This window comes from Flexivirga sp. (genome assembly GCF_051955415.1).
GTDB lineage: Bacteria > Actinomycetota > Actinomycetes > Actinomycetales > Dermatophilaceae > Flexivirga.
Map to the genome: position 1 here is coordinate 1 of NZ_JBQCGS010000053.1, position 45,832 is coordinate 45,832.

The window sequence follows — 45,832 nt, forward strand, 5'->3', positions numbered from 1 at the left end:
GAGTGACCTTGTTTCACAGGGTTACGGCGGTTATAGCGAAGTGGGAAACGCCCGGTCACATCCCGAACCCGGAAGCTAAGCCCTTCAGCGCCGATGGTACTGCACTCGGTAGGGTGTGGGAGAGTAGGACACCGCCGAACAATCATTCAATGTGGCCCCGCCTGAGTCAGGCGGGGCCACATTTCTTTGTGCCGGTCGGCCCTCTGATGCGCCGACGGCTTCGGCGATTTCTTATCTTCGCAACTGTAGGATCGGCCCGACGTTCGAGAGTCGTGCGTGAGGGCGAAGGAGCGCAGGTGTGATCGGCGACGTGGGGTGGGTCCCGAAACTGTTGCGTGGCTCGTTCAACCCGTACGGCGGCCCGACCGTCCGGCAACGCACTCCGGTGCCGTGGCGCGAACTCGTCGCTCGCTGGACCGGACGTGCCTTCATGTTCGGCGCGGTCCTCTCCCTGCTCAGTGTGCCGTTGCACGACAACATCGTCGTCTCGATCATCGACGACGTCCTCGGCCTGGTGAACGTGCCGGCCGAACCCAGCCTGTTCATCGTCTGCTTGCTGTTCGTGCTCGCGGGCGCGGTGCGGCGACGGCTTCGGTTCGGTCACACGGTCGTCGTGGTGCTCATGTTCCTCAGCGTGCTCAGCAGCCTCTTGTTGCTGCTCGGTGCCATCTTCCGCCAGGACTGGTTGCAGGACTCACGGCTGACCGGGTTCGATCGGGACTATCACTCGTTCGTCACGAGTGTGCCGACCACCGCCGTGGCTTTCGTGATCGGCCTCGCGGTCCTTCTCGCCGTCGCGGCGAGCCGGCGCTGCTTTCCCGCACGTCTGGCGGAAGGAAGCCGGACCGCTGCTGCCGCCGTCCTGGTCAGTGGCCTGCTGGCCTCCTTCCTCATCACCTTCGCCATCTCGGCGACGGCCGACAACACGCTGCGCGGCACGCATGAGATCGCTCGCTTCGCGCTCCGGTCCACCTTCGGCTTCACTTCCGAACCCGGCACTCCGGGACTGCACGGTCATTCCGGTCACCCGTGGGTCTACGGGCTGGCCGGCATCATGTCGACGATCGCCCTGTTGCTCGCGAGCCTGGTCTTCCTGCGCTCCGGACGCGGCCGGCAGTTCCAGACGGCGGACGAGGAGCTCGCCATCCGCCGGCTGCTGCTGCTGCACGGGGAGGGGGACTCCCTCGGCTACTTCGCCACCCGCCGCGACAAGAGCGTGGTGTTCTCACCCGACGGTCAGGCGGCGGTCACCTACCGCAACGAAGGCAGCGTCAGCGTCGCGAGCGCGGACCCGATCGGCCGGCCCGCATCCTGGCAGTCCGCCATACAGGCATGGCTCGAGCAGTGCCGTTCCCATGGTCTCTATCCTGCGGTGCTGTCCAGTTCCGAGCACGGTTCGCACGAGTATGTCGAAGCCGGGCTGAAGGCCTTCGCGCTGGGTGACGAGGCGATCATCGACGTGGAGACCTTCTCCCTGCGCGGCCGGTCCATGCGGCCGGTGCGCCAGGCGGTGACCCGTCTACGCCGTGCCGGCTACACCACCCGGGTCCGGCGGCACGCCGAGTTGTCCACTGCCGAGCTCGACACCATCGGCGAGCTGGCCGAGCAGTGGCGCGGCGAGGAGACCGAACGCGGCTTCTCGATGGCGCTCAACCGGTTGGGCGATCCAGCCGACGGCCGCTGTGTGATCATCACGGCGCACGATGCGAGCGGACGGATCCGCGGCTTCCTGTCGTTCGTGCCCTGGGGGGTGCGCGGGGCGTCGCTCGACCTGATGCGGCGTGACAGGGACGCCGAGAACGGCCTCAACGAATATCTCGTCTCCGAGCTGATCGAGGCCGCGCCAGAGCACGGCATACGGCGGATCTCGTTGAACTTCGCCGTTTTCCGTGAGGTGTTCAGCAGCGCCGATCAGGTCGGCGCCGGCCCGATCACCCGCCTCAACGACGCTGCGTTGTCGTTCGCCTCGCGCTTCTTCCAGTTGGAGACCCTCTACCGGTCCAACGACAAGTACAAGCCCACCTGGGTGCCCCGGCTGCTGTGCTACGACCCGGCACTGACGGTGCCGCGTGCCGGGCTGGCGATGGGCATCGCCGAGGGTTTCGTGCCGATGATGGGCCCACGTGTGCTGACCGGTCCGCGACCGTCGGATGTGCAGCCACCTCGGGCGGAGCCGTGGTTCGTGGATCGCGTGCGGGAGCAGGAGAACGCCCTGCTGCTCCCGACGCCGCCGCCGGTCCGGCTCTCCGAGCAGCAGCGGGTGCGACGGGACAAACTCGAGGTGCTCGACGAGGCCGGCGTCAACGGATATCCGGTGGCCGTCCAGCGGACCGATCGCGCCTACGACATCCGCCAGCGGTATGCCGCACTGCCTCCGGACCGGGTCACTGATCAGGTGGTCTCCGTCGCCGGCCGGGTGCGCGCGTTGCGCGACCTGGGTGGCGTGAGCTTCGCGGTGCTGGAGGACGGGTACGAGACGTTGCAGGTGATCGTCACGGCGGCGGATTCGCCGGACGACGCCCGGTGTCTGTGGCGCCGCACCGTGGACCTGGGCGACCTGGTCAGCGTGACCGGCCCCGTGGCGACCTCCCGCACCGGGGAGTTGTCGGTGCTGCTGCACTCCTGGCAGATGGCCGCGAAGTGCTTGCGCCCGGTACCCGGTCTCGGTGTCCTGCCCAGCGAGGACACCCGTGCGCGCAATCGCTCGCTCGAGCTCATCCTCGACCGGGACGCTCGGCGGCTGCTGGTACAGCGTTCGGCCGCTGTCCGCGCGATGCGTGAGACCTTCCAGGACCGCGGATATCTCGAGGTGGAGACACCGATGCTGCAGCCGGTGCACGGCGGGGCGGCGGCGCGGCCCTTCGCCACCCACATCAACGCCTACAACATGGAGCTCTATCTGCGGATCGCGCCGGAGCTCTACCTGAAGCGGCTCGCGGTCGGTGGCATGCAACGCATCTTCGAGATCGGCCGCAACTTCCGCAACGAGGGCGTCGATGCGACGCACAACCCGGAATTCACCTCGCTGGAAGCCTATGCGGCCTACAGCGATTACACGACCATGCGGGAACTCACCCGTGACGTGCTGCTCAACGTGGCGACCGCCGTCCACGGCCAGCCGGTGGCGCTGCGGCCCGACGGCTCCGGCGGGTATGACGAGGTCGACCTTTCCACCCCGTGGCCCATCATGACCGTGCACGATGCAGTCTCCCACGCGACCGGCGTGCCGATCAGCACTGCCACGGAGCGCGAGGCGGTCGCGCAGATCTGCCGCGACCACGGCATCCCGGTGCACTCCGATCAGTCCGTCGGAAAACTCGTCATGGAGCTGTACGAAGCACTCGTGGAGAAGCAGACGATCTTCCCCACGTTCTACTGCGACTTCCCCGTCGAAGTGTCCCCACTGGCTCGGCGGCACCGGGACAACCCGCTGCTGACCGAACAGTGGGACCTGGTGGCGTTCGGCACGGAGCTGGGCACGGCATACAGCGAACTGACCGACCCCGTGGACCAACGGCAACGCTTCACCCAGCAGTCGCTTGCCGCCGCGGGCGGTGACGTGGAGGCGATGCAGCTGGACGAGGCGTTCCTCGCCGGGCTGGAGCTCGCCATGCCGCCGACCGGTGGCTTGGGCATCGGGGTCGACCGGGTGGTGATGATGCTCACCGGACAGAACATCAAGGCGACGCTGGCGTTCCCGTTCCTGCGCCCGCAGGGCTGAGGGTCACCCGATCTCGGGCTGACTCGACCAGGGGAAGTCGATCCACTGATCCGTGCGTTTCCAGACGTATTCGCACTTGACGATCGAGCGCGACTTCTCGTAGATCACCGCCGAGCGGGTCTCCTTGACGTGGCCCTCGCAGAACCTGCGCACCAGATCCAGGGTGCCGCCGGTGTCTGCCACATCGTCGATGATCAGCACCGTCGCACCGGACAGGTCGACCGGCTGGGGCACCGGCGGGAGCATCACCGGCATCGGCAGGCGCTCGTCCACGCCGGTGTAGAACTCGACGTTGAGCACGTGCACGTTCTTCATCCCGAGCGCGTAGCTGATCGCGCCGGCGGGGATGAGTCCGCCACGGGCGATGGAGATGATCAGGTCCGGCCGGTATCCGTCGTCGTGGATCGCTCGGGCGAGCTCTCGGCTCGCGCTGCCGAACAGGTCCCAGGTGAGGATTTCCCGCTGGGCCGGTGAAGACACGTCAGTCATGGCTCCATTCAACTCCAGGTCGGTGCGGGCCGTGTCGTTAAGCTGGCGCCATGGCGGATCCGACGCAGGCCCAGCAGGCCACGCAGCGTGGACCGGCCACCGACGCCGACATCCCCGATCACCTTCGGACGCTGGGCATCCCCGGCCTTGCGGACGTCCATGTGCACTTCCTGCCCGAGCCGATGCTGCGCAAGGTGTGGGCCTACTTCGACGCAGCCGCAGGCCACTACGGTGCGCCGTGGCCCATCACCTACCGCTTCGACGAGGCGACCCGGCTCGCCGTGCTGCGCGGCTTCGGCGTGCGGGCCATCCCGGCGCTGACCTATCCGCACAAGCCCGGTATGGCGCGCTGGCTGAACGACTGGAACGCAGATTTCGCGCGGCGGGTGCCCGACGGCGTCCACTGCGCCACGCTCTATCCCGAGCCGGACGTCTCCACCTATGTGGGACAGGCGCTGGACGCCGGCGCGCGACTGTTCAAGATGCACGTGCAGGTCGGCGCCTACGCGCCGGACGACGAGCAGCTGGACGGTGCCTGGGCACAGCTGGCCGACGCGGGGACACCAGTCGTCATACACGCGGGATCGGCACCGTTGGCAGGGCAGTTCACCGGATCCGCACGGATCAGCCGGGTGCTGGCGAAACACCCGCAACTCACCCTGATCATCGCGCACGCCGGCATGCCCGAATACCACCAGTTCGCCGACCTGGTGGAGCGCTTCCCGAACGTGTGGCTGGACACCACCATGGTCGCCACCGATTTCACCGAGCGCTTCGCCCCGCTGCCGGACGGGTATGTCGCGCGCCTGGCGCAGCTCGGCGATCGGGTCGTTCTCGGGTCCGACTACCCGAACATCCCCTACCCCTACGCACACCAGTTGTCGGCGCTCGCACGACTCGACCTGGGTGCCGAATGGCTTCGAAAAGTGTTGTGGGAGAACGGGGCTCAGCTGTTGCGGCTCGACCATCCGGTCAGCTCATCGAGCAGCACGTCGCGATCGGTGACCGGCGTCCGGCAGACGAAACCATGACAGACATAGGCCGCCGATCGGCCGTCCGCCAGGGGACGGTCGGCGAGCAGTGGACTCTGCCCGGAGTCGGGACGTCCGTGCACGATGACCGTCCCGGCCGCGGGCGTGCTCCACGCGGTGCGCGCCAGTCCGCGGGCTGCCCGATCATCACCCACCACGACGACCTGCACCGGGCCGGCCAATGCTGCTTCCCCGACGGCCAGGGCCCATCCGGCGAATCGGGGCGCCTGCGTGGCGATCTCGCCCATCGCCGCAAGCGCCGACTCGGCACGCGCGCGGCTGGCGGTGTCCCCGGTCAGTGCACTCAGGGTGAGCAATGCGCCGGCCAGGCTGGAGGTGCCGCACGGCTCGGCGTTGTCTCCGGCACCGCGCGGGGTGAAGAACAGTTGCTCCCCGTCCGCGGCCGCATCCCGGAAGCCGCCGGAATCGTCGGAGAACAACCGCTGCGCGGTGGTCAGCAGTTCTTCGGCAGCCGCCAGATAGCGCCGCTCGCCGGTCGCTTGGTGCAGGACCAGGAGCGCATCACCGAAGTTGCCGTAGTCGTCCGCGACGGCGTCGGCCGCCCCGATCCGGCCGCTCAACGAGGTGCGGCGCAGGCGTCCGCCCACGATGTGTCGCGCGAGCAGGAAATCGGCTGCAGTCGTTGCCGCATCGAGCCATTCGTGCTCTCCGAGGATCATCGCTGCTTCGGCCAGCGCCGCGATGGCCAGGCCGTTCCATGAGGTGACGACCTTGTCATCGCGCGCGGGCTGCGGGCGACGCGAACGCCGGTCGAGCAGCGTCCTGCGGGTCGCCTCCCACCAATCGGGGTCTTCCGGGTCCTGCGCGAGCTGAAGAGTCGAGGTGCCGTGCTCGAAGGTGCCTGGTGCGGTCACGCCGAGCAGTGCGGCCGCGCGATCGGCATCGTCATCGGTCAGGACCTCCCGCAGCTCGGCCGGCGACCAGACGTAGGTCGCTCCCTCCACGGCGTCGGTGTCGGCGTCGAGGGCGCTGGCGAAAACGCCCTCGGCCGTGCCGAGGTCGCGAATGATGAACTGCGCCGTCTCAGTGGCGATGCGCGCCGCCAGTGGCGCTCGGCGCGCGCGCCACAGGTGCGCATAGACGCGCAGCAGCTGGGCATTGTCGTAGAGCATCTTCTCGAAGTGCGGCACCGTCCACGTCGCGTCGACGCTGTAGCGGGCGAACCCGCCGGCGAGCTGGTCGTAGATGCCACCGCGGGCCATGGCCTCGCAGGTGTGCTCAGCCATCGCCAGGGCTGTCTCGTCGCCGGTGCGGACGTGGTGGCGGAGAAGGAACTCCAGCACCATGGACGGCGGGAACTTGGGCGCGCCACCGAAACCGCCGTACGTCTGGTCGTACGACGCCCACAGTGCGGCGACGGCCTCAGCGGCGACCTCGTCGGTGAGGGCTGCGGTGCTGCCACGCGTCGCGGCGGCGGCCAGTTGCCCGGCGACACTCTCGCCCGAGGCCCTGACCTCCTCGCGCTGGTGGTTCCAGGCGTGTTTCGCCGCCGAGAGCAGCTGCAGGAATTGCGGTTTCGGAAGGTAGGTGCCGGCGAAGAACGGCTTGCCGTTCGGCGTCAGCAAACAGGTCATCGGCCAGCCGCCACTGCCGGTCATCGCGGTCGTGGCCGTCATGTAGGCGGCGTCGATGTCGGGCCGTTCCTCGCGGTCGACCTTGATCGCGACGAAGGACGCGTTGATCGCCGCCGCGACCTGCGCATCCTCGAACGACTCGTGCGCCATGACGTGGCACCAGTGGCAGGCGGCGTAGCCGACCGACAACAGGATCGGCAGGTCCCGGTCCGCCGCGTCCTGTAGCGCTTCCGCGCCCCACTCCTGCCAGTCGACCGGGTTGTCCGCGTGCTGACGCAGGTAGGGGCTGAGGGACTCCGCGAGACGGTTGGGCATGTCTCCAGCCTGTCATCCGCGGCCGCGTGGCGCGGCGAGCCCCTCGGACTGACCGGAGCTGCGCAGCGCCTCCGCGACGAAACCGTCGGCGGCCAAGCGGTCCAGCAGGGCGTCCAGCCACTGCGTGGTGCTCGGCGCGGCGAACGGCCCGGTGGCCATCGCCTGGCGGATCTGCATGAACGGTTCGTCGAGCAGCCGTATGCCGCCCTTCGCATGGGCGAACTCGGTCACCGGCTCGCGGATGCCCGCGGCGACGTCCAGTTGCTGTTCGAGGAACACTGCGGTCCCGTCGACGCCGCGGACGACCGTCGCGTGCTGCAGCGTCCGAGTCAGGAACAGGTCGTATGCCGAGCCCTCCTTCACGCCGACCCGCACACCGGTGACGTCGACATCCGACGGTGTGGTGCAGGACGACGCGTCCGGCACGGCATACACGCCGTCGATGAGCACGTAGGGCGCCGTGAAGGTGACCTCCCGCGCGCGAGCCGGCTCCACGGCCAGGAAGCCGAGCGTCGCGCGTCCTTTGACGAGTTCGTGGAAGGACTTGCGCGCAGCGTCGAAGCAGTGGAACTCGACCTCGACGCCCAACCGCTCAGCGACCTGGCGGGCCAGGTCCACCGTGATCCCGCCGGGCCGGTCGGCGTCGCCATGTGCCAGCACCGGGTTGCCGAGGTTGATCGCCGCACGCAGCACCCCGTCGGGAGCCAGGTCGGCGCGTGCTCGATCGGAGTCCGCAGTCATGACCTGATCCTACGGACGAGGGTGCGGGTCCGGGGCGCCGCGACCGCGGAGTTCGCTGCTCACAGCAGTGAAACCTGTTTTTCCACAACGGCATTGTCAGATCCTGAGGGCATGTCCGAGGAACAACCCAGACCACCACATCCACTCAGTCGGCAACTCGCCGAGCATCTGCTCGATCAGCGGATCATCGTCCTCGACACCGCGCTCGACGACGAGATCGGCACTCGGCTCATCTCGCAGCTCTACCTGTTGTCTGCCGCCGACCCACGCGCGGACATCAGCTTCTGGATCAATTCACCCGGCGGTTCCGTGCCGGCGATGCTCGCGATCATGGACGTCATGCAGGCGATCCCGAACGACGTCTCGACGTTGGCGCTTGGATTGGCCTGCAGTGCAGGGCAATTCATCCTCACCGCCGGGCAGCGGGGCAAGCGTTACGCGCTGCCGCACTCCAAGATCCTGATGCACCAGGGCAGTGCCGGTTTCGGCGGCACCGCCGTCGACATCGAGCTGCAGGCGGACGATCTGCGGCACACCCGGGACACCGTCCTCGGCATCACCGCCGAGCTGACCGGACAGCCGGCGGAGCGCATCTTCGAGGACTCACTGCGCGATCGCTGGTACACCGCCCAGGACGCTGTCGACTACGGGTTCATCGACCTGGTCATCGATGACCTCGACCGCATCAAACCACGGAAAACACCTGTCGGACTAGGAGTTTCGCAAGCGACATGAGTGCGTACACCATCCCGAACGTGATCGCTTCGTCGCCGCGCGGTGACCGGGTGATGGACGTCTACAGCCACCTGTTGTCGGAGCGGATCGTCTATCTCGGCACGGAGATCGACGACGGTGTCTCCAATGCGCTGATCGCGCAGATCCTGCACCTGGAGTCGGTGAACCCGGACCAGGAGATCAATCTCTACATCAATTCGCCGGGTGGCTCGCTGACCGCGACGTTCGCCGTGTATGACGCCATGCAGTTCGTGCGATCACCGGTCGCGACGACCTGTGTCGGCCAGGCCTGCTCGACGGCCGCGATCCTGCTGGCGGCCGGCGCACCGGGCAGACGCAGCGTGCTGCCGCACTCCCGGGTGTTGCTGCACCAGCCGTCCGGCAGCGGCCGCGGCGCCATACCGGACATCATTCTGGCGGCAGACGAGGTGATCCGGCTGCGTTCGGAGGCCGAAGAGGTGCTGGCGCACCACACGGGCCAGCCGATCGATGCCCTGCGCAAGGACACCGACCGCGACCGGATCTTCACGCCGCAGGCGGCCGTCGACTATGGCCTGGCCGATGAGGTGATGGCCTATCGCAGCAGCTGAAGGTCAGGCTGCCAGTGCGACGGGGCCGCGCAGTGGCGCCGGTGCCGACCGAACGGCGCCGCCGGGCAGCTCCAGGAGCTGCTCGGCCCGGGCGCGCGCGGACTCCCGGCGCAGCCCCCGGACGGTCAGGTCGGTGACCTCCGCCAGAGTGCAGTCCAGGGCACCAGCGATGGCTGCGACGACCTCCGATGAGGGGTCCTTGCGGCCGCGTTCGACCTCCGAGAGGTATTGCGCGGAGATGCCCGCGCGTTGCGCGGTGGTGGTGATGGTGCGTCGCCGGTGCAGGCGGAGCAGTCGCAACTGCGCGCCGAGCACCTCCCGCCAGAGCGGCTCGACGATCGAACGTTGCTGCCGGAGCTGTCGCACTTCACCCATGGATCGACGGTAGCCTCGCCGGCCCGCCGTACCCACGTTTTCTGCTCTGGGCAGAACCCGTCACTCGCGGAAGGAGCCCGGTGGGAGGACGGCCGGGTCGGACGTGGTGCACGCGGGGAAGTGCGGCTCGGCCGGCGCCGCGGTAGTGACCGCCAGGTCGTCCGGCTCGCGCACCGCGGGCACCAGGCCCAGGGCGATGGTCGCGGCGGCGCCCACGGCCAGCAGTGCGTGCAGCACTCCGACGTGCTCACCCAGCAGTCCCAGCAGCGGCGGCCCGGCGAGGAACGCGGTGTAGGCGATGGTGCTGATGACCGAGATGCGCGCATTCGCACGCACCGGGTCGTCCGCCGCGGCGCTCATCCCCACCGGGAAGCCGAGCGAGACGCCGAAGCCCCAGACCACGATGCCGGCGTAGGCCAGCGCGGTCGGCGCGAAGACGACGACGAGGCAACCGACGACGGCGAGAGCGAAGCAGACCCGCAACACCGGGACGCGACCGAACCGGTCGAGCAGTTTGGTGCCGATGAGGCGCCCTGCCGTCATACAGGACAGGAAGGTGGCGAACGCCAGCACGCCCGCCCACGTCGGGACGTGGTGCCCCTCGACGAACGCCAGCGACAACCAGTCGTTGGCGGTGCCCTCGGTGAACGCCGCGACGAGCGTCACCACGCCGATCAACAGGACGCGCGGGTCGAGCCACACGCTGAGATGCGAAACCCGTTCGCCCGCAGCCGGATCGGGCGTCGTCCCGGGTGCCTTCTCGGGCAACCGCGGCAGGGTGCCGAAACCATGGGTGGCCCACAACCCGACGCCGGCGAGGAGACACATCATGGCGCCCACGTGCAACCAGACCGGGACGTGCGCGGCGGTCGCTCCAGCCCCGATGAGGGCCGCCAGCACGGTGCCGCCGCTGAACAGGGCGTGGAAGCGAGGCATGATCGAGCGGCCGAGATGCCGCTCGGCGATGGCGCCCTCCAGGTTCATCACGACGTCCCAGAGGCCGATGCCCCACCCGGCGACGACGAGGAACGCCACGGCGGTCCAGTGGTGGCGAGTGGCCACCGATGTCGCGGTGCCGATGTATGCCGCGGTGGTGAGCAGCGCGGCGAGCCGCACCGCGACCCGGGAACCGAGACGGCCGGCGATCCAACCGGACATCGGCAAACCGAGCACGCTGCCGATCGAGCCGGAGATCAGGAAGAGCCCGAGGCCGGCGGGCGACAGGCCGAGCAGCGACTTCACGTCGGGCAGGCGGGACGCGAATGTGGTGAACGCCGCACCGTTGAGGGCGAACATGACGGTGACGGCGAGGATCGCCCGGCGGATCTGGGCGTCGTCGGGCCGGGCGGCCAGTGGTGGTGCCGCCCGCTCGGTCATCGTCATGCCGTTCCTCTCCTGGTGCGACTCCAGTCGGTCGGGGAGATCCGGGAGCCGTCGAATCGATTCGATCGAATCGATTCGATAGTCTGCTCCACATGCCAGTCGCAGGTCAAGCGGGTCACGGGACGACCCCGCGGGTCACTCTGCGTGACGTGGCGGACCTGGCCGGGGTTGCGACCTCGACGGCGTCGCTGGTCTTCAGCGGCAACAAACCGGTCGCCACGGAGACCGCGGAACGCGTCCGGGCGGCCGCCGCAGAACTCGGCTACGGGGGGCCGGATCCGATGGCGTCGTCCTTGCGTCAGGGACGCAGCGGGGTGATCGCGGCGGTCGTGGAGCGGCGCATCCTGCACGCCTTCCGCGACCCGTATGTCGTCTCGGTGCTCGACGGCCTGTCCCAGGTGCTCGGTGAGATGGGGCACGGATTGCTGCTGTTGCCCGATACAGCCGAGGGGTATGGCGACAGCGGGCCCCAGGTATCACGCGTCGCGGCGGATGCTGCGGTCTTCATGCTCTGCGGCGACGAGAACAACCTGCTGGCAGAGCAATTCGCCGGTCGGGGAGTGCCGATCGTCGGAACGGGCGCACCGCGCGGGGCCGATGTGCAGGTGACCGCGGACGAGCGTGCGGCCTCTCGCACCATCGCGCAGCTGTTGCACGATCTCGGCCACCGCCGGGTCGGGCACGTGATGATGCCGTTGGCGTGGGGAGGGACGACCGGCCCACGCACGATCGCCCAGGTGCGGCGCAGCCGTTTCCCGGACACGCGAGACCGGGCGATCGGGGTGCGCGACGTGTTCGCGACCGCGCCGCTGATCGAGGCGGAGGAGCCGGACTTCGATTCTGGCTACGCTGCTGCACGGCTGTTGCTGGACGCTGAGCGGCCGCCGACCGCGATCATCGCGCAGAGCGACCTGCTGGCGGCGGGTGCGGTGCAGGCCGCACTGGACCGCGGGCTGCGCGTGCCCGAGGACCTCTCGGTGACCGGATACGACGGTGTCTCGCTGCCGTGGTTTCCGCGGACGCTGACCACGATCGACCAGCACCCGATCGACAAGGGCCGCGCTGTCGGAGACGTGGTGCGTGCGCTGCTCGCCGGTGAGTCCGTGTCCGACATCGTGGTGCCGGTGACGCTGCGCGAGGGTGACACCACCGGTCCGGCCCCCGCTGGCGCCCATTGACGGTCGCAACCACACCCGCGACTGGCACAGTTGGCGCCGACTGGCACACCTGCAGAGGTGCCACTCGACGGGACGTGTGCGACTCGGCGTGGGTGCGCCGCCAACCACTGGTCAGGTAGATTCACCGTCGATGGAGACTTCCCTGTGGCGGCACGAACCAGCCGGATACCGCTGCCCGTTCTGCGCGTTCGTGCGCGGGGAGTGGGACGACCGCAACGCAGCGACGGATCTCGTCGTGCGGCGCGAGTTGGTCTTCGCCCGGATTGCGCCGAAATGGTGGCCCGAGAACGACGGTGGCGCGCTCGTCATACCGAACGAGCATGTGTGGAGAACCTCTACGACGTGCCGCGCGAGGTCGGCCATGCAGTGTGGGACCTGACTCGCGACATCGCGATCGCGATGCGGGAAACCTATGGGTGCCAAGGAGTTTCGACTCGACAGCACAATGAGCCCGCTGGCGACCAGGACGTCTGGCATCTGCACGTGCACGTGCTTCCGAGGTATGACGGGGACGATCTCTACCTGCGGCATCGCGACGCGCGCTACGTCCACGCCGACGCACGTGCCGGCTTCGCCGCCCGGCTGCGGGCATCGATAGACTGAGCGCACACGACTGGCGAAGGTGGGGCACCACCGGGGAGTGTGAGTTCGTCGTATCGCCCGCCTGGGTACGACTCCTGATCGGAAGAGGAGTCTGCTGATGGCCACCACTGCACAGATTCTGGACGGCACCGCCGTGTCCCGGGAGATCTTCGCGGACGTCGCCGAGCGTGCCGCGAATTTCGCCGCGGCGCAGAGGCGTCCACCATGCCTCGCCACCGTGCTCATCGGTGACGACCCTGCATCGCACACCTACGTCCGGATGAAGCAACGCCGCGCCGGCCAGCTCGGGCTGGAGTCACGACGCGTCCAGCTGCCGGCAGGGACGTCGACCGAGAAAGCGGTTGCCGCCGTGCGAGCGCTGTCGGAGGACGGCTCCGTCGACGGCATCCTGGTGCAGCACCCCGCGCCGCAGCACGTCGACGAACTCGCGGTCTTCGAGGCGATCGCACCGGAGAAGGACGTTGACGGCGTCACGATGCACAGTTTCGCGTCGATGGGCCTGTCCGCCGACGGTTTTCACTCTTGCACACCGGAAGGCATCGTCCGGCTGCTAAACGCGTACGAGCTGCCGATCAGCGGCAAGCGGGTGTGCGTCGTCGGACGCAGCGCGATCCTCGGCAAGCCGGTCGGCCTGCTGTTGCTCGCGCGGGATGCGACGGTGACGTTCTGCCACTCGCGCACCACCCACCTCGCAGAGGAGGTCGCGGCGGCGGACATCGTGGTCGCGGCGGTCGGTCGTCCGGAACTGGTCCGCGGCGCGTGGATCAAGCCGGGCGCGGTCGTCATCGACGCCGGCTAAAACCCGGGGAACGTTGGAGATGTTGAGTTTTCGGCAGCAGCGACGCGGGCGTCATACATCACGCCGGTGCCCGGCGGCGTCGGGCCGATGACCATCGCGGTGCTGATGGAGCAGACGATCACCGCCGCCGAAAACCGCGTGCAGCCGGCGGGGGCACGGTCCTAACGTCGGGTCATGCGCCCACCCGATGCTGTCTTCGCCGATCCGAGACTTGCCGTGCTCTATGACGTGTTCGACGATGATCGCAGCGACCTGGATGTCTATGCGGCGATGTTCGATGAGCTCGGTGTCCGGAAGGTCGTCGACGTCGGTTGCGGCACCGGTTGTCTCGCAGTGCTGCTCGCGGAACGCGGGCTCGAGGTCACCGGTGTCGATCCGGCGATCGCCTCGCTCGATGTCGCGCGAGCCAAGCCGTATGCCGACCGGGTGACCTGGCTCGAGGGTGACGCGATGGCATTGGCCGGGCGGGTGCGCGATGCTGACCTCGCGGTGATGACCGGCAATGTCGCCCAGGTCTTCGTGGACGACGCGGACTGGGCGGCGACCCTGGACGCCGTACACGATGTGCTGCGGGACGGAGGGTGGTTTGTCTTCGAGACGCGTCGGCCGCAGGTGCGTGCCTGGGAGGCGTGGGAGGTGCCTGAGACCGAGCGGGTCCACCCGGACGGGACACACAGTGTTGTCAGTAGAACGGTGACCGAGGTGCCGCTCCCGCTGGTGACCTTCGAGTCCGTGACCCGGATGGACGGTGAAGCGATCAGGTCGGCATCGACACTGCGTTTTCGCGAGTATGACGAGATCACGCGCGACCTTGCCCGACACGGCTTCGAGGTCGTCGAGGTACGCGACGCGCCGGACCGGCCGGGCAAGGAGTGGGTCTTCCTCGCGCGCCGGGTGACCGTCACCGGAAGTCGCGGGACCTGGTCCGCACATGGATCGTGAGGTGCTCCAGACGATCGGCGAGCAAGTTGGTGACACCGTCCTCGGAACGCTCCAGGATGCCGCGCACCACCATGGCCGGCGACGCACGTGCGATGCGCCGATAGCGGTGCCAAACACCCCGCGACACAATGACATTCAGGATGCCGGTCTCGTCCTCCACATTGACGAAGGTGATGCCACCCGCCGTCGCCGGGCGCTGCCGATGGGTGACCACTCCACCGACGTGCACCCGGCGACCGGTCTGGAAACCTTGCAGTTGCTCGATCGGCAGCACACCACGCGCATCCAGATCGGCGCGGACATGCCGGATCGGGTGATCGCCCGGACTGATCCCGGTCGCCTGCAGGTCGTGCATCAGCAGTTCGCCGATGGACAGCTCCGGCAACAGCGGTGGCTGGTAGGGCACGCGCACCGGCAACTGGTCACCACGGATCGAGGCGGCCTCCGCCGAGCGCCATAGAGCGTCCCGGCGGGATCCGGTCAAGGCGTCCAACGCACCGGACAGTGACAGCGCCTCCATCTGCTCGGTGTCCAGGTCCGCACGCCGTGCCAGGTCGGCCAGGTCGGTGAACGGCCCGTCGAGATCTCGGGTGCGCACGATGCGCTCAGCCGCGCTCTCCCCGAGGGAGGAGATGTCGGCCAGGCCGAGTCGCACCGCGAAATGCCAGTCGCGTCGGTGCAACTGCCAGTCGGGTGGTGCCGATGCGTCGAAATCACCGATCTCCTCTTGCGTGTGGTCGCGCAGGCAGTCGTCGCGACCACCGCGCTGCTGCACGGCATCGGCGGAGTCCGGCTCGAGGTCGGCGTGCACACCCGAGCGCAGCAGATCGGGTGAGCGCACCTCCACCCCGTGCCGGCGGGCATCACCGGTGAGGGTCTGCGGCGAATAGAACCCCATCGGCTGCGACCGCAACAGACCGGCCAAAAAGGCTGCGGGATAATGCAATTTGAGCCACGAACTGGCATAGACCAGCACGGCGAAACTGAGCGCGTGCGACTCGGCGAAACCGAAATTGGCGAACGCCTCGATCTTGGCGTAAATCTCCTGCGCAGTCTCCGGCGGTATGCCGTTGCGGGCCATGCCGTCATACAACTTGGTGCGCAACGAGTCGATGCGCTCCACCCCGCGCTTGGACCCCATCGCTCGCCGCAGCAGATCCGCGTCCGCCGGGCTGCAGTCGCCGACCGCGATCGCCATCTGCATCAACTGCTCCTGGAAGAGCGGCACCCCGAGCGTGCGCTCGAGCACCGGCTCCAGCAGCGGATGCGAATAGCTGACCGGCTCCTTGCCGGTGCGCCGGCGGATGTAGGGGTGGACCGCACCGCCCTGGATCGGTCCGGGACGGATCAACCCGATCTCCACCGCCAGGTCGTAGAACGAGCGCGGCTTCAGCCGCGGAAGGGTGCCCATCTGTGCGCGGCTCTCGACCTGGAAGACACCGATCGAGTCGGCCCGGCACAGCATGTCGTAGACGCCGGGCTCGTTGCGCGGCAACGTCTCGATGCGCCACCGCTCGTCGGTGTGCCGCTCGACCAGGTCGAAGGTGTGCTGCAGGGCGGCCAGCATGCCGAGCCCGAGCAGGTCGAACTTCACCAGCCCCATCCAGGCGCAATCGTCCTTGTCCCATTGCAGGACAGTCCGATCCGCCATCCGTGCGTGCTCGATCGGGCACACCTCGCTCACCGGCCGGTCGGTGAGGACCATGCCCCCGGAGTGGATGCCGAGGTGCCGCGGGTAACTGAGCACCTGTGTCGCCAGCTCGATCACCGGCGCCGGGATGTCATGGTCGGCGCTGGAGATCTCCGCGCCGAACCGCTCCACCTGCCGGGACCACGCGTCCTGCTGCCCCTGACTCGCACCGAGCGCTTTGGCCATGTCGCGCACGGCGTTCTTGGGCCGGTAGGTGACGACGTTGGCGACCTGCGCCGCATTGCGCCGGCCGTAGCGCTGATAGACGTGCTGGATGACCTCCTCCCGTCGCCCGGAGTCGAAGTCGACGTCGATGTCGGGGGCCTCCTCGCGCAACTCGGACAGGAAGCGTTCGAAGGGCAGTTCGTAGAAGAGAGGGTCGATCACCGTGATGCCCAGGACGTAGCAGACTGCGGAGGCTGCAGCCGAACCGCGCCCCTGGCACAGGATGCCGCGGCCCCTGGCGAACTGCACGATCTCGTGCACGATCAGGAAATATCCCGGAAAGTCTTTCTTCTCAATGACATTCAATTCACGTTCGATGCGTGCGTATGCCGCCCGGTCGCTCTTCGGGTAGCGCTCCGCCGCCCCGCGCATCGTCAACTCGCGCAGCCAGCTCATCGGAGTGTGCCCGGGAGGAACCTCCTGACGGGGCAGCCGCGGCGATGCCGCGCGCAGGCTGAAGCCCAGGTCGTCGGCGATCTCGACGGTGCGTTCGACCGCACCCGGGAAGCGGCGCATGCGCTGTGCCATCTCCGCCCCGCTACGCACGTATGCCGACCCGTGCGCCGGCAGCCAGCTGTCCAGCTCCTCCAGGCTGCGGCGTGACCGGACCGCGGACAGCGCGGTGGCCAGCGGGAACTGCTCCGGGCCGGCGTAGTGCACTGCATTGGTCGCGACGGTGAGTGCGCTCGCCGCTCGGGCAACACCGGCAAGCCGGTCGCAGGTCGTGCTGTCGCGCGGATCGCCATGGTCGGTCAGTTCGACGAAGACATTGTCCTTGCCGAAAAGATCCTGCAGCGAACGCAATGCGGTCACAGCGGCGTCATGACCGCGTTGCGCGAGCGCGCTCGGCACGCTGCCCTTGCGGCATCCGGTCAACACCACCCAGTGGCCGTCGGCCTCCTCGGCCAGGGCCGGCAGATCGTAGAGCGGCTTGCCCTTCTCCGCGGCCTGCGCCAGCTGGCCTTCGGTGATCGCCCGGGCCAGCCGGCGGTAGCCTTCGGCGCCGCGCGCGAGAACCAACAGGTGCGTGCCCTCGGGGTCGGGCATGCCGTTCTGCGGAGCGGTCAGCCCCAAGGACAGCTCGGCGCCGAAAACGGTTGTCAGACCATAACTCTCGGCCGCCTCCGCGAAACGCACGATGCCGTAGAGACCGTCATGATCGGTGACGGCCAATCCGTGCAAGCGCTGTCGTGCGGCCTCGGTGACCAGCTCCTCGGGGGCCGCCGCACCGTCGAGGAAGCTGTAGTGGGAGTGCGCATGCAGCTCGGCATACGGCACCACGGGCCCTGTTGGTTCGCCCAGGTCGGACGGCCGGAACGGCATGCGCTTGTGGGAGAACACCGGTCCGTCCCCGCCGTCGGCCGCACCCCACGAAGTCTTCCGCTCCTCGGGTCGTATGCCGTGGGACAACGCCTGCTCCAGCTGCGACCACGGTATGGCGGGATTGCTCCACCCCATCAGCCATCACCTCGCCGGATCTCTTGGCCTCGATACGGCTCCGCTAGCGCTCGGCCTACCCTTCGATACGGTCGTCGCAAGCTCCGACCTACTCTGGACGACGCTCGACCAGCGAGATCAGTCATACCTCGCCTCGGTGAACCAGGTATCGCCGTCGGCGAGCAACAGCCACGCTGTCGACCGGTTGTCAATCAGCTGGAAACGGTTGAGGCGCTTGCCTTTGCGCCACCAACGCTGCTGGATCGGCCACGGCCCCGCCCACTGCGCGATGCGCAGGTGCCCTTCAGCGGTGCGCAACCATGCCGGCTGCCCGCTGACCGCCCCACGGCCGTCGACGGTGACAGGTGTGCCGGTGTCGGTGAACACCTGCACCTGGCTCGCACTGCTGAAGACGGTGGCGGGGGCGGGGCCGGGCACGGTGCCCGGCCAAGGCTGCTCGAGGCGGCGCTCGCGGACCGTCGGCAGCGCATCGCCCCAGGGGCGCAGGACCCGGCGTTCGTGCAGGAGGCGTCCGCCGGCCACCGTCGAGGTGAGCACGGCATCATGGCCGAGCCGGTGCTGCAGGGTGGTCAGGGCGTGCTCGACCTTCTCGTCCGGCCGGTCACCCCACAGACCCTGGGCGTGGTGCTCGGCATTGTCGACCGACTCCGGGAGCACCTGCACCGAGAGCACCGACGCCCCCAGCGAGTCGTCGTCGACGGTAACCGCCTCCGCCGCGAGATCCTCCAGCTGCCAACGGATCCGGTCCAGCACCTCGACGCTCCCGAACTGCCAGGGATGCCGCCAGAGCCGCTGGAAGAGGGCATCGGGCTCGAGGTGGACGGTGACCCTGATCTCGGTGCAGATCAGCGAGGACCGGGTGAGCAGCCGGGCGAAGTGATCGGCTGCGGCCTCGCAGTGCGCGATGACCTGCTCGATCCGGTCCGTGGCCGGGTCGAAGCTGACCTGCATGCCTAGTTCGGGCGGCACCGTGCGCGGGACCAGGATGGGTGTGTCCTCGCCACCGGCGAGCTGATGTGCCCGCAGGCCGGCTGCGCCGAAGCGGGCATGCACCTGGTCGCGCGGCAACTGCGCCAGATCGCCGAGCTTGCGAATGCCCATGCGCTGCAACAGGTTGTCCAGCTTCTTGTCACACGCCACGCCGACCGGCAGGTCGGCGAGGAAGGCGGGCGACCCACCTGCGGGGACGAGATGCACCGGTGCGACGGTCGAACTGGCGTAGGCGGCCTGTTCGGCGGCGAAGAGGCCGTCCGCGACCGCGACGCGCAGGTCGACCGGCAGTCGCAGCTCGTGCCGGGTGAAGTCGTGCAGGTGGGCGAAGAGAGCGCTCGCGGCGGCGTGCTCGCTGCCGTAGAACCGACCCGCGCCCTGGGCACGAACCGCGGCGATGCCCGGCCGGACGACATGGACGTCGGGGATCTTCTCCTCGACAGCGTGCAGCACCGGCTCGAAAGCACGCGCCTCGGCCACCAGGTCGTGCGGTAGCACGATCAGCTCCGGGCACCGGTGCTGTGCCTGACGGATGCGCAGGCCGACGGTGACGCCTTCGAGCTTGGCGGCTGCGGAGCAGGCGACCACGAAGCCGCGATCGGTGAGTGCCAGTGGCGCGTCCGCTGCGATGCCCTGGGTGAGCCGCGCCGCCAGCACCGACCAGCCGGGGCACCAGAGGAGCATGACGCGGACCGGCGAGCTGCTGATCATGGTGCGTCTCCCTGGCGTGGCGGGACCTCGAGGCGCTCCTTCGTCGCTCCTCGGCCACCGCAGGTGCCGGTCATGATCGGACCGGCAGGGTGAGGTCGACGTGCCGGGTGCGGTGACGCTCGGTCGTCGCGAGCCGCAGGACACCGCCGGAGAGGTGGCCGTGGCCGTCGTACAGGCCGTCCCAGCGGGTGATGCGCCCGGTGAGGGCGGCAGCGGCACGGGGCCAGTCGCCGAGGACGACCAGTGTGCTGCCGCTGGTCCGCAGCCGGGCGAGCAGGCGGGAGACCTCACCGCCGGAGAGGTGCTCCGGTGCTGTCGCGACGACCAGTGCGGTGACCTCGACCAAGGAGGCGACCACGGAGGTCCAGTCGTCGGGGGAGACCTGGGGGACCAAGGCCAGCCGGTCGAGCCGGACACCCCATTCGGCTGCCGCCTCGATGCCCAGATCGGGGAGTCCGACGACACCGCACCACGAGCCGGCCAGGGACGGGCCGGCGAGCAGGGCGAGTGCGGCGCTCATGGAGCCCTGCAGGGTGTAGACCGCGCCGGCGCGCAGCCCACGGGGGAACAACTCGGTGAGGGCGGGATGCACCGGAACGCTGCCGGCGGCAGATGTCTGCTCATGGCGCTGCAGCAGCTCGTGCAACTCGGCGACCCGCGTTGCGGTGGTGGCGGTCATGCATTCCATGATCGAACACGTGTTCGACAAAGTCAATCGGGTGCACGCCGTCGGACGCGGTGCCCGGCAACACCGGATGGACAGCCATAATCGCCTGGTGATCGCTTCTGCCGCCTGGCGCACCCTGGCACGTGGTCCGGTCGAGCTGTTGTATGCCGAGGCGGGCTCCGGCGATCATCCGGTCGTCCTGTTGCACGGCCTGGCCGGCACGGCGCAGGAGTGGTCGGCCACCCTACGCGGACTTGCCGACACCCATCGGGTGGTCGCCCTCGAGCAGCGTGGGCACGGTCATTCGACGCGCCGACCGCAGGATGTCACCCGGGCGGCATACGTGGCGGACGTGGTGGCGTTGATCGAGCGCCTCGGCAGCGGTCCGGTCACGCTCGTCGGGCAGTCGATGGGCGGCCACACCGCGAGGCTCGTCGCGGCCGAGAACCCTTCGCTGGTCAGCAGATTGGTGATGGTCGAAGCTGGGGTGGGCGGCGGGGGAGATGCCGCGACCGCGCCGGTCGAGCAGTGGCTGCGCAGTTGGCCGGCGCACTTCCCGGACCGTGACGCGTTCATCGACTTCTTCGGCGGTACGCCGGACGCGGGCGAGGCGTGGGCGGACGGCCTGCAGTTCGATGCCGGCGGCCTGGTCGCCTCCTGGGACGTCGACGTGCTGGTCGAGGCGCTGCGCGCGGTCCACGTGCTGCCGCGGTGGCGGGCCTGGGAGTCCGTGGAGGTGCCGACGCATCTGGTGGTCGGCGAGCGTAGCGCCATACCCGCCGAGGAGGTGGAGCGGATGCGCGCCAGCCGGGACGTGGGAAGCACGACCATCGCCGGGGCCGGGCACGACGTGCACCTGGACCGGCCGCACGCGTGGCTCCAGGCGGTGCACGGCATCCTGGACGCGCACGAGCCGGTCACCGAAGATCGATGACCGGCTCGCGGCGGGGCGCCCATGGGCACCGGCGGGTTCAGCCGGCAGTGTTCTCGGTACTGGCAGCGGGACGCTGGGCCAGGTCCTCGTCGAGACGCAGCAGGCCCGGTCCGTCGTTGTTGATCAGCTTGATGCGGCCCACGATCTCGTCGACCGTCGCCTCCTCCTCGATCTGCTCACCGAGGAACCACATCAGCAGCGGTCGTGAGTCGAGGTCGCCGTCCTTCTCGGTCGCGGCGTAGAGGTTGCGGATCGAGGCGGAGACCTTCTGCTCGTGGAACAGCGCTGCCTCGAAGACATCGAGCACGGACTTCGCCTTGACCTTCGGCGCTTCGATCGCGCCGATGACCGGGTGGTTGGAGCGGTCGCTCAGGTGGTCGATGAACTTGTTCGCGTGGACGATCTCCTCGTCCGCCTGGTGTCGCAACCAGGCGGCGATGCCCGGGAGGTTCTGATCCTCCATCTCGATCGCCAGCTGGCGGTAGACCATCGAGGACTCGAACTCCAGCGTGATCTGGGCGTTGAACTTCTTCTCAAGGGAGGCGCTCATCTTCATGTGCCACAGCGTAGGTGGCAATGTGGCGCGCGACCAGCCGAGTGTGGCGACCATACTCGGGTTTGCCTCACCCGACGAAGGATTCGCGGATCCTTTCAGTCCTCGTGAACCAGGGCCCGGTAGTCCGGATGGCGGTCGATCCACGCCTTGATGAAGGGACACTCCGGGACCACCGAGCGTTCGCCCCGGGCCTTCACCTCGTCCAGTGCATGACGCGCGATCGCCGAACCCACACCCTTGCCCTCGAACTTCGGGTCGACCTCGGTGTGCACGAAGGTGATCCGTCCTTCGGAGAGCCGATAGACCGCGAAGCCGGCGACCACACCGCCGATGCGTGCTTCGTAGCGGCTCTGGTCGGGGTTGTCGCACACCGTGATGTCGTCGCTCATGACTCCATCTTGGACCCGGTGGCCGTCTCTCGTCATACGACTGCGCTCGCGGTGTCGGTGGTGGCGCCTAGCGTGCCGAGCACCGGGGAAGACCCGCAGACGCAGAGGTGATGCGATGAGCGATGTGGCGACGTGGCTGCTCGAGGGAGATCCTTCGATCCGCTGGCAGGTGCTGCGCGACCTGACCGACGCGCCGCCAGGGGAGGTGTCGGCCGCGCGAGCGCTGGTCGCGCGGACGGGACACGGCAGCAGGCTGCTCGACCTGTATGCCGACGGCGCGTGGGCCGGTGGCGCCTGCTTCCCGGGTGCGGACTGGCGGCCACCGGACGGCCCGGTCGGAGACCCGCAGGGGCAGCCGTGGACCGCCACCCTGCCGACCTTGCGGCTGTTGCACACCTTCGGTGTCGATCCGGCCGATCCGGTGGTGGTCCATGCCGTCGACGGTGTGCGCGAGGGGTGCCGCTGGGAGTACGACGGCTCGGCGTTCTTCGACGGTGAGGTCGAGCCGTGCATCAACGGAGGCACCGTCTCGGTCGGCGCCTACTTCGGCCAGGACGTCGACGGGATCGTGCAGCGGTTGCTGGGTGAACAGCTCGAGGACGGTGGCTGGAACTGCGAGGCGGAGAACGGCTCGACGCGCTCGTCGTTCCACACCACGATCTGCGTGCTGGAGGGTCTGCTCGACCACGAGCACGCCGGTGGCGGGCCCGAGGTGGCGCAGGCCCGGCGGCGCGGGGAGGAGTACCTGTTGCAGCGCAACCTGTTCCGCCGGGCCAGCACCGGCCAGATCGCCGACGCGGACTGGCTGCGGTTCTCCTTCCCGCCGCAGTGGCACTACGACGTGCTGCGTGGTCTGGACTACTTCCGTGCCGCGGGCGGTGCGCCGGACCCGCGGCTGGCCGAGGCCGTCGCGCACCTTCGCTCCAAGCAGCAGGCGGACGGTCGTTGGCTGCAGGAGAACACCCATCCCGGCCTCGTCCACTTCGAGGTCGAGGAGGGCGACGGCCGGCCGAGCCGGTGGAACACGTTGCGTGCCCTGCGGGTGCTGCGGTGGTATGACGGCGCGACTGCCTGAGCATCGCGCCCTATGCCTCACTCCGGCGGCAGCACCGACTGCTGGCTCGGCAACTGGTCCTGCCGGACCAGTCCGACGGGGCAGGTCATCCCGTTGGGTCCGTGATTGCAGTAGCCGGCGGGGTTCTTGTGCAGGTACTGCTGGTGGTAGTCCTCGGCATAGTAGAAGGGGCCGGCCTCGGTAGCGGAGCGGATCTCGGTGCTGATCTCCCCGAAACCGTTGTCGTGCAACACCTGCTGGAAGGCGTCGCGCGTGGCGATCGCGGCCTGCTCCTGCTCCGGAGTGGTCCAGTAGATCGCCGACCGGTACTGCGTGCCGATGTCGTTGCCCTGCCGGTTCGCGGTGGTGGAGTCGTGGTTCTCCCAGAACGCCTTGAGCAGCAGCTCCGGGGTGGTGCTGGCCGGGTCGTAGGCCCCCCGCACCGCTTCGGTGTGCCCGGTGCGGCCGGTACACGTCTCCTCGTAGGTCGGATTCGGGGTGAAGCCGCCCATGTAGCCGGCCGCGGTCGTGACCACTCCGGGCTGCTGCCAGAAGATGCGCTCGGTGCCCCAGAAGCAGCCCATGGCGACATACAGCACCTGCGTGCCCTCCGGCCACGGACCGCCGAGGGCGGTGCCGAGCACTTCGTGCTGCTCCGGTATGCCGGGCAGTTGCGCCTGGCGACCCGGCAGTGCGTCGCCGGGGGACACCATCGTGGTCTTACGGCCGAAGAGGAAGCTCATGCACTGCACAACGAACGGGGCGGCCGAAGCCTTCCCCGGCGGTCAGCAGTTTTTGTAGCCCGTCTTGGCGCGCTTCTGCGCCGCGGTCTGCTGGTAGGTGCAGGTGGCGATCTTGGTGCGGCCCTTCATCAGGTATGCCGTGTCGGTCGTGTTGTTCCACACCATCGAACGCATGCCCCAGTAGAGGTTGGTCGAGGTGTTGCGGCCCTTGCCGGAGTGCACGGTCACCGTCTTGCCGGCGCCGAGCCGGAACGTCGTGGGGAACCGGTAGACGTGGTAATTCTTCCGGTCGTGGATCAGGTAGCCGTTCAGGCTGATCGTCTTGCGGGTGACGTTCTTGACCTGAATGTATTCGCGGTTCAGCCGGGTCGTTGTGGAGGGCGTGTCCGATCCGGGCTGGTCGGCGTAGAAGCGGGCGAACTTCAGGGTGGGCGCGGCGTTCGCCGGCGCGGCGAGGGACAACGTCATGCCGGCGGCGACGCAGGTGGCGGCCAGCACGTGGGGGAGACGGCGCATGCGGAGATCTTTCGGCGAGAAGGGCGCTACGGCGTACTCGCCGGGTAAGGGAATGGTAAGGAAGGTCTCAGCGGACGTCCAGCTGATCCGGGGAGACCGCGCCGGAGTCGGGGAAATGTGGTGGCGTCCGGGCTGCTGCCCCGCGCAGGATCGCCACCATGCGCATCACGACCGTCGACGCCCGATCCGACGAACCGCACGAGGCCGGCCGCTTCGCCGAATTCGTGGCGGTCCAGGCCGCGTCGATGGCGGCACTGCACGCCGGCCCCAGCACCGCCTGGACGACCGAGGAACTGCGCGCGATGCGGCGCACGCGCACCGACTTCGCGTATGCCGACCGGCTGGCGCAGGTCGGTGACACGGCGGTAGGCATGCTGGCGGTCGCCCTGCCGCAGCAGGACAACACCGAGGCCGCACTGATCATGCTGCATGTGCTGCCGCAGCACCGCCGTCGCGGGGTCGGCAGCGCCCTCCTCGCCGAAGCCGAGCACATCGCGCGGCGGCACGGACGGAGCATCCTGCAGGCGTCCACGGAGTATGACGCGGGCGCCGCGGATGTGGGCGAGGCCTTCGCCCGGCAGCACGGGTTCGCGCTCGCACAGACCGTCGTCGCCAGCGATGTCGTCACCGGGAGGCTGGTCGGCTTCACCCGCATCACCGTGTCGACCACGGACCCCGATATCGGTTATCAGTCCGACACGCTCGTCCTGCGCGAAGCGCGCGGCCACCGACTCGGGCTGCGGATGAAGGCGACGGCTGCACTGGCGTTCATGCAGGAGTCGCCTGCGACGCGACGCCTTCTCACCTGGAATGCCGACGACAACCTGCCGATGCTCGCGGTCAACCGGCGCCTCGGATTCGTCGGGGACGGCATACAACGCGAATGGGAACGCCGGCTGCCGGACGTGCGATGAACCGGAAGCGCGGCGCTCGGTAGCCTTTCCTGCGTGCTGACCGTGCAAGACGCCCTCATCCGCCTCCAGAAATTCTGGACCGACCGCGGCTGCATGATCGTGCAGCCCAACAACACCGAGGTCGGAGCGGGCACCATGAACCCCGCCACCTTGATGCGGGTGCTCGGTCCGGAGCCGTGGCGCGTCGCGTACGTCGAGCCGTCCGTGCGCCCCGACGACAGCCGGTATGGCGAAAACCCCAACCGCCTGCAGACGCACACGCAGTTCCAGGTCATCCTCAAGCCGGAGCCGGGCAACCCGCAGGAGCTCTATCTGGAGTCGCTCGAGGCGCTGGACATCGACATCCACGCCCACGACATCCGGTTCGTCGAGGACAACTGGGCGCAGCCGGCGATCGGCGCCTGGGGCCTCGGCTGGGAGGTCTGGCTGGACGGCATGGAGATCACCCAGTTCACCTACTTCCAGCAGGTGGGCGGCCAGACCCTCGACCCGATCCCGGTGGAACTCACCTACGGCATCGAGCGCATCATGATGGCGCAGCAAGGGGTTTCGCACTTCAAGGACATGCAGTACGCCCCTGGCATCACGTATGGCGAGGCCTTCGGTCAGCAGGAGTACGAGATGTCCCGCTACTACCTGGACGACGCGGACGTCGCGGTCAACCAGGACTTCTTCGACCACTACGTCGCCGAGGCGCAGCGGATGATCGAGCAGCGGCTGCCCGTGCCGGCATACACCTATGTGCTGAAGTCGTCGCACGCGTTCAACGTGCTCGACGCCCGCGGTGCGATCTCCACGACCGAACGCGCCAAGGCATTCTCGACGATGCGCGGCCTGGCGCGGGACGTCTCCGCATTGTGGATCGAACGACGTCAGGAGCTGGACTTCCCGCTGCTCAAGGCCGACGCTCCGAAGGTGCTGGCCGGCGCCGCGGTGCAGCACCCCGCGGATGACCCGGAGGACGTCGACCTTGCTGCCCTGCCGGCCGAGGACCAGACGCTCGCGGTCGAGATCGGCGTCGAGGAGTTGCCGCCGCACGTCGTCGACCAGGCGATCGACTTCGTGCGCAGCTCGCTGACCGAGCGGCTGGATGGCAGCCGACTGACCCACGGCGCGATCGAGGTCGTCGGCACTCCGCGGCGAATCGTGGCGACCGTGGCCTCGTTGGCGGCCCAGGAGCCCGATGCGGAGTCCTTGCGCAAGGGCCCGAAGGTTGCCGCCGCGTATGACGAGAACGGCGAACCCACCAGGGCCGCACAGGGATTCGCGCGCGGTCAGCACGTCGACGTGGCCGCCCTCGTCCGCGCGGAGTTCGATGGTGCCGAGCATGTCGCGGTGCAGGTGACCGAAACCGGGCGTGACGTGCTGACGGTGGCCGGCGAGATCATCGGTGACATCGTCGAGGCGCTGCGCGCCGACAAGAACATGCGCTGGTGCGACCCGCAGCTGTCCTACAGCCGCCCGATCCGGTGGGTCGTGGCACTGTGGGGCGACACGGTCGTGCCGGTGCAGGCGTCGCAGCTCACCTCGGGCCGCACCACCTATGTGCACCGCACCGACGCCACTCCGCTGGTCCGGGTGCCCGCTGCGGACCGGTTGCGCGACGTGCTCGAGACGCACGGACTGGTCGTCGACCCGGCGGCGCGCCGCCAGCAGGTCATCGACCAGTCGCGCGCGCTCGCCGAATCCGTCGATGGAGCGGTCGATTTCGAGGGTGAGTCGGCGCTCGTCGACGAAATCACCAACCTCGTCGAGGAGCCGCACGCGATCCTCGGCACGTACGGCGAGAAGTATCTCGCGCTGCCCGAACAGATCCTCACCACCGTGATGCGCAAGCACCAGCGTTATCTGCCGGTGCGTGGTGCCGACGGGACGCTGTTGCCGTACTTCGTCACCGTCGCCAACGGTGACTGCGACGACGACCTGGTGCGCATCGGCAACGAGACCGTCTTGCGTGCCCGCTACGAGGATGCCGCGTTCTTCTACGACGCCGACCGGAAGGTGTCGCTCGCCGATCTGCGTGACGGCATCGGCAAGCTGACCTTCGAGAACCGGCTCGGGTCGATGGCCGACCGCGCAGACCGGATCAACGACGTGGCGCGCGAGATCGCTTCCACTGTGCAGCTTTCCGGGGACGAGCTGCAGACCCTCGAACGTGCCGGTGAGCTCGCGAAGTTCGACCTGTCCTCGCAGATGGTGATCGAGCTGTCGTCGCTGGCCGGCTTCATGGCGCGCGAATACGCCGTCAAGGCGGGCGAGACCCCGCAGGTCGCACAGGCGCTCTGGGAGATGGAGCTGCCGCGTGCGGCCGGCGACGACCTGCCCGAGTCGGTGCCCGGCGCGGTGTTGGCGCTCGCCGACCGGTTCGACCTGTTGGCGGCGATGTTCGCCATCGGCGCCAAGCCGTCCGGTTCTTCCGACCCCTTCGCACTGCGTCGCGCTGCCCTCGGACTGGTGTCGATCCTGCGGGAGCATCGCGAGCTCGGCGGGGTGACGATCGAGGCCGGCCTGGCCGCTGCGGCCGCACGGCTCCGACAGCAGGGCATCGAGGTTTCGGATGAATCTCTGGCAGCTGCAAAGGATTTCATCGTCGGTCGATTCGCGCAGCAGTTGCGCGACGAAGGTGTCCCGATCGGTCTGGTAGTGACCGTCACGCCGTTGGCATCGGCACCCGGCGTCGCGGCACAGGCGCTCGCGGACATCGAGACCGCCCGCGCCGACGACCGTTTCCCGGCGCTGGTCGAGGCCGTGCAGCGCATCACTCGCATCGTGCCGGCCGGCACCGCGGCGTCATACGATCGGGCGCTGTTGGCGTCCGACGCCGAGAAGGCGCTCGTCGGGTATGTCGACGAGCTGCCCGATCACGCGAATGACGCTCTGCCGCAGTGGATCCCGGATGCGCTACCGCTCGTCGCACCGTTGACCAAGTACTTCGACGACGTGATGCTCATGGCGGACGACGAGCAGCTGCGCGCCGCGCGACTGGGGTTGGTGCAGACCGTCGTCGAGCGTGCCCCGCGCGGCATCGACTGGCGGGAACTCAATTCGGCCCTGTGAGACGCACGCTGATCGAGTAGGTCCGAGCGACCGCGAGGGCCGTATCGAGATCGAGTGCGTGCCTGGTCTTGATACGCTCCTCCGCTATTCGACCGACGTGGTCGGGACCGTAGACTCGCGCGCATGACAGGTTTCTCCACTCGCGCCATCCACGCCGGGCAGGAGCCCGACCCCCGCACCGGGGCGGTCGTGCCCGCGATCTACCAGACCTCGACGTACAAGCAGGACGGCGTCGGCGGTCTGCGAGAGGGCTTCGAATACTCGCGCTCGGGCAACCCGACCCGCTCCGCGCTCGAGGAGTGCATCGCCGCATTGGAGGGCGGGTCAAAGGGATTCGCCTTCTCCTCCGGTCTCGCCGCGGAGGACTGTGTCATGCGCGCGATCCTGCGGCCGGGCGACCACATGATCATCCCCACTGATGCCTACGGCGGCACCTTCCGGCTCGTCGACAAGGTGCAGAAGGTCTGGGGTGTCGACTACAGCCTGGCGAAGGTGTCGCAGGCTGACGCCATACGCGGCGAGATCCGGCCCGGCGTCACCAAGCTGATCTGGCTCGAGACGCCGACCAATCCGCTGCTCGGAGTCGCTGATATTGCGGCCATCGCGCAGATCGCGCACGAGGCGGGTGCGCTGCTCGTCGTGGACAATACTTTCGCATCGGCCTACCTGCAGCAGCCGATCAGCCTCGGCGCAGACATCGTGGTCCACTCCACGACGAAGTACTCCGGAGGGCACAGCGACGTCGTGGGCGGAGCGGTCGTCGTCGCGGAAAACGTTGGCGTTGCTGAGTTAGCGGACGCTGCTGAGCGGGTTGGCTTCCATCAGAACTCCATGGGCGCGATCGCCGGCCCCTTCGACTCGTGGCTGGTGCTGCGCGGTCTCAAGACGCTGGCCGTCCGGATGGAGCGGCACTGCGACAACGCCGAGAAGGTCGTGGAGTTCCTGCGCGGCCGCAACGATGTCACGCACATCTACTACCCGGGTCTGGACAGCCACCCCGGCCACGACATCGCCGCGAAGCAGATGCGTCGCTTCGGCGGCATGGTCAGCTTCCAGCTGGCGGGCGGTGAACAGCATGCGGTCGACGCGATCGGCCGCACGAAGATCTGGACGCTCGGCGAATCGCTCGGGGGCGTCGAGTCGCTCATCGAGCACCCCGGACGTATGACGCACGCCAGTGTCGCCGGCACCGAGCTCGAGGTCCCGGCAGACCTCATCCGGCTCTCCGTCGGTCTGGAGGACCCCGACGACCTGATCACCGACCTGCACCAGGCACTCGACGGCTGAGTCTTTGCTCGACTCCTCGCGAGACTGAATGGGCTGCGCCCCGAAACAGTTGGCTGCGCCTCCCCCTCAGTCTCGGTCGTCGTCTCGCGGGCGCCGGCTCGTCGTAGGCGGGGATGGTCCGCTCCTCCGGACCGGTGCCGATGTCTGCCCTGGGGAGGGTTTGGCACGGGTATGCCGGCCGGGGGCGTGCCGATGTCTGCCCTGGGGAGGGTTTGGTACGCGTGTCGGGGCCAGGGGCGTGCCGATGTCTGCCCTGGGGAGGGTTTGGTACGGGTATGCCGGCCGGGGCGTGCCGATGTCTGCCCTGGGGAGAGTTTGGTACGGGTATGCCGGCCTGGGCGTGCCGATGTCTGCCCTGGGGAGGGTTTGGTACGGGTATGCCGGCCTGGGCGTGCCGATGTCTGCCCTGGGGAGGGTTTGGTACGCGTGTCGGGGCCGGGGGCGTGCCGATGTCTGCCCTGGGGAGGGTTTGGTACGGGCGCGACATACAAACAGCATTGACGCGACTCCACACGCGATATATCGTCAATCCGGAACTCACGATATGTCGCGAAAAATGACAGGGCCGATGTCAGTGGCCCGTGAGACGGTAGAACGGCAGCTGGACAAGGGAGACGGAGATGACCGACGCGGTCACAGCCGAGGGGCTGATCAAGCACTACAAGGATGTGAAAGCCGTCGATGGCGTCAGCCTGCGAGTGCCGGAAGGCAGTGTGCTCGGAGTGCTCGGGCCCAACGGCGCAGGCAAGACCACGACAGTGCGGATGCTCACCACGCTGATCCGTCCCGACGCCGGGTCGGCGACGGTGGCGGGCGCCGACGTGTTGCGCGATCCGCAGGCGGTCCGACGCCAGATCGGAGTGTCGGGACAATACGCGGCCGTCGACGAGTACCTCACCGGCCGGGAGAACCTCGAGATGATCGGCCGGCTCTACCACCTCACGCCCAAGGAGGCGAAGACCCGGGCCATCGAGCTGCTGCAGCAGTTCCGGCTCGATGACGCAGCGGGCCGGCCGGCGAAGACCTACTCCGGCGGCATGCGCCGGCGACTCGACCTGGCCGGTGCACTCGTCGCCCGGCCGCCGGTGATCTTCCTCGACGAGCCGACCACCGGCCTGGACCCGCGCAGCCGCGGCGACATGTGGGAGGTGATCAACGACCTGGTCGGTCACGGCACCTCGGTGCTGCTGACGACCCAATACCTCGAGGAGGCCGACCGCCTGGCCGACAACATCGTCGTCATCGACCACGGGCGGATCATCGCCGAGGGCACTGCCGACGAGCTGAAGGCACAAGTGGGCGGCGAACGCCTCGAGGTCACGGTCGCCGACCCGGCTCGGCTGGCCGAGGCGGCAGACATCATGGGCGTGGTCGGCTCGGCAGCTGTCGAGCGCGACGAGCACACCCGCCGACTGATCGTGCCGGTGACCGGCGGCACCCAATCGCTGTTGCAGGCGGTCCGCGCCTTCGATGAGGAGTCGATCACGGTGCAGGACATCGGCATCCGTCGGCCGACGCTCGACGATGCGTTCCTCAGCCTCACCGGACACAAGGCCGAGGCTGACGCCGATGCGGAGCTCGAGCTGGTGGGGGAGTCGGCATGAGAAGCACGCCACGACGTTCCTTGCCTGCCTCGCTCCTGCTGATACGTGGCGGTGATTTCGCATGAACGCGCCCCTCAGCAGCGCCGAGACGACGGTGCCAGCAGCGGTCACGGCCCCGCAGCAACCCAGGACCGGGAGCCTGATCGGTGACGGGTTGACCGTCGCCAAGCGCAATCTCATCAAGATCCGGCGGGTGCCCGACCTGCTGATCTTCACCACGCTCCAGCCGATCATGTTCGTGCTGCTCTTCGGCTACGTGTTCGGGTCGCTCGCGGGGTCGGGTGCGTCGGTGCAGGCCGGTTATCGAGAGTTCATGATGGCCGGCATCTTCACCCAGACCATCATCTTCGGGGCGACCATCACCGGCTACATGATGGCTGAGGACATGCAGAAGGGCGTCATCGACCGATTCCGCACCCTGCCCATGCATCCGAGTGCCGTGTTGCTCGGTCGCACACTCACCGACGTCGTCAACAACGTGGTCGTGCTGGTGGTCATGTCGGCGACCGGTCTGGTCATCGGTTGGCGGGTCCACAACGGACCCGTGCACGCCCTGTGGGCCTACCTGTTGATGCTGTTCTTCGCCTACGCGTTGTCCTGGGTGTTCGCCTACGTCGGTCTGCGGGTTCGTTCACCCGAAGTGGTCAACAACGCCTCGTTCATGATCATCTTCCCGGTCACGTTCATCGCCAACACCTTCGTGCCGTCGCAGAACATGCCGTCGGTGCTGAAGACGATCGCCGGCTGGAACCCCGTCTCGACGATCACGCAGTCGGCTCGGGAAAACTTCGGCAACCTCTACGCGATGCAGGCGCCGGGACAGTCCCATGCGCAGATCGACCAGCAGACGGCATACACCTGGGCACTGCAGCACCCGGATCTCTACACGCTGATCTGGGCGGTCGTGCTGCTGGCGATCTTCCTGCCGTTCGCGACGTCCGCCTACAAGAAGGCCGTCGCCAAGTAGGTTCCGCGGTCGGGGGACCGGGGCTGAACGCCGGAGGGTCACCCAGCCGAACCTCCGGCATACAGGAGAAGGGGCGCGCGCGGCGGGTTGCCGCGTGCGCCCCTTCGCCCGTGTCGATGTCAGCCGGTGTATGCCGTCGCTTCGAGCACCTTCACCACGATGGTCTTGCCGTTGGGCGCCTCGTACGACACGTTGTCGCCGACCTTGGCGCCATTGATGGCGCTGCCCAGCGGCGACTTCTCGCTGTAGACGTCCATATCGGAGTCGCCGGCGATCTCGCGGCTGCCCAGCAGGAACTTCTCCTTGTCGCCGAACATCTCGACGGTGACGACCATGCCCGGGCTGACGACACCCTCGGTGGCGGAGGACTGGCCGACGACCGCGTTGCGCAACAGTTCCTCGAGCTGGCGGATGCGGGCCTCCATCTTGCCCTGCTCCTCCTTGGCGGCGTGATAGCCGCCGTTCTCCTTCAGGTCGCCCTCCTCGCGAGCTTCCTCGATCTTGGCCGCGATGTCGGTGCGCCCTTCGCCGGAGAGATGGTCCAGCTCGGCCTTCAGACGGTCGTAGGCCTCCTGGGTCAGGAAGCTGGCCGATGCGTCAGCGGTGCTCACGATTACTCTCCTTAGGTCGTCGGACCTGGTCAAACAATTGGTCGAACACGTTGGTCGACCACGTTGGTCGAACAGTGGGTCAAACAATGAGGTCCGGGGCCGCTCCGGTGCTTCGCCGGATGCTGGTCCCAGACCTTGGGTATAGCTGTCAACCATAGCACCGGGCAGGTGCGGACCCGAATCGATCCGGAAACCCGCGGCGCGGCTCAGCGGTATGCGCAGTGGTCGACGAATCCGGTGACCGCCTTGGCGACCGTCGGAATCTGTCGGGTGTACTCGGTGGTGGTGTAGTCGCTGGCCGGGAGGTCGACGGTGATCACCCCGACGCGACCATGGCTGATGTCCTGGGCCTCCAGCGTGCAGCTGACCGGTTTGCCGTCCTGATTGGTGACGTAGAACGTCACCTGCACCTTGCGGTCGTTGACCACCTGGAACGGCCCGTTGTCCCAGCTGACCCCGCGGGTCGCCGAGATGCCCCACCAGATCGCGCCGGCCGTCATGATCAGCACGCCGATGGTGCCGATGATCCACCACTTGCGTTGCTCGGGTGGAATTCGGGGGACGGCCATGAAGTGAGACAATAGGTCGCGAAGATCGGCGGTTCGTCGTCGCCCCCGCACCGGACAGGCAACGGACCGTTTCCCGAGCATGGGACACCATGGACAACGAGGAGTGCAGCACGTGACTGAGGCCCTGCGCCTGATGGCAGTTCACGCCCACCCTGACGACGAATCCAGCAAGGGGTCGGCCACGATGGCCCGCTACGTCGACGAAGGTCACCCCGTGCTCGTGGTGACCTGCACCGGCGGCGAGCGGGGCGACATCCTCAACCCGCGGCTGCAGGGCAACGCGGACATCGCCCGCGACCTGCCCGAGGTGCGGCGCGCCGAGATGGCCAAGGCCCGGGAGATCCTCGGGGTCCGGCAGACCTGGCTGGGGTTCGTGGATTCCGGGCTGCCCGAAGGCGATCCGCTGCCGCCGCTACCGGAGGGGTGCTTCGCGCTGGAGCCGCTGGAGGTCACGACCGAGGCACTGGTGCGGGAGATCCGCGCGTTCCGCCCGCACGTCGTCACCACGTATGACGAGAACGGCGGCTACCCCCACCCCGACCACATCATGACCCACGACGTGACCATGGCCGCCTTCGAAGCGGCCGCCGACCCGGACGCGTTCCCGCACGCGGGCGCGCCGTGGCAGCCGTTGAAGCTCTATTACGACCGCGGCTTCTCCAAGGCCAAGATGATCGCGTTCCACGAGGCGCTGCTCGACGAGGGACGCGAGTCGCCATACGCCGAATGGCTCAAGCACCGCGAGGACCGGCCCGAGGGTCGCGTCACCACGCGGGTGGAGTGCTCGAAATACTTCCCGGTGCGTGAGCAGGCCCTGTTGGCCCATGCCACTCAGATCGACCCGGACGGCACGTTCTTCGCGCTGTCACCGGCCGATCAGGCACGAGTCTGGCCGACCGAGGAGTTCGACCTGGTGCGGTCGTGGGTGCCGCTGGCCGCGGGTGAGGATGATCTGTTCGCCGGGCTGCCGGCCGATGTCGCGGCCGCCGATGCGATGGCGACCGGAGACCTCGGCGCACCGGTGATCGACGACGTGCAGCAACGAGTGACACAGGAGGCCAGCCATGGGTGACGGCGGCAACGAGAGCGTGGCGGTGACCGCGGGCATCTGGGGTTTCATCGTGCTGTTCGGGCTGGCGATCGCGTGCTGGCTGCTGTTTCGCAGCATGAACAACCACCTGCGCAAGACCCAATGGCAGGAGGAGCAGGAGCATCCGGTCCGGCAACGAATCCCCCTCGCCCCGCGCTCGGCCACCCGCGCCGCGCAGCACCGGGCCGAGCAGTCGCGCCCGCCCGCCGACGGCGAGTCAGCGCCACCGGACCAGCCGCACCAGGAGAACTGAACGGCGCCGCCTCACCGCACGACCGGCCGCAGCAGGACGCACCGGTGTCGACGGGCGTCAGTGTGCGTGACCGTAGATCGCCAGGGACGCGGCGACGTAGTGGGAGATGAACGCCACCACGGTGAACGAGTGGAAGATCTCGTGGAAGCCGAACCACTTCGGTGACGGGTCCGGCTTCTTGGTGCCGTAGACGACGGCGCCCAGCGTGTAGAGCGCGCCACCGACCGCGATCAACGTGATGACGGCGGGGCCGCCGGAACGCATCAGCGGGCCGAAATAGAAGATGGCGACCCAGCCCAGCGCGACGTAGATCGGCGTGTAGAGCCAGCGCGGGGCGCCGACCCAGAAGACGCGGAACAACACGCCGAGTCCGGCACCGCCCCACACCAGCAACAGCAGACTGACGGCGTCGCGGCCGTGCAGCAGGGTCAACGCGAACGGCGTGTAGGTACCCGCGATGATCAGGAAGATGTTGGAGTGGTCCATCCGCTTCAGCATCTACTCGACGCGCGGACTCCACTTGCCCCGGTGATAGAAGGCCGACGTGCCGAACAACAGTGCTGCGGTGACAGCGAAGACCGCCGCTCCGATCCGCCCACGTGCCGTCGGCGCCAGGCACACCAGCACGATGCCCGCCGCGACGGCCAAAGGCGTCATACCGGCGTGCAGCCAGCCGCGCAGCTTCGGCTTGACAGCGCGGATGAGCTCCGCTGCGTCGTGCTGCAGGTGGCGCGCAGCCGAGGGGGTCGACGGGTTCATACACCCAGCGTAGTGGCCGGATCCGGTGCCGATCGACCGTGCTGAGTCGATGTGACCGACGCCTCGGCATACTCTGGTGGTCTGCACGCCCGACGACGAGGAAGGTGGGGGCCGGCCGATGCGCATGAGCGATCTGCTCTATCTCGCATATGAGCGACACGTGCGCAAGTCCCTCCCCGAGCAGAACCTCCCGCGGCACGTCGGTGTGATGCTGGACGGCAACCGGCGCTGGGCGAAGGCCCGCGGTGCGGCCACCAAGGACGGTCATCAGGCGGGCGCGGACAACATCAAGCCCCTGTTGGACTGGTGTGAGGAGGCCGGCGTCGAGGTCGTGACGCTCTGGCTGCTGTCCACCGACAACCTCAACCGCTCGCAGGCCGAACTCACGCCGCTGCTCGGCATCATCGAGGGCGCCGTGGAGGGACTGGCCGCCGAGCAGCGCTGGCGACTGCACCCGGTAGGTGCGTTGGATTTGTTGCCGGACTCCACGGCCCAGGTGCTCAAGCACGCCGCTGACTCCACCGCCGGGGTCGACGGGATGATCGTCAACGTCGCGGTCGGGTATGGCGGCCGCCGCGAGATCGCCGACGCGGTGCGGGCGATGCTCCAGGAGCACGCCGCCCGCGGCACCTCCCTGGAGGAGCTGGCCGAGACCCTCGACGTGGAGCACATCGCCGAACACCTCTACACCAAGGGTCAGCCCGACCCCGATCTGGTGATCCGCACCTCGGGCGAGCAGCGGCTGGGTGGTTTCCTGCTGTGGCAGAGCGCGCACTCGGAGTTCTACTTCTGCGAGGCCTACTGGCCCGATTTCCGCAAGGTCGACTTCCTCCGCGCCCTGCGTGCGTATGCCGTCCGCGACCGTCGTCTCGGCAAGTAGCCGCCGCCGCAGGGCGGCCCTGCGGCCCGCTGAGCCGGGGTGGCGTCAGCCGAAATGGGCCGTGATCTGTTGCGAGGCGCCGTCGACGGTGACGTTTCCGCCATACGGCAGGAGCAGCTGGGGACTGGTGTGCCCGAAGTCGACGTCAAGTGCCACGACGAGGTCGGGGTTGTACTCCGCGACAGCACGCAGCACGCAGTCGCGGTGCTCGGACCGCAACTGCGACGCCGCCTGCTCGGTGACCGGGTGCTCGTGATCGCTGACCGGCGGCCGCCCCCACAACAGCGCGCTCGCTGCACCGAGCAGGCCGCGCTCGCCGATGGTGCGCAGCAGCCGATAGTTCTGCTCGGGTGTGGGCAGTTCCTCGTGCGGTTCGAACAGCAGCACCGCGCCTGCGTAATCGGCGACCGGGCGCATCCACCGGTTCGTCGCCAGGGTCCACTCGACGATCTCCAAACACCCGCCCCAGGTCGGTCCGGTGACGCTGCGCTGCGGGCCGCTCCAGGTCCATGGTTCGGCCGGGATGTCGGGTGCCGCATCGGTGAGCGCGCGCGGATCGTCCCAGCGGATGCCGACGTCGCGGGTGCGGTCCGGTGGGGTCAGCACGATGTCGCCGCCGAAGAGGGCGACGCGTAGCGAGTCCAGGTGCAGTCGGTCCGGGACCGGACCGAGGTGCACCTGCGTCGACCCGCCGTGGATGCCGGCGATGCCGTGGAACCACAGGAAGTTCAACACGTTGGTGTTGTCGCTGTAGCCGAGGAACCGCTTCGGATGCGACCGGATGAGGTCGGCGTCGAGGTGCTTGAGCACGGTCAGCTGGTCTTCGCCGCCGATGGTGGCCAGCACCGCCTTGATCTGTGGGTCGCCGAACGCCGCGTTGATGTCCGCAGCCCGATCGGCCGCGCCGGCATCGCGCCGGGTGGTCGGAAACTCGACGGGTTCCAGGTCGAAGTCGTCGCGCAGCCGCTGCAACGCCCGCTCGTGGACGGCGGGGAAATGCGCGGGCGCAGCCCAGCTCGGCGACAGCACCGCCACTCGGTCGCCGGGGTCGAGGGGAGCGGGCAGCACGGGGCGGGTCATGCCCGCAGTCCAGCAGTGCGGGACGGGCGACGGCAATCGAGTTTCCGTCGACCATGCCGATCGCGGTGTATGGCGCGCGATCGGCATACTCCCGGATCGGCGCCGAGCTTCCACTATGCCCATCGCGGTGTATGACGCGCGATAGGCATACTCCCGGCGTTTGTCGGGGGCAGTTGTGGCACTCGTGGCATCTGTGGTGAATGTGACAGGTGTGGCCCAAGTTGCCGCTGATGTGGCAGGCGGAACGGCCACGGAATTTGCCGTGAACGGGGCGGCGTGTCGTTGGCATGGAACGCCGGTTTTCAGGAAGTGTCGGCGGTGACGCAGCTGCGATCCCCGCACTGCGTTCGGGAGGCCCAGATGGAGCGATCTTCGCTCCGGACGAAGGGCCGGCACCGGCCCCTCGGGGCGCGGTCCCGGCACTTGGTCCGAGAGTAGGTCACACGGCGACACATGCCGCGTGACAGGAGGAGATCGTCATGGCTACCAGCTCCCAGCCCTCCCCTTCGGCGTCCACCGACAGGTCCAGCGGCACGTCCACCTCCACGTCCACCTCCAGCGGCGTCCGCACCTACGTGCTCGACACGTCGGTGTTGCTGTCCGACCCGCGGGCGATGACCCGCTTCGCCGAGCACGAGGTCGTGCTGCCGGTGGTCGTCGTGACGGAGTTGGAGGCCAAACGCCACCATCCCGAGCTCGGCTACTTCGCACGTTCGGCGTTGCGGCTGCTCGACGACCTGCGCGCCACGCACGGCCGGCTCGATGCGCCGGTGCCGATCGGAGACGGTGGCACCCTGCGGGTCGAGTTGAACCACACCGATCCCCAGTCGCTGCCGAGCGGATTCCGGCTGGGGGACAACGACACCCGGATCCTGGCGGTGGCCCGCAACCTGGCCAACGAGGGTCACGACGTGACCGTCGTCAGCAAGGACATGCCGATGCGGGTCAAGGCCTCCGCGGTCGGGTTGTCCGCGGAGGAATACCGCGCCGAGCTCGCCGTGGACTCGGGCTGGACCGGCACCACCGAACTCGATGTCGCGCCGGAGATCCTCGACCGGCTGTATGACGAGGGCCGGGCCGAGATCCCGGCGGCCGCCGACCTGCCGACCAACACCGGCGTGGTGATGCTCGGTGCCGGCAGCAGCAGCGCACTCGGCCGGGTGATGGCGGACAAGTCGGTGCGGCTGGTCCGCGGCGACCGCGACGCCTTCGGGCTGCACGGCCGGTCCGCCGAACAACGCATCGCACTGGACCTGTTGCTCGACCCGGACGTCGGCATCGTCAGCCTCGGCGGCCGGGCCGGCACCGGCAAGTCGGCGCTCGCACTGTGCGCGGGCCTGGAAGCGGTGATGGAGCGCCGCCAGCACAGCAAAGTGATCGTCTTCCGTCCTTTGTATGCCGTCGGCGGCCAGGAACTGGGCTATCTGCCCGGCACCGAGAACGAGAAGATGGGCCCGTGGGCCCAGGCGGTCTTCGACACCCTGGGTGCCGTGGTCTCGCGTGAGGTGACCGAGGAAGTGATGGACCGCGGTCTGCTCGAGGTGCTGCCGTTGACCCACATCCGTGGCCGGTCGCTGCACGACGCCTTCGTCGTCGTGGACGAGGCGCAGTCGCTGGAGCGCGGCGTGCTGCTGACCGTGCTGTCCCGCATCGGCCAGAACTCCCGGATCGTGCTGACCCACGACGTGGCGCAGCGCGACAACCTGCGTGTCGGCCGGCACGACGGAGTCGCTGCCGTCATCGAGAAACTGAAGGGCCACCCGCTGTTCGGCCACGTCACCCTGCACCGCAGCGAACGCAGTCCGATCGCCGCTCTGGTGACCGATCTGCTGGAAGGACCGGAGAGCTGACGGCCCACGGCCGCAAGATCTTTTGACCCCGGATATCTCGTTTCGGTAACGCTCGGGCATACTTCGGGATAACGTACCTGCAGACGCGCTCGACATACGGCGCCCGCAAGGGCTTCGTGGGCCGGGTCCTCCACGTGAGGATCAGGCACCCTCGAGTGCGGCAGAGCGATGCGACAGGACCTCATGGTGCTGTCGCATCGCTGTGCCGGGACTCCTGCGGGCGCGTTCGTCATGTCTCCCCCGAAAGGCTGCTGCTTCATGTCTCGTCCCGTGGGACGTCACCGCGCCCGTCGCGACACAGGAATCGGCGCACTCCGCCGGCCGGCCGTTGCAGCAACAGCAGCGATCTCGACCGTCTCCCTCGCGGCAGCGGCCTACTCCACGGCGGCGACCGCCAGCGCCACGGCGACCGGCTCCGCGCAAGCTCACCTGGTGCTCGGCGTCCCCGCGGCCTCCACCGCACTGAACGCCGCGGATTCCGGCGTGGCCACGGATGCGCAGGCCCAACTCGCAGCCGCCCAGCAGGCCGTGAGCGCCCGCAAGAGCGCCGACGCGAAGTCGCGGTCCGCCGCCGCAGCACGCGCCGCCGCCGCCGACAAGTTGCAGAGCGCCGCGCGGGCCAGCGCACGCGCCGCCCAGCAGGCCGCCAGCGACAAGAAGGCGGCCGCGACGAAGGCCGCGAAGCAGAAGGCCGCAGCCAGCCGGGAGAAGGCGCAGACCTCGCGCGACACCACCCGGCCCCCGGCCGCGAGCTTCGGCGGCAGCCCCCAGGCGTATGCCGCCGCCATGTTGTCGTCCTACGGCTGGGACCAGGGACAGATGAGCTGCCTGGTCAGCCTGTGGAACCGCGAGTCGGGCTGGCGCGCGAACGCCACCAATCCCTCCTCGGGTGCCTACGGCATCCCGCAGTCCCTGCCCGGCTCGAAGATGGCCAGCGCCGGTGCCGACTGGCAGACCAACCCGGCGACGCAGATCCGCTGGGGGCTGGGGTACATCAAGGCGACCTACGGTTCGCCCTGCGGCGCCTGGGGTCACTCGCAGGCCACCGGCTGGTACTAGTCACCCCACGAATCGCCGACGGAACCGGACCTTCGGACAGATCCGACCGACGGGCTATTTTGGGCACCATGCTCCTGCACAAGCGATGGTTCGTGGCGGTCTACTGGGCCGTCGCGGTAGTGCTCATCGCGGTCGCGGGCGGGCTCGGCGCCACGTGGGGCGACAGTCAGGCACCGACCTTCGACAACAAGGACAAGGGCTCGGTCCCGGCGAACGGCGTCTCGCACCTGCTCTACCAGGTCTTCGGCGGCGTGCTGCTCGCGCTCGTGGTCGCCGCCGTCTTCGCGGGCGGCTGGCTCCTGCTGTGGGTGCGCACCCGGCGCGCCGAGGCACTCGACGACGCTGCGTATGACGAGGACGACGCCGACACCATGTCGGTCGACGACGTGGAGCACATGTTCGACGACGACGCGGACGAGGGCGCGGACGACAACGCGGACGACGGCGTGGAGGACAACGTCGAGGATCGGGCGGAGTTCTCGAAGCCGTCCGAGAAGCGCTGACGACGCGCGCGACCGGTCAGATCTTGCGCAGCCGGACCCGCGTCACGTTGTGACCGGAATCCTTGCGCAGCACCAAGGTCGCCCGGCTACGGGTCGGCGCGACGTTCTGCCGCAGGTTCGGCCCGTTGGTCGTCTCCCAGATCTGCCCGGCGCGTTCGACGGCCTGCTCGTCGGTCAGTGCGGCATACCGGTGGAAGTAAGCACCGGGATCGGCGAATGCGGTCTGCCGCCAGCGCAGGAAGCGCTCGACATACCACTGCTTGATGTGCTCCTCGCGCGCATCGACGTAGACCGAGAAGTCGAAGAAGTCCGACACGGCCAGCGTGCCGCGCTGGTCGGTGGTCAGGGCTGAGGGCTGCAGCACGTTGAGCCCCTCGACGATCAGCACGTCCGGTTGCTCGAGCACGATCTGCTCGCCCGGCACGATGTCGTAGGTCAGGTGTGAGTAGACCGGCGCGCTGACACGCGGCGCTCCGGACTTGACCTCGGTCAGGAAGCGGATGAGTTTGCGCCGGTCGTAGGACTCCGGGAAGCCCTTGCGCTGCAGCAGGTCTCGTCGCTCGAGCTCGGCATTCGGGAAGAGGAATCCATCGGTCGTCACCAGGTCGACCCGTGGCGTGCCCGGCCAGCGCGCCAGCAGTTCGCGCAGGATCCGGGCCGTGGTCGACTTGCCGACCGCCACCGACCCGGCGATGCCGATCACGAACGGTGTGCGCGCCGGCCGCTCGTCCAGGAAGTCGGTGGTGACCCGGTGCAGCCGGCCGGTGGCCGCCACATAGATGTTGAGCAGCCGGGACAGCGGCAGGTAGATGTCCTCCACCTCCGGCAGGTCCAGGCGGTCGCCGGTGCTGCGCAACCGGCGGACGTCCTCGGCCGTCAGGCTCATCGGATGGGAGTCACGCAACCCCGCCCAGGCGGCCCGGTCGAACTCGACGAAAGGGGAGCTGACAGGAGTGCGGCTGCGAGACACGCCCGCCATTGTCCACGAACCGTTCGCAGAGGGACCCGCAGCCCGGCCGCATCGCCGACGACGGGGCGGTTCCACCCGCGAAGCGCGCGATCAGGTTCAATTGGCGCCATGTGTGGAATCGTCGGGTATGTCGGCTCGCAGGTCAGCGATCGGGCGCAGGCCGTGGTCATGGAGGGTCTGGCGCGGTTGGAATACCGCGGCTACGACTCGGCCGGCATCGCACTGGTCGAGGATGACGCAATCGAGAGCCGCAAGCGGGCGGGCAAGCTCGCCAACCTGATCGGCGACATCGACCAGCACCCGTTGCAGTCCTCGCGCACCGCGATCGGCCACACCCGCTGGGCCACCCACGGCGGCCCCACCGACGCCAACGCACACCCGCACCTGGGCGGCCCGGACGGCAAACTGGCGCTCATCCACAACGGCATCATCGAGAACTTCCACGCACTGCGCACCGAATTGACCGAGGCCGGCGTCGACTTCGCCTCGGAGACCGACACCGAGGTGGTCGCCCACCTGCTCGCGCGCGCCTACGATGGTGACCTGACCGCCGCGATGCTGGCGGTGGTGGCCCGGCTGGAGGGTGCCTTCACGCTGCTCGCCATACACGCGGACCAGCCCGGTGTGGTGGTCGGTGCGCGACGCAACAGCCCGCTGGTGGTGGGCCTCGGCGACGGCGAGAACTTCCTGGGCTCCGACGTCGCCGCGTTCATCGGCTACACCCGCGAGGCGATGGAGCTGGAGCAGGACCAGATCGTCACCATCACGCCGGACGAGGTCCGCGTCATCGGTTTCGACGGTGAGCCGGCACGGGGCAAGACCTTCCACGTCGACTGGGACGCCGCGGCCGCCGAGAAGGGCGGTCACCAGTGGTTCATGGAGAAGGAGATCCACGAGCAGCCGCAGGCTGTCGCCGACACACTGCTGGGCCGCACCGACGAGACGGGTGCGCTGGTGCTCGACGAACTGCGCATCTCCGAGCAGCAGCTGCGCGACGTCGACCGGATCACCTTCGTCGCGTGCGGCACCGCGGCATACGCCGGCATGGTCGCCAAGTACGCGATCGAACACTGGACGCGCATCCCCGTCGAGGTGGCCCTGGCGCACGAGTTCCGCTATTGCGACCCGATCGTCGACGGGCGCACGCTGGTGGTGTCGATCAGCCAGTCGGGCGAGACGATGGACACCCTGATGGCGGTCAAGCACGCGCGTGACCTGGGTGCGCTGACGGTGTCCATCTGCAACACCCACGGCGCGACCATTCCGCGGGAGTCGGACGCTGTGCTCTACACGCACGCCGGACCGGAGATCGCCGTCGCCTCGACGAAGGGCTTCCTGGCCCAGATCACCGCCTGCTACCTGCTGGGGCTCTACCTGGCGCGGCTGCGCGGGCATTCGTATGCCGATGACGCGCGCGCGGTGCTCGCGGAGCTGCAGGAGGCGCCGGACCGCATCGCCGAGGTGCTGGAGAACCTGGACCGGGTCCGGGAGATCGCCCGCTTCATGGCGGACACCCGCTCGGTGCTCTTCCTCGGCCGGCACGTCGGCTTCCCGATCGCCCTCGAGGGCGCGCTCAAGCTCAAGGAGCTGGCCTACATCCACGCCGAGGGCTTCGCCGCCGGGGAGCTCAAGCACGGGCCGATCGCACTGATCGAGCCGGGACAGCCGGTCTTCATCGTGGTGCCCGGGCCGGACACGCCGCACGGCCTGCACGGCAAGGTCGTGTCAAACATCCAGGAGATCCGCGCCCGGGGTGCGCGCACCATCGTCATCGCCCAGGACGGCGACACCGCGGTCGAGCCGTTCGCCGACGAAGTGATCCGGGTCCCGCGCACGTCGCCGATGCTGCAGCCGCTGCTGACCGCGGTGCCGTTGCAGGTCTTCGCGATGGAGCTGGCCAACGCCAAGGGCCTGGACGTCGACCAGCCGCGCAACCTGGCCAAATCGGTGACGGTGGAATGAGCACCCCACGACGTTTCTCCTCCGCGTCGCACCCCCGAATCCCCGCCCTCTCCCTCGGCTGTTCGATCGGCCTGACACCGTGATCGTCGGCGTCGGCATCGACGTGGTGGACGTGGCGCGGTTCAGCGCCACGCTCGAGGCCACGCCACGGCTGACGGAGCGACTCTTCGCCGGGTCCGAACGTGATCTTCCGCCGCATTCGCTGGCCGGCCGTTTTGCGGCCAAGGAGGCCCTCGCCAAGGCGCTGGGCGCTCCGGTGGGACTTCACTGGACGGATGCGATCGTCGTCAAGGACGCCGTCGGCAAGCCGTCGTGGCAGCTCCAGGGGTCGGTCCGGGCACGGGCGGACGAGCTCGGCATACGCTCGTTGCACCTGTCCATCTCGCACGACGCGGGCATCGCGTCCGCGGTGGTGGTGGCCGAGAGCTGAGGAGTCCCATGATGCTTCGGGCGTATGACGTGCCCGCCGTCCGCGCTGCCGAGGACGCGGTGCGGGCGACACTGCCCGACGGTGAGCTGATGCAGCGTGCCGCGACCGGGCTTGCCCGGGTGGCCGCTGCGCGGCTGACCGAGGAGCACACCGGTCGGGTGGTGGTGCTCGCCGGCAGCGGGGACAACGGCGGCGATGCGCTGTATGCCGGGGCACAGCTGGCCGCGGACAACACGGAGGTCGTGGCGGTCCTGGTCGGCGCACACACGCACCAGCAGGCGCTGGCCGCGGCACGCGACGCCGGGTCGGGCGTGCTCGAATGGCGCACCGGCCAGGCGGCACCCGACATACGTGCGGCGCTGGCTGCGGCGGACCTGGTCATCGACGGCATCCTGGGTATCGGCGGCCGCCCCGGCCTGCCGGAGCATCTGCGCGACCTGCCCGACCTCATCGCCGACGATGCGCTCGTGCTGGCCGTCGACCTCCCGTCCGGAGCCGACCCCGCCGGCGAGGTCGGCAGCGACGCGATCTACGCCGACGAGACCGTCACCTTCAGCCTGGCCAAGCCGGTTCACCTCATGCCGGCGACCGAGCAGGCGAACGGGTTGCTCACGGTGCTCGACATCGGCGTTCCGGAGCCGGAAACCCCTGCGGTGCAACGGTTCTCGCACACCGACGTCGCCGGACTGTGGCCGGTGCCTGCCCCGGGCGACGACAAGTATTCGCGCGGCGTGCTCGGGGTGATCACCGGGGGAGAGCACTACACCGGCGCCGCGCTGATGTCGGTGACCGCAGCAGTCACGGCGGGTGTCGGGATGGTGCGGTATGTCGGTCCCGACGCGCCCACCGGCCTGCTGCGGCAGGCGGTGCCCGAGGCAGTGTTCGGTGTCGGCCGGGTGCAGGCGTGGCTGATCGGCTCCGGCATGGACCCCGACGACGCGTCCCAGGAGCAGCTGTCCGCCGCCCGCGACGCCCTCCACTCCGACCTGCCGGTGGTGCTCGACGCGGGCGGACTCGACCTGCTGGCCGGTCCGCGGCCGGCGCCGACCCTCCTCACCCCGCACGCCGGGGAACTGCTGCGGCTCGCCCGGCGGATCGGTCTCCGACGGTCCGATCTGCCGGCGGCCGCTCGGCCCGGGGCCGGTCAGCGGGACGCCGGCGGCGGTGAACTGTCGGCCGACGACGTGCACCGGGCACCGACCGTGGTGGCCCGAGCCGTCGCAGACCGCATGCGGTGCACCGTCCTGATCAAGGGCGCGGTGACCGCCGTGGTGCCGCCGACCGAGAGCGGGCTGCCCATCCACACCCAGGCCGACGGACCCGCCTGGCTGGCCACGGCCGGCAGCGGCGACGTGCTCGGCGGCGTGTGCGGCGCGCTGCTCGCCGCCGGCCTCGACCCGCTGCGCGCCGGCGCCCTCGCTGCGCTGGCGCACGGCGTGGCAGGCGACCGCGCCAACCCCGGCGGGCCGGTGCGCGCCATGGACATCGCGCACGAGGTCGGCCGCGCGGTCGCCCATCTGCTCCGCCTCCCCGGCTGAGCCACCCCACGAAGTTTCT

Annotated in this window: 39 protein-coding genes, 1 rRNA gene, 2 pseudogenes and 1 riboswitch; of the genes and pseudogenes, 25 read left to right on the plus strand and 17 right to left on the minus strand. The window is 68.7% G+C overall.

Features of this window, described 5'->3' with window-relative positions:
* Window positions 1-22 precede the first annotated feature (22 nt).
* Window positions 23-140, plus strand: a 5S ribosomal RNA gene (gene rrf, locus ACTHL4_RS09060).
* Between the two features lie 158 nt (window positions 141-298).
* Entirely contained in the window at window positions 299-3,721 is a 3,423-nt protein-coding gene (gene lysX, locus ACTHL4_RS09065) for a bifunctional lysylphosphatidylglycerol synthetase/lysine--tRNA ligase LysX (RefSeq protein ID WP_440282428.1), read from the plus strand.
* Window positions 3,722-3,724: 3 nt separating this feature from the next.
* Here lysX and ACTHL4_RS09070 read toward each other — a convergent pair whose 3' ends face one another.
* Window positions 3,725-4,210, minus strand: a complete 486-nt coding sequence (locus ACTHL4_RS09070) for a phosphoribosyltransferase (protein WP_440282429.1) — start codon at window positions 4,208-4,210, stop codon at window positions 3,725-3,727.
* A gap of 50 nt (window positions 4,211-4,260) precedes the next feature.
* Between ACTHL4_RS09070 and ACTHL4_RS09075 the strand changes: the two genes are divergently transcribed.
* Window positions 4,261-5,241, plus strand: coding sequence for an amidohydrolase family protein (locus ACTHL4_RS09075; protein WP_440282430.1), 981 nt, complete (start codon window positions 4,261-4,263; stop codon window positions 5,239-5,241).
* On the opposite strand, the gene ACTHL4_RS09080 is transcribed toward ACTHL4_RS09075, so the two are convergent.
* Window positions 5,157-7,151 (minus strand): thioredoxin domain-containing protein, encoded by a 1,995-nt coding sequence (locus ACTHL4_RS09080; RefSeq protein ID WP_440282431.1) that lies wholly within the window; start codon window positions 7,149-7,151, stop codon window positions 5,157-5,159. The two genes, ACTHL4_RS09075 and ACTHL4_RS09080, sit on opposite strands and share 85 nt — an antisense overlap.
* Before the next feature lie 12 nt (window positions 7,152-7,163).
* Window positions 7,164-7,892: a transporter substrate-binding domain-containing protein gene (locus ACTHL4_RS09085; protein WP_440282432.1), complete on the minus strand. Its 729-nt coding sequence runs from the start codon at window positions 7,890-7,892 to the stop codon at window positions 7,164-7,166.
* Between the two features lie 111 nt (window positions 7,893-8,003).
* Here ACTHL4_RS09085 and ACTHL4_RS09090 point away from each other — a divergent pair, with 111 nt between their 5' ends.
* Window positions 8,004-8,627 (plus strand): ClpP family protease, encoded by a 624-nt coding sequence (locus tag ACTHL4_RS09090; protein ID WP_440282433.1) that lies wholly within the window; start codon window positions 8,004-8,006, stop codon window positions 8,625-8,627.
* Window positions 8,624-9,217 (plus strand): ClpP family protease, encoded by a 594-nt coding sequence (locus ACTHL4_RS09095; RefSeq protein ID WP_440282434.1) that lies wholly within the window; start codon window positions 8,624-8,626, stop codon window positions 9,215-9,217. Before ACTHL4_RS09090 ends, ACTHL4_RS09095 begins: the two co-directional genes overlap by 4 nt.
* 3 nt (window positions 9,218-9,220) lie before the next feature.
* Here ACTHL4_RS09095 and ACTHL4_RS09100 read toward each other — a convergent pair whose 3' ends face one another.
* Both ACTHL4_RS09100 and ACTHL4_RS09105 read right to left on the minus strand, forming a co-directional pair.
* On the minus strand, window positions 9,221-9,592 hold the full coding sequence (locus ACTHL4_RS09100; RefSeq protein WP_440282435.1) for a helix-turn-helix domain-containing protein: 372 nt from the start codon (window positions 9,590-9,592) through the stop codon (window positions 9,221-9,223).
* Between the two features lie 60 nt (window positions 9,593-9,652).
* Window positions 9,653-10,975: an MFS transporter gene (locus ACTHL4_RS09105; RefSeq protein WP_440282436.1), complete on the minus strand. Its 1,323-nt coding sequence runs from the start codon at window positions 10,973-10,975 to the stop codon at window positions 9,653-9,655.
* A 92-nt stretch (window positions 10,976-11,067) separates the two neighbouring features.
* On the opposite strand from ACTHL4_RS09105, the gene ACTHL4_RS09110 reads away from it, so the two are divergent.
* The 4 genes and pseudogenes from ACTHL4_RS09110 to ACTHL4_RS09125 all read left to right on the plus strand — a co-directional run bounded on the left by ACTHL4_RS09110 (window position 11,068) and on the right by ACTHL4_RS09125 (window position 14,497).
* A complete protein-coding gene (locus ACTHL4_RS09110) occupies window positions 11,068-12,153 on the plus strand; it encodes a LacI family DNA-binding transcriptional regulator (RefSeq protein WP_440282437.1) in 1,086 nt (361 codons plus the stop codon).
* A gap of 324 nt (window positions 12,154-12,477) precedes the next feature.
* Window positions 12,478-12,756 carry an HIT family protein gene (locus tag ACTHL4_RS09115; protein WP_440282438.1) on the plus strand — a complete coding sequence of 93 codons (279 nt, stop codon included), beginning with the start codon at window positions 12,478-12,480 and terminating at the stop codon, window positions 12,754-12,756.
* Window positions 12,753-12,830: riboswitch (ZMP/ZTP riboswitch) on the plus strand. It overlaps the preceding gene by 4 nt.
* Window positions 12,831-12,853: 23 nt before the next feature.
* Window positions 12,854-13,720: pseudogene (locus tag ACTHL4_RS09120) on the plus strand (bifunctional 5,10-methylenetetrahydrofolate dehydrogenase/5,10-methenyltetrahydrofolate cyclohydrolase).
* 9 nt (window positions 13,721-13,729) lie between these two features.
* A complete protein-coding gene (locus tag ACTHL4_RS09125) occupies window positions 13,730-14,497 on the plus strand; it encodes a class I SAM-dependent methyltransferase (protein WP_440282439.1) in 768 nt (255 codons plus the stop codon).
* Here ACTHL4_RS09125 and ACTHL4_RS09130 read toward each other — a convergent pair.
* The 3 genes from ACTHL4_RS09130 to ACTHL4_RS09140 form a co-directional block, all read right to left on the minus strand.
* The gene (locus ACTHL4_RS09130; protein WP_440282440.1) at window positions 14,457-17,870 is read right to left on the minus strand and encodes an error-prone DNA polymerase; all 3,414 of its coding nucleotides are present in this window, start codon (window positions 17,868-17,870) and stop codon (window positions 14,457-14,459) included. The two genes, ACTHL4_RS09125 and ACTHL4_RS09130, sit on opposite strands and share 41 nt — an antisense overlap.
* 117 nt (window positions 17,871-17,987) lie before the next feature.
* A complete protein-coding gene (locus tag ACTHL4_RS09135) occupies window positions 17,988-19,571 on the minus strand; it encodes a DNA polymerase Y family protein (protein ID WP_440282441.1) in 1,584 nt (527 codons plus the stop codon).
* A 70-nt stretch (window positions 19,572-19,641) separates the two neighbouring features.
* On the minus strand, window positions 19,642-20,250 hold the full coding sequence (locus tag ACTHL4_RS09140; protein ID WP_440282442.1) for a hypothetical protein: 609 nt from the start codon (window positions 20,248-20,250) through the stop codon (window positions 19,642-19,644).
* A 19-nt stretch (window positions 20,251-20,269) separates the two neighbouring features.
* Here ACTHL4_RS09140 and ACTHL4_RS09145 point away from each other — a divergent pair, with 19 nt between their 5' ends.
* Entirely contained in the window at window positions 20,270-21,172 is a 903-nt protein-coding gene (locus ACTHL4_RS09145; RefSeq protein WP_440282443.1) for an alpha/beta fold hydrolase, read from the plus strand.
* A 37-nt stretch (window positions 21,173-21,209) separates the two neighbouring features.
* Here the strand turns inward: ACTHL4_RS09145 and ACTHL4_RS09150 are convergent, their stop codons facing one another.
* Window positions 21,210-21,728, minus strand: coding sequence for a ferritin (locus ACTHL4_RS09150; RefSeq protein ID WP_440282444.1), 519 nt, complete (start codon window positions 21,726-21,728; stop codon window positions 21,210-21,212).
* Between the two features lie 95 nt (window positions 21,729-21,823).
* On the minus strand, window positions 21,824-22,117 hold the full coding sequence (locus tag ACTHL4_RS09155; protein ID WP_440282445.1) for a GNAT family N-acetyltransferase: 294 nt from the start codon (window positions 22,115-22,117) through the stop codon (window positions 21,824-21,826).
* Between the two features lie 115 nt (window positions 22,118-22,232).
* On the opposite strand from ACTHL4_RS09155, the gene ACTHL4_RS09160 reads away from it, so the two are divergent.
* On the plus strand, window positions 22,233-23,192 hold the full coding sequence (locus ACTHL4_RS09160; RefSeq protein ID WP_440282446.1) for a hypothetical protein: 960 nt from the start codon (window positions 22,233-22,235) through the stop codon (window positions 23,190-23,192).
* Window positions 23,193-23,209: 17 nt separating this feature from the next.
* On the opposite strand, the gene msrA is transcribed toward ACTHL4_RS09160, so the two are convergent.
* Together msrA and ACTHL4_RS09170 are read right to left on the minus strand one after the other, a co-directional pair.
* Window positions 23,210-23,914 (minus strand): peptide-methionine (S)-S-oxide reductase MsrA, encoded by a 705-nt coding sequence (msrA, locus tag ACTHL4_RS09165; protein ID WP_440282447.1) that lies wholly within the window; start codon window positions 23,912-23,914, stop codon window positions 23,210-23,212.
* A gap of 42 nt (window positions 23,915-23,956) precedes the next feature.
* Window positions 23,957-24,430 carry a lamin tail domain-containing protein gene (locus tag ACTHL4_RS09170; RefSeq protein WP_440282448.1) on the minus strand — a complete coding sequence of 158 codons (474 nt, stop codon included), beginning with the start codon at window positions 24,428-24,430 and terminating at the stop codon, window positions 23,957-23,959.
* A gap of 158 nt (window positions 24,431-24,588) precedes the next feature.
* Between ACTHL4_RS09170 and ACTHL4_RS09175 the strand changes: the two genes are divergently transcribed.
* The 5 genes from ACTHL4_RS09175 (at window position 24,589) to ACTHL4_RS09195 (ending at window position 32,259) form a co-directional block, all read left to right on the plus strand.
* Complete coding sequence (locus ACTHL4_RS09175; RefSeq protein WP_440282449.1) at window positions 24,589-25,344, plus strand: GNAT family N-acetyltransferase; 756 nt, start codon at window positions 24,589-24,591, stop codon at window positions 25,342-25,344.
* Between the two features lie 33 nt (window positions 25,345-25,377).
* On the plus strand, window positions 25,378-28,401 hold the full coding sequence (locus tag ACTHL4_RS09180; protein ID WP_440282450.1) for a glycine--tRNA ligase: 3,024 nt from the start codon (window positions 25,378-25,380) through the stop codon (window positions 28,399-28,401).
* Between the two features lie 123 nt (window positions 28,402-28,524).
* On the plus strand, window positions 28,525-29,688 hold the full coding sequence (locus tag ACTHL4_RS09185; protein WP_440282451.1) for a cystathionine gamma-synthase: 1,164 nt from the start codon (window positions 28,525-28,527) through the stop codon (window positions 29,686-29,688).
* Between the two features lie 620 nt (window positions 29,689-30,308).
* Entirely contained in the window at window positions 30,309-31,292 is a 984-nt protein-coding gene (locus ACTHL4_RS09190; RefSeq protein ID WP_440282452.1) for an ATP-binding cassette domain-containing protein, read from the plus strand.
* Between the two features lie 61 nt (window positions 31,293-31,353).
* Entirely contained in the window at window positions 31,354-32,259 is a 906-nt protein-coding gene (locus ACTHL4_RS09195) for an ABC transporter permease (protein WP_440282453.1), read from the plus strand.
* A 119-nt stretch (window positions 32,260-32,378) separates the two neighbouring features.
* On the opposite strand, the gene greA is transcribed toward ACTHL4_RS09195, so the two are convergent.
* The gene (gene greA / locus ACTHL4_RS09200; RefSeq protein ID WP_440282465.1) at window positions 32,379-32,873 is read right to left on the minus strand and encodes a transcription elongation factor GreA; all 495 of its coding nucleotides are present in this window, start codon (window positions 32,871-32,873) and stop codon (window positions 32,379-32,381) included.
* A gap of 203 nt (window positions 32,874-33,076) precedes the next feature.
* Complete coding sequence (locus tag ACTHL4_RS09205; protein ID WP_440282454.1) at window positions 33,077-33,439, minus strand: DUF4307 domain-containing protein; 363 nt, start codon at window positions 33,437-33,439, stop codon at window positions 33,077-33,079.
* 112 nt (window positions 33,440-33,551) lie between these two features.
* On the opposite strand from ACTHL4_RS09205, the gene mca reads away from it, so the two are divergent.
* Together mca and ACTHL4_RS09215 are read left to right on the plus strand one after the other, a co-directional pair.
* Window positions 33,552-34,511 (plus strand): mycothiol conjugate amidase Mca, encoded by a 960-nt coding sequence (gene mca / locus ACTHL4_RS09210; protein ID WP_440282455.1) that lies wholly within the window; start codon window positions 33,552-33,554, stop codon window positions 34,509-34,511.
* Window positions 34,504-34,782 carry a hypothetical protein gene (locus ACTHL4_RS09215; protein WP_440282456.1) on the plus strand — a complete coding sequence of 93 codons (279 nt, stop codon included), beginning with the start codon at window positions 34,504-34,506 and terminating at the stop codon, window positions 34,780-34,782. Before mca ends, ACTHL4_RS09215 begins: the two co-directional genes overlap by 8 nt.
* A 57-nt stretch (window positions 34,783-34,839) precedes the next feature.
* Here the strand turns inward: ACTHL4_RS09215 and trhA are convergent.
* Window positions 34,840-35,541 (minus strand): annotated as a pseudogene (gene trhA, locus ACTHL4_RS09220) (PAQR family membrane homeostasis protein TrhA).
* A 118-nt stretch (window positions 35,542-35,659) separates the two neighbouring features.
* On the opposite strand from trhA, the gene ACTHL4_RS09225 reads away from it, so the two are divergent.
* Window positions 35,660-36,421, plus strand: a complete 762-nt coding sequence (locus ACTHL4_RS09225; protein WP_440282457.1) for an isoprenyl transferase — start codon at window positions 35,660-35,662, stop codon at window positions 36,419-36,421.
* A 45-nt stretch (window positions 36,422-36,466) separates the two neighbouring features.
* Here the strand turns inward: ACTHL4_RS09225 and ACTHL4_RS09230 are convergent, their stop codons facing one another.
* Window positions 36,467-37,501 carry an LD-carboxypeptidase gene (locus tag ACTHL4_RS09230; protein WP_440282458.1) on the minus strand — a complete coding sequence of 345 codons (1,035 nt, stop codon included), beginning with the start codon at window positions 37,499-37,501 and terminating at the stop codon, window positions 36,467-36,469.
* 614 nt (window positions 37,502-38,115) lie between these two features.
* On the opposite strand from ACTHL4_RS09230, the gene ACTHL4_RS09235 reads away from it, so the two are divergent.
* The 3 genes from ACTHL4_RS09235 (at window position 38,116) to ACTHL4_RS09245 (ending at window position 40,913) form a co-directional block, all read left to right on the plus strand.
* Entirely contained in the window at window positions 38,116-39,351 is a 1,236-nt protein-coding gene (locus ACTHL4_RS09235; protein ID WP_440282466.1) for a PhoH family protein, read from the plus strand.
* A gap of 258 nt (window positions 39,352-39,609) precedes the next feature.
* On the plus strand, window positions 39,610-40,410 hold the full coding sequence (locus tag ACTHL4_RS09240; protein ID WP_440282459.1) for a hypothetical protein: 801 nt from the start codon (window positions 39,610-39,612) through the stop codon (window positions 40,408-40,410).
* A gap of 68 nt (window positions 40,411-40,478) precedes the next feature.
* On the plus strand, window positions 40,479-40,913 hold the full coding sequence (locus ACTHL4_RS09245; protein WP_440282460.1) for a hypothetical protein: 435 nt from the start codon (window positions 40,479-40,481) through the stop codon (window positions 40,911-40,913).
* A gap of 16 nt (window positions 40,914-40,929) precedes the next feature.
* On the opposite strand, the gene coaA is transcribed toward ACTHL4_RS09245, so the two are convergent.
* On the minus strand, window positions 40,930-41,892 hold the full coding sequence (gene coaA, locus ACTHL4_RS09250) for a type I pantothenate kinase (protein WP_440282461.1): 963 nt from the start codon (window positions 41,890-41,892) through the stop codon (window positions 40,930-40,932).
* Between the two features lie 99 nt (window positions 41,893-41,991).
* Between coaA and glmS the strand changes: the two genes are divergently transcribed.
* The 3 genes from glmS to ACTHL4_RS09265 all read left to right on the plus strand — a co-directional run bounded on the left by glmS (window position 41,992) and on the right by ACTHL4_RS09265 (window position 45,813).
* A complete protein-coding gene (gene glmS, locus ACTHL4_RS09255; protein ID WP_440282462.1) occupies window positions 41,992-43,845 on the plus strand; it encodes a glutamine--fructose-6-phosphate transaminase (isomerizing) in 1,854 nt (617 codons plus the stop codon).
* A gap of 79 nt (window positions 43,846-43,924) precedes the next feature.
* Complete coding sequence (locus ACTHL4_RS09260; RefSeq protein ID WP_440282463.1) at window positions 43,925-44,275, plus strand: holo-ACP synthase; 351 nt, start codon at window positions 43,925-43,927, stop codon at window positions 44,273-44,275.
* An 8-nt stretch (window positions 44,276-44,283) separates the two neighbouring features.
* Window positions 44,284-45,813 carry a bifunctional ADP-dependent NAD(P)H-hydrate dehydratase/NAD(P)H-hydrate epimerase gene (locus ACTHL4_RS09265; protein ID WP_440282464.1) on the plus strand — a complete coding sequence of 510 codons (1,530 nt, stop codon included), beginning with the start codon at window positions 44,284-44,286 and terminating at the stop codon, window positions 45,811-45,813.
* Window positions 45,814-45,832: the final 19 nt, after the last annotated feature.

Coding starts and splice junctions, on each gene's coding strand:
- ACTHL4_RS09070 (WP_440282429.1), bottom strand. CDS start 4,210: ATGACTGACGTGTCTTCACCGGCCCAGCGGGAAATCCTCACCTGGGAC.
- ACTHL4_RS09075 (WP_440282430.1), top strand. CDS start 4,261: ATGGCGGATCCGACGCAGGCCCAGCAGGCCACGCAGCGTGGACCGGCC.
- ACTHL4_RS09080 (WP_440282431.1), bottom strand. CDS start 7,151: ATGCCCAACCGTCTCGCGGAGTCCCTCAGCCCCTACCTGCGTCAGCAC.
- ACTHL4_RS09085 (WP_440282432.1), bottom strand. CDS start 7,892: ATGACTGCGGACTCCGATCGAGCACGCGCCGACCTGGCTCCCGACGGG.
- ACTHL4_RS09090 (WP_440282433.1), top strand. CDS start 8,004: ATGTCCGAGGAACAACCCAGACCACCACATCCACTCAGTCGGCAACTC.
- ACTHL4_RS09095 (WP_440282434.1), top strand. CDS start 8,624: ATGAGTGCGTACACCATCCCGAACGTGATCGCTTCGTCGCCGCGCGGT.
- ACTHL4_RS09100 (WP_440282435.1), bottom strand. CDS start 9,592: ATGGGTGAAGTGCGACAGCTCCGGCAGCAACGTTCGATCGTCGAGCCG.
- ACTHL4_RS09105 (WP_440282436.1), bottom strand. CDS start 10,975: ATGACGATGACCGAGCGGGCGGCACCACCACTGGCCGCCCGGCCCGAC.
- ACTHL4_RS09110 (WP_440282437.1), top strand. CDS start 11,068: ATGCCAGTCGCAGGTCAAGCGGGTCACGGGACGACCCCGCGGGTCACT.
- ACTHL4_RS09125 (WP_440282439.1), top strand. CDS start 13,730: ATGCGCCCACCCGATGCTGTCTTCGCCGATCCGAGACTTGCCGTGCTC.
- ACTHL4_RS09130 (WP_440282440.1), bottom strand. CDS start 17,870: ATGGGGTGGAGCAATCCCGCCATACCGTGGTCGCAGCTGGAGCAGGCG.
- ACTHL4_RS09135 (WP_440282441.1), bottom strand. CDS start 19,571: ATGATCAGCAGCTCGCCGGTCCGCGTCATGCTCCTCTGGTGCCCCGGC.
- ACTHL4_RS09140 (WP_440282442.1), bottom strand. CDS start 20,250: ATGACCGCCACCACCGCAACGCGGGTCGCCGAGTTGCACGAGCTGCTG.
- ACTHL4_RS09150 (WP_440282444.1), bottom strand. CDS start 21,728: ATGAAGATGAGCGCCTCCCTTGAGAAGAAGTTCAACGCCCAGATCACG.
- ACTHL4_RS09155 (WP_440282445.1), bottom strand. CDS start 22,117: ATGAGCGACGACATCACGGTGTGCGACAACCCCGACCAGAGCCGCTAC.
- ACTHL4_RS09160 (WP_440282446.1), top strand. CDS start 22,233: ATGAGCGATGTGGCGACGTGGCTGCTCGAGGGAGATCCTTCGATCCGC.
- msrA (WP_440282447.1), bottom strand. CDS start 23,914: ATGAGCTTCCTCTTCGGCCGTAAGACCACGATGGTGTCCCCCGGCGAC.
- ACTHL4_RS09170 (WP_440282448.1), bottom strand. CDS start 24,430: ATGCGCCGTCTCCCCCACGTGCTGGCCGCCACCTGCGTCGCCGCCGGC.
- ACTHL4_RS09175 (WP_440282449.1), top strand. CDS start 24,589: ATGCGCATCACGACCGTCGACGCCCGATCCGACGAACCGCACGAGGCC.
- ACTHL4_RS09185 (WP_440282451.1), top strand. CDS start 28,525: ATGACAGGTTTCTCCACTCGCGCCATCCACGCCGGGCAGGAGCCCGAC.
- ACTHL4_RS09190 (WP_440282452.1), top strand. CDS start 30,309: ATGACCGACGCGGTCACAGCCGAGGGGCTGATCAAGCACTACAAGGAT.
- ACTHL4_RS09195 (WP_440282453.1), top strand. CDS start 31,354: ATGAACGCGCCCCTCAGCAGCGCCGAGACGACGGTGCCAGCAGCGGTC.
- ACTHL4_RS09205 (WP_440282454.1), bottom strand. CDS start 33,439: ATGGCCGTCCCCCGAATTCCACCCGAGCAACGCAAGTGGTGGATCATC.
- ACTHL4_RS09215 (WP_440282456.1), top strand. CDS start 34,504: ATGGGTGACGGCGGCAACGAGAGCGTGGCGGTGACCGCGGGCATCTGG.
- ACTHL4_RS09225 (WP_440282457.1), top strand. CDS start 35,660: ATGCGCATGAGCGATCTGCTCTATCTCGCATATGAGCGACACGTGCGC.
- ACTHL4_RS09230 (WP_440282458.1), bottom strand. CDS start 37,501: ATGACCCGCCCCGTGCTGCCCGCTCCCCTCGACCCCGGCGACCGAGTG.
- ACTHL4_RS09235 (WP_440282466.1), top strand. CDS start 38,116: ATGACCCGCTTCGCCGAGCACGAGGTCGTGCTGCCGGTGGTCGTCGTG.
- ACTHL4_RS09240 (WP_440282459.1), top strand. CDS start 39,610: ATGTCTCGTCCCGTGGGACGTCACCGCGCCCGTCGCGACACAGGAATC.
- ACTHL4_RS09245 (WP_440282460.1), top strand. CDS start 40,479: ATGCTCCTGCACAAGCGATGGTTCGTGGCGGTCTACTGGGCCGTCGCG.
- coaA (WP_440282461.1), bottom strand. CDS start 41,892: ATGGCGGGCGTGTCTCGCAGCCGCACTCCTGTCAGCTCCCCTTTCGTC.
- glmS (WP_440282462.1), top strand. CDS start 41,992: ATGTGTGGAATCGTCGGGTATGTCGGCTCGCAGGTCAGCGATCGGGCG.
- ACTHL4_RS09265 (WP_440282464.1), top strand. CDS start 44,284: ATGATGCTTCGGGCGTATGACGTGCCCGCCGTCCGCGCTGCCGAGGAC.